46 protein-coding genes (1 of these 46 cut by a window edge) are annotated in these 57,445 nt (G+C 73.8%); 14 read left to right on the plus strand and 32 right to left on the minus strand.

Annotation, left to right across the window (positions count from 1 at the left end):
* Positions 1-58: 58 nt before the first annotated feature.
* Positions 59-1,240: an FUSC family protein gene (locus tag AB0E14_RS20705; RefSeq protein ID WP_362419762.1), complete on the plus strand. Its 1,182-nt coding sequence runs from the start codon at positions 59-61 to the stop codon at positions 1,238-1,240.
* A 21-nt stretch (positions 1,241-1,261) separates the two neighbouring features.
* On the opposite strand, the gene AB0E14_RS20710 is transcribed toward AB0E14_RS20705, so the two are convergent.
* Together AB0E14_RS20710 and AB0E14_RS20715 are read right to left on the minus strand one after the other, a co-directional pair.
* Complete coding sequence (locus AB0E14_RS20710) at positions 1,262-2,869, minus strand: DUF4139 domain-containing protein (protein ID WP_362419765.1); 1,608 nt, start codon at positions 2,867-2,869, stop codon at positions 1,262-1,264.
* Positions 2,870-2,876: 7 nt separating this feature from the next.
* Complete coding sequence (locus AB0E14_RS20715; protein WP_362419768.1) at positions 2,877-4,967, minus strand: DUF4139 domain-containing protein; 2,091 nt, start codon at positions 4,965-4,967, stop codon at positions 2,877-2,879.
* A gap of 133 nt (positions 4,968-5,100) precedes the next feature.
* Here AB0E14_RS20715 and AB0E14_RS20720 point away from each other — a divergent pair, with 133 nt between their 5' ends.
* Positions 5,101-5,655 carry an FABP family protein gene (locus tag AB0E14_RS20720; RefSeq protein ID WP_362419771.1) on the plus strand — a complete coding sequence of 185 codons (555 nt, stop codon included), beginning with the start codon at positions 5,101-5,103 and terminating at the stop codon, positions 5,653-5,655.
* Here the strand turns inward: AB0E14_RS20720 and AB0E14_RS20725 are convergent.
* The 3 genes from AB0E14_RS20725 to AB0E14_RS20735 all read right to left on the minus strand — a co-directional run bounded on the left by AB0E14_RS20725 (position 5,645) and on the right by AB0E14_RS20735 (position 9,438).
* Positions 5,645-6,856 carry a cysteine desulfurase-like protein gene (locus AB0E14_RS20725; protein ID WP_362419774.1) on the minus strand — a complete coding sequence of 404 codons (1,212 nt, stop codon included), beginning with the start codon at positions 6,854-6,856 and terminating at the stop codon, positions 5,645-5,647. The two genes, AB0E14_RS20720 and AB0E14_RS20725, sit on opposite strands and share 11 nt — an antisense overlap.
* Positions 6,857-7,030: 174 nt before the next feature.
* Positions 7,031-8,596 carry a M28 family peptidase gene (locus tag AB0E14_RS20730; protein ID WP_362419778.1) on the minus strand — a complete coding sequence of 522 codons (1,566 nt, stop codon included), beginning with the start codon at positions 8,594-8,596 and terminating at the stop codon, positions 7,031-7,033.
* Between the two features lie 206 nt (positions 8,597-8,802).
* On the minus strand, positions 8,803-9,438 hold the full coding sequence (locus AB0E14_RS20735) for a MerR family transcriptional regulator (RefSeq protein ID WP_362419781.1): 636 nt from the start codon (positions 9,436-9,438) through the stop codon (positions 8,803-8,805).
* A gap of 718 nt (positions 9,439-10,156) precedes the next feature.
* On the opposite strand from AB0E14_RS20735, the gene AB0E14_RS20740 reads away from it, so the two are divergent.
* From AB0E14_RS20740 to AB0E14_RS20750, 3 genes are all read left to right on the plus strand, one after another.
* The gene (locus AB0E14_RS20740) at positions 10,157-11,176 is read left to right on the plus strand and encodes an ATP-binding protein (RefSeq protein ID WP_362419784.1); all 1,020 of its coding nucleotides are present in this window, start codon (positions 10,157-10,159) and stop codon (positions 11,174-11,176) included.
* Positions 11,160-11,915 carry a response regulator transcription factor gene (locus tag AB0E14_RS20745; protein ID WP_362419787.1) on the plus strand — a complete coding sequence of 252 codons (756 nt, stop codon included), beginning with the start codon at positions 11,160-11,162 and terminating at the stop codon, positions 11,913-11,915. The genes AB0E14_RS20740 and AB0E14_RS20745 overlap by 17 nt, the downstream gene beginning before the upstream one ends.
* A gap of 439 nt (positions 11,916-12,354) precedes the next feature.
* Positions 12,355-14,454 (plus strand): BTAD domain-containing putative transcriptional regulator, encoded by a 2,100-nt coding sequence (locus AB0E14_RS20750; protein ID WP_362419790.1) that lies wholly within the window; start codon positions 12,355-12,357, stop codon positions 14,452-14,454.
* Here AB0E14_RS20750 and AB0E14_RS20755 read toward each other — a convergent pair.
* From AB0E14_RS20755 to AB0E14_RS20795, 9 genes are all read right to left on the minus strand, one after another.
* On the minus strand, positions 14,441-15,760 hold the full coding sequence (locus tag AB0E14_RS20755) for an MFS transporter (protein ID WP_362419793.1): 1,320 nt from the start codon (positions 15,758-15,760) through the stop codon (positions 14,441-14,443). The genes AB0E14_RS20750 and AB0E14_RS20755 overlap by 14 nt on opposite strands.
* On the minus strand, positions 15,757-16,572 hold the full coding sequence (locus AB0E14_RS20760) for an alpha/beta fold hydrolase (protein WP_362419796.1): 816 nt from the start codon (positions 16,570-16,572) through the stop codon (positions 15,757-15,759). Before AB0E14_RS20760 ends, AB0E14_RS20755 begins: the two co-directional genes overlap by 4 nt.
* 5 nt (positions 16,573-16,577) lie before the next feature.
* Positions 16,578-18,923, minus strand: a complete 2,346-nt coding sequence (locus AB0E14_RS20765) for a non-ribosomal peptide synthetase (protein ID WP_362419799.1) — start codon at positions 18,921-18,923, stop codon at positions 16,578-16,580.
* Between the two features lie 131 nt (positions 18,924-19,054).
* Positions 19,055-20,500, minus strand: coding sequence for a serine hydroxymethyltransferase (locus tag AB0E14_RS20770; protein WP_362419802.1), 1,446 nt, complete (start codon positions 20,498-20,500; stop codon positions 19,055-19,057).
* Entirely contained in the window at positions 20,493-23,666 is a 3,174-nt protein-coding gene (locus AB0E14_RS20775; protein WP_362419806.1) for an amino acid adenylation domain-containing protein, read from the minus strand. The genes AB0E14_RS20770 and AB0E14_RS20775 overlap by 8 nt, the downstream gene beginning before the upstream one ends.
* 275 nt (positions 23,667-23,941) lie before the next feature.
* On the minus strand, positions 23,942-25,048 hold the full coding sequence (locus tag AB0E14_RS20780; protein WP_362419809.1) for a pyridoxal phosphate-dependent aminotransferase: 1,107 nt from the start codon (positions 25,046-25,048) through the stop codon (positions 23,942-23,944).
* Positions 25,045-25,998, minus strand: coding sequence for a diaminopimelate epimerase (gene dapF, locus AB0E14_RS20785; RefSeq protein ID WP_362419813.1), 954 nt, complete (start codon positions 25,996-25,998; stop codon positions 25,045-25,047). Before dapF ends, AB0E14_RS20780 begins: the two co-directional genes overlap by 4 nt.
* Positions 25,999-26,072: 74 nt before the next feature.
* Positions 26,073-26,759 (minus strand): 2OG-Fe dioxygenase family protein, encoded by a 687-nt coding sequence (locus AB0E14_RS20790; protein ID WP_362419816.1) that lies wholly within the window; start codon positions 26,757-26,759, stop codon positions 26,073-26,075.
* 56 nt (positions 26,760-26,815) lie between these two features.
* On the minus strand, positions 26,816-27,859 hold the full coding sequence (locus AB0E14_RS20795) for an iron-containing redox enzyme family protein (RefSeq protein ID WP_362419819.1): 1,044 nt from the start codon (positions 27,857-27,859) through the stop codon (positions 26,816-26,818).
* 230 nt (positions 27,860-28,089) lie between these two features.
* On the opposite strand from AB0E14_RS20795, the gene AB0E14_RS20800 reads away from it, so the two are divergent.
* Positions 28,090-28,806 (plus strand): hypothetical protein, encoded by a 717-nt coding sequence (locus tag AB0E14_RS20800; protein ID WP_362419822.1) that lies wholly within the window; start codon positions 28,090-28,092, stop codon positions 28,804-28,806.
* 51 nt (positions 28,807-28,857) lie between these two features.
* The gene (locus tag AB0E14_RS20805) at positions 28,858-29,622 is read left to right on the plus strand and encodes a sortase (RefSeq protein ID WP_362419825.1); all 765 of its coding nucleotides are present in this window, start codon (positions 28,858-28,860) and stop codon (positions 29,620-29,622) included.
* Positions 29,623-29,664: 42 nt separating this feature from the next.
* Here AB0E14_RS20805 and AB0E14_RS20810 read toward each other — a convergent pair whose 3' ends face one another.
* The 6 genes from AB0E14_RS20810 to AB0E14_RS20835 form a co-directional block, all read right to left on the minus strand.
* Positions 29,665-32,469, minus strand: coding sequence for a fumarate reductase/succinate dehydrogenase flavoprotein subunit (locus AB0E14_RS20810; protein ID WP_362419828.1), 2,805 nt, complete (start codon positions 32,467-32,469; stop codon positions 29,665-29,667).
* A 44-nt stretch (positions 32,470-32,513) separates the two neighbouring features.
* Complete coding sequence (locus tag AB0E14_RS20815; RefSeq protein WP_362419831.1) at positions 32,514-33,251, minus strand: ABC transporter ATP-binding protein; 738 nt, start codon at positions 33,249-33,251, stop codon at positions 32,514-32,516.
* Entirely contained in the window at positions 33,248-34,168 is a 921-nt protein-coding gene (locus AB0E14_RS20820; RefSeq protein ID WP_362419834.1) for an ABC transporter permease, read from the minus strand. Before AB0E14_RS20820 ends, AB0E14_RS20815 begins: the two co-directional genes overlap by 4 nt.
* Complete coding sequence (locus tag AB0E14_RS20825; RefSeq protein WP_362419972.1) at positions 34,165-35,541, minus strand: ABC transporter substrate-binding protein; 1,377 nt, start codon at positions 35,539-35,541, stop codon at positions 34,165-34,167. Before AB0E14_RS20825 ends, AB0E14_RS20820 begins: the two co-directional genes overlap by 4 nt.
* 20 nt (positions 35,542-35,561) lie before the next feature.
* Complete coding sequence (locus tag AB0E14_RS20830; RefSeq protein ID WP_362419838.1) at positions 35,562-35,789, minus strand: ferredoxin family protein; 228 nt, start codon at positions 35,787-35,789, stop codon at positions 35,562-35,564.
* 74 nt (positions 35,790-35,863) lie between these two features.
* On the minus strand, positions 35,864-36,631 hold the full coding sequence (locus AB0E14_RS20835; protein WP_362419841.1) for a GntR family transcriptional regulator: 768 nt from the start codon (positions 36,629-36,631) through the stop codon (positions 35,864-35,866).
* 498 nt (positions 36,632-37,129) lie between these two features.
* Between AB0E14_RS20835 and AB0E14_RS20840 the strand changes: the two genes are divergently transcribed.
* Positions 37,130-37,423 carry a hypothetical protein gene (locus AB0E14_RS20840; protein ID WP_362419844.1) on the plus strand — a complete coding sequence of 98 codons (294 nt, stop codon included), beginning with the start codon at positions 37,130-37,132 and terminating at the stop codon, positions 37,421-37,423.
* A gap of 58 nt (positions 37,424-37,481) precedes the next feature.
* Here AB0E14_RS20840 and AB0E14_RS20845 read toward each other — a convergent pair whose 3' ends face one another.
* The 3 genes from AB0E14_RS20845 to AB0E14_RS20855 form a co-directional block, all read right to left on the minus strand.
* The gene (locus AB0E14_RS20845; protein WP_362419847.1) at positions 37,482-38,132 is read right to left on the minus strand and encodes an LUD domain-containing protein; all 651 of its coding nucleotides are present in this window, start codon (positions 38,130-38,132) and stop codon (positions 37,482-37,484) included.
* Complete coding sequence (locus AB0E14_RS20850; RefSeq protein ID WP_362419974.1) at positions 38,129-39,637, minus strand: lactate utilization protein B; 1,509 nt, start codon at positions 39,635-39,637, stop codon at positions 38,129-38,131. Before AB0E14_RS20850 ends, AB0E14_RS20845 begins: the two co-directional genes overlap by 4 nt.
* A 71-nt stretch (positions 39,638-39,708) precedes the next feature.
* The gene (locus tag AB0E14_RS20855) at positions 39,709-40,464 is read right to left on the minus strand and encodes a (Fe-S)-binding protein (protein ID WP_362419850.1); all 756 of its coding nucleotides are present in this window, start codon (positions 40,462-40,464) and stop codon (positions 39,709-39,711) included.
* 222 nt (positions 40,465-40,686) lie between these two features.
* Here AB0E14_RS20855 and AB0E14_RS20860 point away from each other — a divergent pair, with 222 nt between their 5' ends.
* Positions 40,687-41,190 carry a MarR family transcriptional regulator gene (locus AB0E14_RS20860; RefSeq protein WP_362419853.1) on the plus strand — a complete coding sequence of 168 codons (504 nt, stop codon included), beginning with the start codon at positions 40,687-40,689 and terminating at the stop codon, positions 41,188-41,190.
* Here the strand turns inward: AB0E14_RS20860 and AB0E14_RS20865 are convergent.
* From AB0E14_RS20865 to AB0E14_RS20890, 6 genes are all read right to left on the minus strand, one after another.
* Entirely contained in the window at positions 41,180-41,992 is an 813-nt protein-coding gene (locus AB0E14_RS20865) for an ATP-binding cassette domain-containing protein (protein ID WP_362419856.1), read from the minus strand. The genes AB0E14_RS20860 and AB0E14_RS20865 overlap by 11 nt on opposite strands.
* A complete protein-coding gene (locus tag AB0E14_RS20870; RefSeq protein ID WP_362419859.1) occupies positions 41,989-43,011 on the minus strand; it encodes an ABC transporter ATP-binding protein in 1,023 nt (340 codons plus the stop codon). The genes AB0E14_RS20865 and AB0E14_RS20870 overlap by 4 nt, the downstream gene beginning before the upstream one ends.
* A 5-nt stretch (positions 43,012-43,016) precedes the next feature.
* A complete protein-coding gene (locus AB0E14_RS20875; protein WP_362419862.1) occupies positions 43,017-43,931 on the minus strand; it encodes an ABC transporter permease in 915 nt (304 codons plus the stop codon).
* Complete coding sequence (locus tag AB0E14_RS20880; RefSeq protein ID WP_362419865.1) at positions 43,931-44,881, minus strand: ABC transporter permease; 951 nt, start codon at positions 44,879-44,881, stop codon at positions 43,931-43,933. Before AB0E14_RS20880 ends, AB0E14_RS20875 begins: the two co-directional genes overlap by 1 nt.
* Entirely contained in the window at positions 44,878-46,503 is a 1,626-nt protein-coding gene (locus tag AB0E14_RS20885) for an ABC transporter substrate-binding protein (RefSeq protein WP_362419976.1), read from the minus strand. The genes AB0E14_RS20880 and AB0E14_RS20885 overlap by 4 nt, the downstream gene beginning before the upstream one ends.
* Positions 46,504-46,731: 228 nt before the next feature.
* On the minus strand, positions 46,732-48,366 hold the full coding sequence (locus AB0E14_RS20890; protein WP_362419868.1) for an amidohydrolase: 1,635 nt from the start codon (positions 48,364-48,366) through the stop codon (positions 46,732-46,734).
* A 99-nt stretch (positions 48,367-48,465) separates the two neighbouring features.
* On the opposite strand from AB0E14_RS20890, the gene AB0E14_RS20895 reads away from it, so the two are divergent.
* A complete protein-coding gene (locus AB0E14_RS20895) occupies positions 48,466-49,164 on the plus strand; it encodes a helix-turn-helix domain-containing protein (RefSeq protein WP_362419871.1) in 699 nt (232 codons plus the stop codon).
* Positions 49,165-49,357: 193 nt separating this feature from the next.
* Here the strand turns inward: AB0E14_RS20895 and AB0E14_RS20900 are convergent, their stop codons facing one another.
* Positions 49,358-50,077 carry a sigma-70 family RNA polymerase sigma factor gene (locus AB0E14_RS20900; protein ID WP_362419874.1) on the minus strand — a complete coding sequence of 240 codons (720 nt, stop codon included), beginning with the start codon at positions 50,075-50,077 and terminating at the stop codon, positions 49,358-49,360.
* 117 nt (positions 50,078-50,194) lie between these two features.
* Positions 50,195-50,953, minus strand: coding sequence for a hypothetical protein (locus tag AB0E14_RS20905; protein ID WP_362419877.1), 759 nt, complete (start codon positions 50,951-50,953; stop codon positions 50,195-50,197).
* A 172-nt stretch (positions 50,954-51,125) separates the two neighbouring features.
* Here AB0E14_RS20905 and AB0E14_RS20910 point away from each other — a divergent pair, with 172 nt between their 5' ends.
* Entirely contained in the window at positions 51,126-52,373 is a 1,248-nt protein-coding gene (locus AB0E14_RS20910) for an MFS transporter (RefSeq protein ID WP_362419880.1), read from the plus strand.
* Positions 52,370-53,461, plus strand: coding sequence for a sugar ABC transporter permease (locus tag AB0E14_RS20915; protein ID WP_362419883.1), 1,092 nt, complete (start codon positions 52,370-52,372; stop codon positions 53,459-53,461). The genes AB0E14_RS20910 and AB0E14_RS20915 overlap by 4 nt, the downstream gene beginning before the upstream one ends.
* Here the strand turns inward: AB0E14_RS20915 and AB0E14_RS20920 are convergent.
* Positions 53,448-54,617 (minus strand): acyl-CoA dehydrogenase family protein, encoded by a 1,170-nt coding sequence (locus AB0E14_RS20920; RefSeq protein ID WP_362419886.1) that lies wholly within the window; start codon positions 54,615-54,617, stop codon positions 53,448-53,450. The genes AB0E14_RS20915 and AB0E14_RS20920 overlap by 14 nt on opposite strands.
* Positions 54,618-54,788: 171 nt before the next feature.
* Between AB0E14_RS20920 and AB0E14_RS20925 the strand changes: the two genes are divergently transcribed.
* A complete protein-coding gene (locus AB0E14_RS20925; RefSeq protein ID WP_362419889.1) occupies positions 54,789-56,618 on the plus strand; it encodes a CoA transferase in 1,830 nt (609 codons plus the stop codon).
* Positions 56,615-57,445, plus strand: the beginning of a protein-coding gene (locus AB0E14_RS20930; RefSeq protein WP_362419892.1) for a class I adenylate-forming enzyme family protein. Its footprint extends 1,290 nt past the window's final position; only the first 831 of its 2,121 coding nucleotides appear in the window; its start codon is at positions 56,615-56,617; its stop codon lies off the right edge, out of view. The genes AB0E14_RS20925 and AB0E14_RS20930 overlap by 4 nt, the downstream gene beginning before the upstream one ends.

Here is a 57,445-nt window from a genome sequence, read left to right on the forward strand (position 1 = left end):
GCCGTGATCACGCTGCGCGCGGGGGAGGAGTGGACAGAGGATGCGCGCTTCCTCCTAGTTGAGGCCGCCCAACACGGGCACGGCGACGCCCGACGTACGGGGGCGCAGCGCCGGGGCCGTACCGCCGCTCGGACGGTTCTGGTACGCGACCATGCGGGCGCCCCAATTGTGGTGGCGGCGGCTGATCGGCAACACGGGCTCCCGGTCCGTCTTCTTCCAGAACGCGGTCCGGATCAGCCTGGCCCTGGCGGCCGCCCGGGTCGTCGCCGGCCTGGATACCCTCCCGCACGGGTTCTGGGCCATGCTCGCCACGCTGAGCCTGACCCGGACCACCCTGGACGCGACACGGACCAGCATCCGGCAGGCGCTGACCGGGACGCTCATCGGGGCGCTGTGCACCGCCGGGATCCTCGCCCTGGTCGGCACGGACACCACGGTCTACGCGGCCGTCCTCGTACCGCTGCTGCTGATCACGTTCACCGTGGGGCCGGTGAAGGGCATCGGCTGGGCCCAGGCGTTCTTCGCGATCGTGGTCTCCCTGGTCTTCGCGCAACTGGCGCCCGCGACATGGGAGCTGGCGGAGGTCCGGCTGCTCGACGTCCTCATCGGCAGCACCGTCGGTGCCGTGTTCGGCCTGCTGGCCTGGCCGCGCGGCGCACACCGGGAGGTACGGCAGTCCAGCGCCGCGCTGCTCCGGTCGGCCGCAGAGACCGTCGTGGCCACGGCCTCGACGATCGCGGCGGGCGGCGTGCGCGACCCGGCCGACCCGCTTCGCCACGCCTCACTGCGCCGCACCCTCGTCCTTGCCGAGTCGGCCTACGCCCAGTTCCAGGCCGAACCCCGGGTGCGGGCGCCCGTGGACCAGGCGCGGCCCACCGACTGGCAGGCCGTCCTGCTGACCGGGCACCACGCGCTCTGGGGCGCCGACCGGCTGCTCGTCCCACCGCCCGATCCCCGCGGCGGGACGCCCGGGCCCGTCTCCGTACCGCCGCTCGATCCGGCGGCGGCCGCCGCGCTGACCCGGCTCGGCGACCGGGTCGCGGGCCGGATGCTGCTGCTCGCCACCCGGCTGGAGTCGCCCGACGAGGCCCCCGACGCGCCGGACGCCGCGCCCGCGCCGTCCCCACCCGTAGGGGCCCCGGGCCGCTACTACGCGGCGGAGACCTGGCTCGACGCCCTCCTCACCGACCTGGGCCGGATCACGGACGCCGCCGGCGCGGGCCCTCGCGGAACCCCGTGACCCGCGACCGGAACGAACCGCTCAGATCCCCTTCACCTTCGCGCTCGCCGAGAGCTCGTAGACCAGGGTGACCGTACGGCGGCCGCCGGGGCCGAGCGGGACGTCCCAGCGGGCGATGCCGTCCGCGTCGACCGTGTCCGGAGCCGGGGAGCAGGCGTCCTTCCGCAGTTGGACCTCCACCGCCGACACCTCGGAGACCGGGATCCGCTCCCGCACGACGACCACCCGCTCGCCCTGCTCGCCGGGTGCGGAGAACCGCGACAGGTGCAGCCGGACCGTGCGCGTCACCACGGTCCGCTGGGTGAGCCCCGTGGTGTCGCGGGACTCCTCGGTCTCCCGGACCACCCTGTGGTCGTCGCGGCTGCCGAACGCCAGCTCGACGGGGGCGCCGGGGGCGGTGAAGTCCAGGGTGCCGCGCCCCGTGAAGCCGCCGCCGCGGACCAGGTCCACCGGCCCGGCGAGCAGCGCGTGCCCGGAGCCGTTGTCGAACCGCACCACCTGGGTGACCAGCGGGGACAGCTCCGGAGAGCAGGCGTACTCATGGCGCGGGGCGGTCGTGAACGAGGAGAGCGGCAGGCGGTGGGCCCGACCGTCACCGGCCACCGTGACCGGCGCGGGAGCCCGCAGCACCCGCGTCTCGCCGCCGTCGTCCACTCCTGGCAGACCGAGCACCGGGGCCGGTCCGAGCGTCGCGATCTCCTCCTCGCGCAGCTCGACGTCGACCGCGCGCCGTTCCGCCGCCGAACGGTCCTTGAGGGTCAGCCGGTCCTCGCCCAGGCGCGGCGGATCGGTCGCGAGCGCCGAGCGGGCCGTCGACAGGGTGAGTCGTACGTCCGACCAGTCCTCCCCGGTGCGCTGCCACACGATCGCGTCGGTCTCCAGCGTCAGCGCGTCGCCGTCGAGCACCGCACGGTACGCGGGCCGCCACAGCGCGCAGGGCGTGAGATGGCTCAGACGTACGCCGACCGGCCCCGCCGCGTCCGTCTCCAGCGTCAGCTCGACATGGCCGACGAGCTCGACGGGTTCGTCGTCGGCGAGGTCCATCGCCCGTGCGACAGAGCCGAGTTCCACGCTGATCTCGGCCAACCGGACCTCGGCGGTACGGAGTTCCTCGCCGCAGGAGTCCCGGTCGCCGTCCACCCGGTCCAGCTCGCGGGCCCAGCGGTCCCGTTCGCTCTCTCCGAAGCCCGCGCCCTCGGCGATCTCCCGCAGCAGATCCGCGGCGAGGCGGCCGAGCAGGTCGAGGCGGGTGCGGAGCCGGTCGCGCCGGCGTGCCAGGCCTACCCGTTCCTCTTCGAGGGCGTGCGCGCGCCGGCGCAGCGGCGAGTCGTCGTCGGTGGGCGGCTGCGGGCCGCGCGGGGTCCAGGCGCGGACCAGCCGTACATCGAGCACGGTCGCTCCATGATCGGCCGTCAGCTCGGCGTGCAGGGTCCGGTCGACGGCGAGCGCGCCGACCGGACCGAGCCGCAGACGGTGGACACCGGCGGACAGGTCGAGCACGGTGGCGCGTTCGACCAGGGCGCGGTCCTCGAGGCAGGTGACCGCGGTGACGGGCAGGGCCGTCGGCTCCGGGGTCGTGGACGCCGGATCCGTGGACCGCGGGGCAGGGGAGATCGGGGCCGTGGACATGGGTGCGTCAGCTCCTGCGGTTTCCGCCGACCAGGGCCTTGCCGGTCGGGATGCGGATCTCGTAGCCGCCTTCGAGGGCGGCGGTGGCCCCGGCGGGCAGGTCGAGCCGCCACACCCGGGTGCCCGGCGCGTGGCGGTCGGGCCCGGAGTCGGCTTCGGGCGTCGTCCAGTCGGCGCGCTCCTCGACCCGGACGTCAGGCTCGGAGGTGACCGGGACACGCTCGCGCACCTCCACGGTGACCGGCCGCGCGAGCGCGTTGGCCAGCTCCACGTGGACGCGGGTGTCGAGCACCGTGGTGGTGTTGCGCAGACCCGCGGTCGACTCGCGCAGCTGGGTGCGGCGGGTCACCCGGATGCCCTCGGCGGGACCGAGACCGACCCGCCGCACACCGCCGGGGGCGAGCGTCGGCAGCGCGGTGGTGAGGAGGAAGTCGTCGTCGACGGTGACCTCGACAGGGCCGGCCAGGAGAGCCTGGTCGGTGGCGTTGGAGAGCACGAGCGTCGCGTACACGGTCTGCTGCACGGACGGCACGGCGAGGTACTCGGTGCGCAGACCGACCGGGATCTCCCCGATGGTGACGGTGTGCCAGGTGCCGTCCGAGGGAATGTCGGCGCGGGCGGCGGCGTCGAACCGGTGGTCGAACGAGCCCGCCGACTCCCGGGGCCGCACCGCGTGCCCGGGAAGCGGCAGCGAGGCCACCGCCTCGGCGCGGCGGCGGTGCTCGACGGCCACCGGATCGAATCCGGAGTCGGGGAACAGCCGGCCCCGGCGCCCGCCCGGCTCCTCGGGTCCGCTCAGCACGAGGGCGGCGTAGTCGAGTTCGTCGCCGCTCGGCTGCGGCGGCCCTACGGGCAACCGCATCGGCGGGGCCGAGCGCTCCGCGCCCGCCAGGTCGTCCATGTCCTCCGCGCGCGACACGGCCCGCGCACCGGTACGTGCCCTCGCGCCCGGACGCCCCCCGGGCTCCTGCGGCCTGTACGGCTGCGCCGGCGCCGGCATCGGGGCGCCGTACGAGGCGCTCGGCGGCGGAACGGCGCCGGGCGTCGGGAGGGCCCCCGTGGGTGCGCCGAAGCCCTGCGGTGCGGGCGGTGGCGGTGGCGGCGGTACGGGAGTGGGCGGCGCGCCGCCCGCCGCGACGGCCACGGCCCCGGCGACACGGGAGGATTCAGGGGCGGGCCCGGCCGCGTCGAAACCGGTGAACAGGTCGGCGAGGCCGGCGGGGGGCTCGCGCCAGCCGGACGGCGCGGGGGCGGCCTGACGGCGCCCGATCCGGACCGAGCGGAGCCGCGGCAGATCGGTACGGCGCCGCAGATCGGCGGTGGCCAGGGCGAGCCGTACGCCCGTCCAGTCCTCACCGGTCCGCTGGGCCACCGACGCGCGCAGCACCAGGCGGCCGCTGCCGTCTCCCTGACGGTGCGTGAGCCGGTACGTCGGCACCCAGACCGCGCCCGGCACCCCGTACTCCACCTCGACCTCCACCTCGCCCTCGGCCGTGCCGTCGAGCGTCAGGAGCGCGCCGACCGTGGTCTGCACGTGCTGCTGCGGGGCGTCGGTGGAGGCGCGGGCCTCCCGGTCGTAGGCGACGTCGAGAGCGTGCTCGGCCTCGCGCACCGCCTGCTCCAGCTCGGCGAGGCGAGCGTGCAGCCCCGCCAGCCGCTCGTCGACGAAGTCGGCCAGCTCCAGCCACGCCTCGACCGGGGTGCGACGGTGCTGCGGGTCGTCCCGCTTGCGGGCGGGGGGCACCGGCCGGAGCGCCGTGACCTCCGCGATCAGGCCGAGCTGCCGGTCCCGGCGGGCCTCGGCCCGCGTGCGCGCCTCCCGCAACCGCTCGACCTCACGCCGCACGTCGTCGGGGATCCCCGCGCCGACGGGCTCCGCCTCGATCTCGACACGCGCCTCCGTGACGCGCACCCCGGGCGCGCCGAGGACCCGGGCCCGCAGCGAACCGGGGTCGAGCGAACGGGGCAGTCCCGTCACGAGCACCCGCCCGTCGGGCGGCACGCTGCCCCGGGCCAGGCGCAGACAGAGAGCCCCCTGCGCGTACATCACGACCGAATCGAGGGCCGAACCCCACCGCAGCGCCGTTCCCGCCTTCATGCTCCCCCGTCCCCCGAACCGTCCATGCCGAGCGAAGCCTATGCCGAGGGAGGCGCCGCGTCCCCCCTTAGTGCCCGCCGGACAGACCCTAAGCTGCCATCCGGTACCCGGACTCGACCCAGGAGCACACCTCATGCACGACCCCGCCCAGCCGCCCCCGTTTCCCGACGCCCGGCACCCGGACGTCTCACCCGCCCCCCACCCGCTGCTCGCACCGGTGGTCGGGCTGCTCGGGACCTGGGTGGGCGGGGGCCGGGGCGGATACCCGAGCCTCGAGGAGGAGTTCAGCTACGCGCAGCAGGTGACCTTCAGCCATGACGGGCGGCCCTTCCTCCAGTTCGAGGCGCGCGCCTGGCTGCTCGACGCCGCCGGTGAACCGCTGCGGCCCTCGGCCCGGGAGACCGGCTGGTGGCGGCTCCAGCCGGACGGCCGGGTGGAGGCGCTGATCACCCAGCCGACCGGCATCGCGGAGATCCTCGTCGGCGGCGCCGACGCGGGCACCGTCGAACTCTCCAGCCACCAGGTGGCGCTCACCCCCACGGCGAAGGAAGTGCGCGCCACCCGCCGCCGCTACACCCTGACGGCCGAGGGTTCCCTCGAATTCACCCACGACCTCGCGGCCGTCGGCCGACCCCTGCAACACCACCTCTCCGCCCGGCTGGTGCGGGCGGGCGACGTCACGTCGTAGGCCGCAGGAAGTCGGCGAGCCCTTCGAGCAGCCGGTCCACCTCGTCGGCGGTGTTGTAGGGGGCGAGGCCGACCCGGAGGGCCGGGCCCTCCAGCTTCAGGGCGGTGAAGGGCTCGTACGCGTAGAACTGGCCCGCCGTGGCCAGGACCGAGCGGGCGGCCAGGTGGATCTGCGCCTCGCGGGGGTCCCGGCCTTCGAGGGTCATCAGCAGGGTCGGGGTGCGGTCCTGGGCCTTCGAGTGCAGGGTCACTGCGTCGCCGAGGCCGCGTATCCCCTCCTCGAGCCGCGTGCGCAGGGCCAGTTCGTGCGCGTGCAGCGAGCCGAGGGAGGAGGTCAGGCGCTCGCGGCGCGAGGTGCCCGCGCCCGGGTCCACCGCCGCGAGGAAGTCCACCGCCGCCCGCGCGCCCGCGAGGATCTCGTACGGCAGGGTGCCGAACTCGAAGCGCTCCGGAACCGTGTCGGGGGACGGCAGGAGCTTGTCCGGGCGGAGGCTCTCCAGGACTTCGGGAGCACCGGTGAGCACGGCGCAGTGCGGGCCGAGGAACTTGTACGGCGAGCAGACGAACAGGTCCGCCCCCAGCGCCGGAACGTCCACCAGGTGGTGGGCGGCGTAGTGCACCCCGTCCACGTACAGCAGCGCGCCGACCTCGTGCGCCCGGTCCGCGATCCGGCGCAGCGGCGGCTTGGTGCCCAGGACGTTCGAGGCCGCCGTGACGGCGACGAGCCGCGTACGGGGCGACAGGACGCGTTCGTACGACTCCAGGTCGAGCTCGGCGGTCTCCGGCTCGATCTCGATCCAGCGGACCGTCGCTCCCGCGTGCTCCGCCGCCTGCACCCAGGGGCGGACGTTGCAGTCGTGGTCGAGACGGCTGACGACGATCTCGTCGCCCGCGCCCCAGCCCCGTGCGAGCACGCGGGCCGTGTCGTAGGTCAGTTGGGTGGCGCTGCGCCCGTGGACGATCGCGTCCGCGGGCATGTTCAGGAGGTCGGCGTAGGCGGCGCGGAACTCCGTCACGGAGCGCTCGGCGTTCAGCTCGGAGGGGCTGATCGTGCCGCGGTTGGAGAGGGGGCCGGTCAGCGTCTCGGCGATGGCCTCGCCGACGGGGCGGGGGGTCTGTGTGCCGCCCGGACCGTCGAAGAAGGCGAGTCCGTGGTCGAGGGAGGGGAAGTGGGCTCGGAGTGCGGTGACGTCGATGGCCATGGCCTCGGCTTTCTGTCGGGAGGTCGAGGGGCTGGTGCGGGCCGTGCTCCGTGCGAAGGCTGAGAGGGAGGGACGACGGACTGGAGGGGCGAGGTGAAGCCGGGCAGGCCGGTCCCCGGTGCCGGTCGTCGCGAGCGAGGACCGGCACCGGGGAGGCGGACGTGTGCCGGGCTCCTACTCGGTCACGCCGTAGGCGTGTCCCTGGCGCGGCGTGGCCGCTGCCGCGGTGGCGCCGGTGTCCGCGTGCGCCGCGCCCGCCGGCTGCCGCAGGGAGCCGAGGTCGTGCGCGTAGGTGCCGACCGCGTTGGCGATGACGTCGATGTGCGTCTCGAACGCCGTCAGGCTGATGTTCCTGACCGTGTCGCCCGCCCCGTGGTAGTTCGGGTCGAACGCCACCCCGGCGGTGCCGCCGAACTTCTCCGCCTCGGCGGCCGTCTTGAGCGCCTCGGCGCCCGCGAACGTGCCGCCGGAGGGTATGCCCGCGTCGATGAACGGGCCGTAGTCGAAGCGGGCGACGAACGGGGTGCCCGCGTGCGGCAGACCCCGCTTGCCGAGGAACGCGGCGATGTCCTGTTCCAGCCGGTCCGAACCGGCCGGTGCGGTCTGCCCGTTGGCGCGGTCGGAGTTGTCGCCGTCGTAGACGAAGAGGCCGTGGTTGGTGGAGGCGATCAGCTCGAAGTTGAGGTAGAGCTTGATCTCCTGCTTGTCGAGCGGGGTGAGGTCCGCGACGTAGTGGTGCGAGCCGACCAGTCCGCTCTCGGCGGCCGACCACCAGGCGAACCGCACCTTGTTGCGGGGGCTCTTCTCCTTCTTGGCCAGCTTGAGGGCGACGTCGAGGAGCGCGGCCGAACCGGAGCCGTTGTCGTTGATGCCGGGGCCCGTGACGACCGAGTCGAGCGAGGCGCCGAGCATCACCGTCTCGGCCGCGTTGCCGTGCTTGGTCTCGGCGATCACGTTGTTGGTGGAACGCTTCTCCTGGAGCTGGCGGATCTCGAAGGAGAGGTTCACCGGGCCCTGGGCGAGGTCGGCGGCGAGCTTCTCGCCGGCGGCCTTGCTGATCCCGGCGGTGGGGATCCTGGCGGCGGACGGGTCGCCCAGGGTGCCCGAGAGCGGGCCGTACCCGGCGTCGATGTTGTTGTAGATGAGGGCGCCGATCGCGCCCGCGGCGGCGGCCTGCTGCTGCTTGACGGCGAAGGCGCAGCCGCCGCGCTTGACCAGCGCGATCTTCCCGGCGTAGGCGCCGCTCGCGTAGTCGCCGGGCTCGCAGCCGGTGGTGCCGTCGGCGTCGACGGGGACGGCGGCCACGTCGGCCCGTACCCCGCCGACCGGCGTCGACTTCGTGTACGTGAGGGCCTTGGTCTCGATGTCGTACGGGACCGGTGTGACGGTGGAGAGCTTCTCGGCGAGCGTCTGCGTGTAGATGAACTCGAAACGCTGGTACGAGACGTTGTACCCGGCCTTCTTGAGCTCCTTGTAGACGTAGGCGGCCGAGGCGTCGTGGCCGAGGGAACCGGCCACGCGGTGGCCGCCGGCCGAGTCGGCGATGGCCTGGAACTTCTCCAGGTGCCGTAAGGCGTCCGGCGCGGACGCCTCCCGGACGAGCGCCTGGGCGAGCTTGGCGGCGTCCTTGCCCGGCCGGTCCTGCTGCGAGGAGGCGGGGGAGGCGGCGACCAGCAGGAGCGGGGTCGCGAGAGCGGCTGCGGCCAGGGTGGCCACGGCTCTGCGAGGTGATGCGTTCACAGAGGTCCTTCCCGATGCGAACGAGGTTGAGGGGAAGCTAGCGATCTCTGGGGGGTTCTGTGAACAGATGTGCCACAACTCACGGCAATTCACGCACAGTTGTAGACATTATGTGGAGGGTGGGTGGCGGAGGCTCGGCGTCCGCACTGGTGTGCGTAAGGAGCCGTGCGCCGGCGTGCCGGCCGCCGGCCTCGCGGTCGGCCGGCTCAGTCCGCGTGGGGTGTCGCGTGGTCCGTCCGGCTTCCGGCCGTGGAGAGGAAATGCTCGTGGGCGAGTCGGCGCATCGCGGACAGGGCGACGTCGCCCAGCGCGGTGACCGTCACGAGCCGCGTCGCGGCGCTTTCCGGGTCCTCCTGTTCGCTGAGGATTTGCATCTCCAGCCGGGCAATCCGCTCCAGGTTCTCGGCATACGCCGGAAACAGCCGCGGAATGTCCTGGTGATCGAGCGACTTGCAGGCGATGGCCACCTGGCAGAGCGTCTGCCAGGCCGGGTTGTCCGGGCCCACCTGCCAGCCCCAGCCCCGGATCAGGCCGGACACCCTGGCCTGAGCCCAGTCCCACTCCTGGTCGGGCGAGGCGGCGCCGGGTGTCGGTAAGGCGTGCTGGGTGAGGCGGAGGAGCTCGTTCGCCGGTGGTCGTTCCTCCTCCACGTGCCGGACGAGCCGCCGCACCTCCGCATGGGAAAGCCCGCCGACATTCAGGAGCGCCTTTACCAGTGCAACCCTGCGCACATGGGATTCGTCATATTCCGGCAGAGTCGGCAGGAGATCCAGGTCCTGATACGAACGCAGGGTGTGAACGGGGACTTTGGTACGGCGACTCAGGGCGGCGAGCTGCGACACAATCCACCGGCTTTCGGGAAGGAGTTGGCGCGGACGTGGGTGGGGGCCGGAAATCGAATTCGAGGCCGCGGTGACCCTATGGTGCGAGAATGCGGCGACACAAGGCATGGTCGGTCGGAGTCGAGGGGATTTGGCTCAAAGGGGGAGTGGTGGGTGTCTCTCCGGTGGTCGGTCTCTCTATACAGGCCTCGCGGCGTGGCGCCCGCCTGGCCTGCGGGAGTTCCCCTGCTCGGCCGGAAAAGGCCGTTCAGCGGTAAACCGAAATCCGGCCAGGACATGGGGCGAGTCCGCGATCTTCCGCCCCTCCGCAGCCTTCCCGCCGTGGTGTTCGGCGGGCGTTCGCCCTGCCCTCGGCTCTCGTTGGGCGCCCCTTGGTGCCGGCGGGAAGTGGATATGCCGGGCGTTCGTGGCCGTCCGAACTCTTTCGTCGGATTTGTGTCCGGTCAATGGGGTCAGGAGGGCTGGATTCCGTAGGCGGGACACTTGACGTCCTTTAGGCGGTACGGCATGATCATGACGATCTCCGGCATTTCTCTCCGTTTTGCACCGTCTGCGGACGGCGGAGCGGTGGAGGGGGACGGGTAAAGGGGAGGGGGAGGCGTTGTCCGACACGACGGCGCGGGGAATGTCAGGTCGTACCCCGTGTGTCGAGGACGACGGGCTGTTCGCGGAATTAATCGCCTGTGAGCCCGAGTTGCTCGACGCCTATCGAAGCAGGTTGATCGATCAACACAATCCGCTGGGGACCCATGCGGAATCCTGGGAATCATGCCGTGACCAGGCGCGCAGAATACTGTCGGAATGCCGCGGCGCGTCGGGGGGCGCGGCCGGGGCGTCCGGCGAGGAACGGCGCCAGGACCCGGCGGCCGGGGCACGGATCGCACGGGGAGTCGTCCCCCTCCACGCCGTACGGGCGGGGACCCTGCTGGTCCAGCTCGTGGCCGAGTTCCTGGAGCGGCCCCGGACAGCCGGGCCGCGCGGCGATCGGGACGCCCGGACGCGGTTCCTGGCCCGGGTCCACGCCGCCGTCGCCCGCTGCCTGGAGGAGGCCGCCGACGGATACGACCTCCACCTGCTCGACGTCGTACGGGACTCCACCCGGGCGAGCCGCGACGCGATGGCGCGGGAGATCCACGACCGCGTCGGCAGCGCGGCCGGCCTGGCGCTGCGCCAACTCGAACTCTACGAACTCACCCAGCACGTCTCGTCGGTGCAGGACCCCCGGCTCGACGCCCTCAAGCAGGCGATACTGGAGACGATGTACAGCACCCGGGACATCGTGACCGAGCTGCGCACGGGAGCACACTCCGCCGGCTCCCTGGGCGTGGCGCTCTCCGCCTTCGTCACCGCCATGGCGATCGACCGGCCCGTCGTCGAGATCCGGGTCGAGGACGTCGACGACCCGCTGCCGGACACCGTCGGCGAACAGCTCTTCCTGGTCCTGCGCGAAGCCCTGCGCAACGCCCTGGCCCACGCGCAGGCCTCCCGCGTCACCGTCGAGGTGCGCGGCGACACGGGCGGGGACGCGGGCGACGACGTACGACGATTACGGGCCTCCGTCAGCGACGACGGTGTCGGTCTGGCTCCGGAGCGGGAGTTCGGCAACGGCCTCGCCTCCGTGGCGGAACGGATCCGGCTGCTCGGCGGCGCCATGGAGATCCGGAGCGCTCCAGGACACGGCACGACCCTCGCGTTCTCGGTGCCGATGGGGGAGGAGTGGCATGCGGACGCCCGATGACCAGGGGACACCGCGACCGGGCGAGCCGATCCGCATCGTCGCGGTCGACGACCACTCGCTCCTGCGCGACGCCCTCTGCCAGCTGCTGAACGTGGAGGACGACCTGCGCGTCGTCGCCGAGGCCGACACCTCGGCCGGTCTCGGCGACCTGGTGGCGAGCACCCGGGCGCACGTCGTCCTGCTCGACGTCGAGATGCCCGGACACCACGCACCCACCGTGGTCGGCGAGTTGACGGCGCGCTTCCCGCGGCTGCGGGTGCTGATGCTGTCGATGCACGACCACCTCCCGCTGGTGCAGGAGCTGCTGGCCCGCGGCGCGCACGGCTACCTCCACAAGAGCGCCCCGCGTGCCTCGCTGCTCTCCGCCATCCGGGGCGTCACGGCCCACGATCCGAAGGTCATGATCGTGCTGCCCTGCAGCGCCACGCCCAGCGCCGCCTTCAGCCCCGCCGGGCACCCCCTCTCGCCGCGCGAACGCGAGGTCCTCACGCATGTCGCCGGCGCGTTGAGCAACCGACAGATCGCGAACGAACTGGGCATCACGGAGGCCACCGTGAAACGGCACCTGAGGAACATCTTCGAGAAACTCGGCGCGGCCTCGCGCATCGGGGCCGTGAACAAGGCGGTGGAGGCCCGGCTGATCGACCCGGCGGCCATGGCCAAGCAGGCCGCGCCACGCCGGCCGCCGGTCCGACGCCCCGCGCCCTTCGCGGAGTTGGCGTTCCGCCGCGTCGTCTGACCCGGCTGTCCGGGCGGCACGCCCTACACCTTTCGGAGCATGCCCGATGCTCCCTGAAGAGCCTGGTGTCACTCAGGTGACCGGATTAGATTCGCGGCCATGCCGCCAGTGACGCCTTGCGAGACTCACAGGAACCGCGAAAGCGACCGCGACCGACGGTCCGCGAGCGGGACGACCGGGTACCTCCCGGGGCGTACGGCTGCTTCGTCCTGTTGTCACCGCATCGGCCGGCAGGCCCCGTGCCGGAGCCACTCGGGCACCGCCTGAGACTTCGGCGGGGATTCCGCCCGACGCCGGGCCCGCCGTGGGCGGACACACCGGCTCTTCATGAACGCGCGACGCGTGGCGCAACTCGCCGCCTTCGCGAAGCCCGGGGCCCGAACGGCCATCACCGGGGACCGGCATGAACAGCACGCGACCCTGAGGGGTGAACGGGATCATGACCTGCACGGGGGCATCTCTTCGCATCCAGCTCCTGGGACCGATACGCGCCTGGCGGCACGGTGAGGAGGTCGCGCTCGGCTCGCCGAAACAACGCGCGGTCCTCAGCCTGCTCGCCAGCCGCGCGGGCGAGGTGGTGAGCGGGGATGCCATCACCAGCGCCCTGTGGGGCAGCGAGACCCCGCAGTCGGCCGCCAACGGCGTCCACACCTACGTCGCCCGGCTGCGCCGCGCCCTGGAGCCGGGACGCGGCAGCAGGGTCGCCAGCACGGTGCTGTCCTCCGAACCCGGGGGCTACTGCCTGCGGCTCGACCCGGCCGACGTGGACGCCAGCCTGTTCGTCGAGCGCCACGGCCACGCCCGCAGGTCCCGCGAGGGCGGCAGCGCGGAGACGACGTTACGGCTCTACGAGGACGCCCTCGCGCTCTGGCGCGGCGAGGCGTACGCGGGAGTCCCGGGGCCGTTCGCCGCCACCGAGGGCGTCCGCCTGCGCGACCTGCGGCTGACCGCCGTCGAGGAGTGGGCCGCCGTGATGCTGGCGACCGGCGGATGCGCGGAAGCGGTCGACACCCTGTCCCGCGCGGCCGTCGAGGAGCCCCTGCGCGAGAAGGTCCGCCTGCTGCTGATGCTGGCGCTCTACCACGCGGGCCGCCAGGCCCACGCGCTCGCCGTGTACACCGAGACCCGGCAGCTGCTCCGCCGCGAGCTGGGCATCGAACCCGGCGCCGAACTGCAGGACCTCCACCGCTGGATCCTCGCCGGGCAGCGGGAGTTACGGCTCCCCGGCGGGAGCATCACCCCGGCGGGCCGGCCGGGACTCGGCGCCGTCGCCGTTCCCGTACCGGCCCAGCTCCCGCCGGTGGCACGCGGATTCACCGGGCGCGAGACCGAACTCGCGTACCTGGAGAGCCTGCTCGACGACGAGACGGCCCAGCGGAGCACCCCGGTCCTCGTCGTCGACGGCCCCGCGGGCGTCGGCAAGTCGGCCCTCGTGCTCGAACTGGCCCACCGGATCGCCCACCGCTTCCCGGACGGCCAGCTCTACGTGGACCTCTGCGGCAACGGGCTGCGCGGGAGACCCCTGAGCGCGTCGGACGCCCTCCTGCACCTGCTCACCAGCCTCGGCGCCGACAGCAACCGGATCCCGCGCGACCCGGCCGGACGCGCCACGCTCTTCCGCAGCCTGCTGTACGGCCGCAAGATGCTGGTGGTCCTCGACGACGCCCTCAGCGTGGACCAGCTGCGGCCCCTGTTACCCCGCGGCGCGTCCTGCGTCGTGGCCACGAGCCGGCAGCGCTTCGCCGGCCTCGCAGCCCGGGACGGGGCGCGCACGCTCACCGTACGCCCGCTGGCCGTCGACGAGGCGGCCCAGCTGCTCACCACCCTGTCGGGCGGACGCCTCACCGGCCGGCCGGAGCCCGCCAGGCGGCTCGCGGCCCTCTGCGGCGGCCTTCCGCTCGCCCTGCGCATCACCGCCGAAGGGCTGCTCGCCAACCCCGACGTCCCGCTCCGGACGCTGGTCGAGCAGTACACGGCGGAGAGCGGGCGCCTCGACCGGCTCACCGTCGGCGACGACGCCCTCGCCAGCGTCCGCGACGCCTTCGAGACCTCGTACCAGTCGCTGCCGCCGGACGCGGCCCGGATGTTCCGCTTCCTCGGCCTGCGCAAGGACGCGCCGATCACGGTCGCCGTCGCCGCGCGGCTCGCCGACACCGACCACGCCACCGCCCGGCACCTCCTCGACCTGCTGGTCGCCCACCACGTCCTGGAGGAGCACGGGCCCCTGTTCCGGCTCCACGACCTCCTCGGGATCTACGCGGCGGAGTGCGCCGAGCGCGAGCCCATGCTCAGCAGGCGGGCGGCGCTGGCCCGGATGGCCCAGGCGCCACCGCACCGCAACCCCGGCGGGACGCCCGCGCCCCAGCACCCGCAGCGGGCGGCAGCCGACCCGTACCCCGACGCCGCCCCCGAGCCCGCGGCACCCAAGGACCCGGGCGAGGCGTACGCGGGCGTCCTGCGCAGGGCCGCCGTGCTGCGGCGGGCCGCGTACCGCCAGTGGGAGGACCCCGCGCGGACCACCGACCTCACCGCGCTGTGAACGCGGCGTCCTCAGGGCCGGTCGGCATCTCCCGCAGCCGGCCCACCGGGGACAGGAAGATCGGCACCAGCATCGCGGCCGACAGCAGGCCCGCGATCCACAGCGCGCCGTGCAGCCCCGCCAGCACCGCGAACAGGCCGCCGACCGGACCGCCCAGCGCCCCGCCGCCGTACAGCAGCATCCGCATCGCGGCCGTCATCCGGCCCATCAGATGCTGCGGGGTGATGGTCTGACGCAGGCTCACGATGAGCACGTTCGAGACGCTGGCGCCCACGTACTCGATGAAGAAGGAGGCGACGAAGAGCCCCACGAGCAGCCAGCGCGGACCGCCGGCCACCGGGATGAGCAGCGGCCCGAGGAAGATGACCGAGACCGAGAGCCGGTACGCGGTGCCCACCGAGAGCCGGCGCACCACCGCGCCCGACACCAGCGCGCCGAGCAGCCCGCCCACCGCCGCCGCGCCCATCACGAAACCGACCGCGGCGGCCGACAGGTCCTGCTCCCGCACGGCGTACAGCAGGAACAGCGACTGCACCATCGTGAGCAGGAAGTTGCAGGCACAGCCGACCAGACCCATCGCCCGCAGCCAGCGGTTGCCGAACACCCAGCGCAGCCCCTCGGCCAGCTCGGCGCGCAGCCGCCGCTTCTCCTTCGGGACCTCCGGGGCCGGCTCGGGCGTCCTGATGAGCAGCAGCGACAGCACCGACAGGGCGTACGAGAACGCGTTCGCGGTCATCGCGAACGGCGCCGAGAACGCGCTCACCAGCGTGCCCGCCAGACCCGGACCGGCGATGTCCGCCGAGGAGTACGTGGCGTTCAGCTTGGTGTTGGCCTCCAGCAGGCTGCGCCGGTCCTTCACGAGCACCGGGACGTACGACATCCAGCTGACGTCGAAGAGGACCGTCGCGATCCCGATCCCGAGCGCCAGCGCGTACAGCGCCGGAAGCGTCAGCAGGTCCAGTTCGTACAGGATCGGGACCAGGCCGATGAGCACCATCCGCACCAGGTTGGCGCCGAGCATCACCGGCCGCTTCCGCCGCCGGTCCACCCAGACGCCGAAGAGCAGGGCGAGCGCGAGGAAGGGCACCAGCTGGGCGAAGCGGAGCATGCCCAGTTCGCCCGCGCCCACGTCGAAGACGAGGACGGCGGTCAGCGGCAGGGCGAGATGGGTGATCTGGGTGCCGTAGAGGGAGAGCGCCTCGCCCACCCAGAACACCATGAAGTCCCTGTCCCGCCAGAGCGACCGAGGGGGGCCCTCCGCCTCGGCCGGGGAGGCCGAGGCGGTGGACGTGCCGTGCTCCGTCATGCGCCCGTCGCCTCTCGTAGGCCCGCCCCGACGATGCCGGTGATGGCGTCGAGCCCCGGGCCCTGCCACACCGAGTGGTGGTCGCCCGGCGCGGTGTGCACGGTGAGCCGCTCGACGTACGGCTCCCAGTCCAGCAGGCCGTCCACCGAGTCCTCGGCCTTGATCAGGATCGCGGTGCCCGGGAGCACGCCGTCGAGGCGGTGCCGGCGCAGGGCCAGGACGCCGGTGCGGAAGAGGGCGTACCGCTCCAGCAGGAACTCGGCGTCGAACTCCTCGGGCACGGCGCCGTGCTGCTCCGCCGCCGCGAAGATCACGGCCGGCTCCGCCCCCGGCGGGACGTCCACCAGCGCCTTGTCGATGCCCGGCGCCCGCTCCCGGGTCACGCCGAGGAAGTCGTACAGGAAGTGCCGGGCCAACTGGTCGTCCGGCAGCACCGCCTGGGTCCCGGGCAGCGCCGCGTCGACGATGACGAGCAGCGGGACCTCCTCGCCCCGGGCGGCGAGCAGCCGTGCCATCTCGTAGGCGACGACCCCTCCCAGCGACCAGCCGAGCAGCTGGTACGGGCCGTGCGGGCGCTCGGCCAGCAGCGCGGCCGTGTGCAGTTCGGCCAGCTCCGCGATGGACGAGGCGGGCTCGGAGACCCCGTCGAAGCCCGGGGCCTCGAAGCCGAACACCGGTCGCCCGGCCGGGAGTCGGTGCGCCATCGCCGAGTAGCAGTACGGCGAACCGGAGACCGGATGGACGCAGTGGAGCGGGGTCAGGCCACCCTCGTCCCGGAGCGGGACGAGGCTGCCGCCGGAGGTTGCTGTCACGGTGCCTACGCTCCGTTCGAAGGGGGAGAGAGCCGCTCGTCGATGACGGCGGCGATGCCGCTGACGGTGGTGCCGCCGTACAGCAGACGGACATTCACCCGGATCCCGAAGTGCTTGTTCAACCGGGTGACGGCCCGCATGGCCTGAAGTGAGTTGCCGCCGACCGCGAAGAAGCCGCTGTCCGCGCCGATCCGGGCGGCGCCGAGCACGTTCGCGAAGATCCCGGCCACCGTCCTCTCGGTCTCCGTGGCCGGCGGGGTGTACGGGACCTGCGTCTCGCCGACGGGCTCGGGCGGTTCGGGCAGGGCCTTGCGGTCCACCTTCCCGTTGGGCGTCAGGGGCAGCTCGGGCAGGACGAGGACGGTGCCCGGCACCATGAAACCGGGCAGCGACCGGGACGCGTGCGCGCCGACCTCCGCCAGGTCCACGCTCCGGCCCGCCTCGGGGACCAGGTAGGCCACGAGCCGCCGGTCGCCCGCGCCGTCCGGCGGCGCCGTGACCACCGCCTCCCGGACGTTCTCGTGGGCGCGGAACACGGCCTCGATCTCGCCCAGTTCGATCCGCAGACCGTGCAGCTTGACCTGGAAGTCCGCCCGGCCCAGCAGCTCGATCAGCCCGTCGGGACCGTAACGGGCCACATCGCCGGTCCGGTAGAGCCGCTCGTCCGCCACCTCGCCGTGCGACCAGGTGAAGAACCGCTCCGCCGTCTGCTCCGGCCGGCCGAGATACTCCCGGGCGAGCCCGATGCCCGCCAGATGGAGCTCCCCGGGCACACCGGGCGGCACGGGCTGCAGGGCCTCGTCGAGGATGTACGTGCGCTGGTTCGCCATCGGACGCCCGTACGGGATGCTCGTCCAGCGCGCGTCCGACTTCACGACCTCGTAGATCGTGGAGTGGATCGAGGACTCGGTGGCCCCGCCGAGCGCGACGAAACGCAGCGCGGGGGCCACCGACCGGGTGCGGTCAGGGAGCGACACGGGGATCCAGTCGCCGCCGAGCAGCGCGAGCCGCAGCTCCGGCAGCGGCTCCGCCCCGGTGGATTCGAGGTGCTCGACGACCATGTCAAGGAGCGCTGGCGCCGAGTTCCAGACGGTGACCCGGTGCGCGGCGAGCAACTCGGCCCAGTGCTCCGGGTCCTTGGCACGCTCCGGCTCGGTCAGGACCACCGTGCCCCCGGCGGTCGTCAGACCGAGGAACTCGTACACCGACATGTCGAAGCTCGGCGACGAGAGGGCGAGGACCCGGTCGCCCGGCCCCACGCCGAAACGGGAGTTGAGGTCCGCGATGTTGTTCATCACCCCGCGGTGGCGCAGCGCGATCGGCTTGGGAGCGCCGGTGGAGCCCGAGGTGTGGATGATGTACGCGAGATCGTCGGGCGTCGCGCCGCCCTCGGGACGGTGCGCCGGGTACGCGGCGAGGAGCGCCTCGTCCCGGTCGAGGAGCAGCACGGGGGCGGCGTCCTCGTCGTCCGCCGCCGGGAGGCTCCCGGCCGGGCCGCTACGGCTGACCACCACCGCGCAGGACGTGCCGGCCACCATGGTGGCGAGGCGCTGCCTCGGGTAGTCCGGGTCGAGCGGCACATAGGCCCCGCCCGCCTTCAGCACGCCCAGGACGGCGACCAGGAGCTCGGCGGACCGGTCGAGACAGATGCCGACCCGCCCGTCAGGACCGACCCCGAGCTCCCGCAGCCGGTGGGCGAGCCGGTTCGCCGCCTCGTCGACCTCGCGGTACGTCCACGTCCGCCCGGGCCCGATCAGGGCAGGGGCGTCGGGCGCCCCGGCGGCGCGCTGCTCGAACGCGGTGTGCAGGCACACCGCGTGCGGCAGCTCCGTCGCGGTGTCGTTCCAGTCGACGAGCATCCGGCGCAGTTCCTCGTCCGGCAGCAGCCGAAGCCGCGCCACCGGCCGCTCCGGGTCACCCAGCCCGTCCTCCAGCAGCGCGACGTAGGAGGCGAGGAACCGGAGCACCGTCTCCCGGTCGAACAGCTCGGGCGCGTACCGCAGCTCCGCGCCCGGCAGGCCGTCGTCGGCCGCGCCCGGCGGATGCAGCACCAGCTCGAACTCGTCCTGGCCCGGGCCGCTTTCGGCCGGATCTCGCCGGTCGGCCGCGAAGCCGTCGTCCGGGACGCCCGCCGCGAGCGCGGCCAGGGTCTCCGACCCGGTGACGGTCCGCCGCAGGCGGACCGGACCACCGGAGGCCGTCCGCACGGCGAGGCCGAAGTCGGACTGGCCGCTCCACCGGTGGACCAGCGCCGCGAAGCCGGCGAGCAGCACCTCCTCCGGGGCGGTACGGGCCGAGGGCCCGAGCCGCACCCGGGCGGAGGCGGTGCGCTCCGGCGTGGCCCCGGACATGCGCGGCCGGTCGGCCGGCAAAAGAGCGGGCGGCGCGGACGCACGTCCGGGCGCCGGAGCCGGCGCCGCCGCGGGCGACGGCGAGGGGGCCGTGTCGGGATCGGGGGATGCCACGGGGGCGGGGTTCCGGCTCAAGACCTCTCACCTGGCTCGCGGTCGGCGGCGCCGGCCGGCGGGAGGCCGGCGCCGAAGGGCAGGGGATGGGTGCGGCACAGGGCGGCCACCTCGGCCTTGACCCGGTCCCGGACCGAGGGGTCCGTCTCGAACTCGGTGTCGCTCAGCACGGTCGTCGCACCGAGCACCTCGTCGAGCAGCCGGGCGCAGGTCCGCATCTCGTCCGGCCCCATGCCCCGCTGGGCCAGCACGTTCGTGCCGAGCCGCAGCCCGCTCGCGACCAGCGGGGCCTTGGTGTCCTTGGGGATGCGGTTGCGGTTGGTGAGGATCCCGCACTCCTCCAGGGCACGTTCCGCGACCACCCCGGTGATGCCCCGGTCGAAGATGTCGAGCAGCACCATGTGGTTCTCGGTACCGCCGGTCAGGACCCGGTAGCCGTACTCGTCCAGGGCGTCGGCGAGCGCCGCCGCGTCGTCCCGGACCAGCCGCATCGTCTCCCGGAACGCCGGCTCCGTGACGAGCTTCAGCGCGTGCGCCTTGGCCGCGATCGACGCCGGACTCGGCGTCCCCTGCGACTGCGGGAAGACCGCCCGCTGCATCAGCCGGGCCAGCGGGGTGCGCCTGTTGTCGGGACCGGGCGTGCGGTGCTCCGCGCCGATGAGGATCAGCCCCCCGCGCGGCCCGCCCAGCTGCTTGTACGTACTCGTCGTGGTGACGTGCGCCAGGTCGATCGGGCTGGGGTGCTCCCCGGCCGCGACCAGACCCGCGATGTGCGAGATGTCCGCGACCAGATACGCCCCGACGGAGTCCGCGATCGCCCGGAACCGGGCGAAGTCCAGGGTCCGCGGATAGGCGCTGGCCCCCGCGATGAGCACCTGGGGACGGTGGGCGAGCGCCAGCTCGGCCACCTGCTCGTAGTCGATGAACCCCTTGTAGTCCAGGCCGTAGTGGACGGCCCGGTAGTGGTGGCCAGTCACCGAGGCGGCCGAACCGTGCGTGAGATGGCCGCCCGAATCCAGGTCGAGGGCGAGCAGGGCGCCGCCCGGCGGCAGCAGCGCCGCCAGGACGGCCTGGTTCGCCGACGAGCACGAGTGCGGCTGCACATTGGCGTACTGGGCGCCGAAGGCCTGCCGGGCCCGCGACACGGCCAGCCGCTCCACACCGTCGAACCGCGCGGCGCCGGGGTGGTAGCGGGCCCCCGGGTAGCCCTCCGCCGTCACGTTCGACAGGGCGGCCCCGCCGGTGGCCAGCACCGCCGGGTTCGCGGCGCTGGCCGAGGCCACCATGGCCAGGGTCATGGCCTGCTCCTCCACCTCGCGGTCGAGGAGCAGGGCCAGCTCGGGGTCGGAGCCGGTGAGCAGCTCCGCCCCCTGACGCAGCAGCAGATCCTGCGCGGAACCGGGGCGGGCGGCCCCCACCGGCGGGCGCGGGGGCGGGAGGGCCGCCCCAGGGGCCTCACGCACGCGCACCCGCCTTGGCCTCCACCAGCGCGTCGATGGCCCCGGCGACCGTGGCGACCGACGCACCGCCGTACAGCAGACGGACGTTGACCTTCACACCGAAGTGCTTGTTGAGCCGGCTCACCACCCGCATCGCCTGCAGCGAGTTGCCGCCCAGCTCGAAGAAGTTGCCCTCGGCGCTGACCTGCTGCGCCGAGAGGACGGCACCGAACACCTCGGCCACCTTCTCCTCCGTCGCGGTGACCGGGGCGACGAAGCTCGCCGTACCGTCGCCCGAACCGGACACCGGGGCGGGCAGCTTGGCCCGGTCGATCTTGCGCGCCGGGGTCAGCGGGAACTCGGTCAGCTCCACCCAGGCCGTCGGCACCATGTACTCCGGCATCGTGCTGCCCAGGTGCTCACGGAGCTCGTTCACCGTCGGCGCGGTGTCGCCCAGGACCGTGTAGTACCCGACGAGCTGCTTCTCACCGAAGTCCTCGCGCAGCAGGACCAGCGCCATCCGGACCTTCGGGTGCGTCAGCAGACCGGACTCGATCTCCCCGAGCTCGATCCGCAGACCGCGCAGCTTCACCTGGTTGTCGAGCCGCCCGATGAAGTCGATCTGCAGATCACGGGTCCAGCGCACCAGGTCACCGGTGCGGTACACCCGGCCCTCGCCCAGGAACGGGTCGGGCACGAACTTCTCGTCCGTCAGCTCCGGCAGGTTGAGGTAGCCGCGCGCCAGACCCTCGTCCCCGCCGATCAGCAGCTCGCCCGGGACACCGACCGGCACCAGGTTGAACTCCTTGTCGACCACGTAGTGGAGGCGGCTGAACTCGGGCCTGCCGATCGGCGGGGAGGACAGCCACTCCTTGTGCTCGCAGAGGTACTCGGTCGTCGCGATCGACGCCTCGGTCGGGCCGTAGAGGTTCACGAACTTCCGGCCCGGCAGGTTCCACTTGTTGACCAGCTCGGCCGGCAGCGCCTCCGCGCCGCCCATGATGTACTTCAGATCCGGGTAGGGGCCCGCCTCCACCACGGAGAGGATCGCCGGCGAAAGGCCCGCGTACGTCACCCGCTGGTCGCGCATCAGACCGCCGAGCGCCTCGGGCGACGAGGCGTCCTCCGGCGCCACCAGGACCAGGGCCGAGCCGCTGATCAGACCGGCGAAGATCTCGCCCTGCGACATGTCGAAGGTCAGCGCCGGCAGCTGCAGCAGCCGGTCCTCGTGGGTCCACTCCCCGAAGGTGCGGCGGTACGCCTCGACGAACATGCGCAGACCGCGCTGCTCGATCATCACGCCCTTCGGGCGGCCGGTCGAGCCCGACGTGTAGAGGACGTAGACGAGCGAGGTCGGCTCGGCCCACTCCTCCAGCGGCTCCTCGTCCGGCAGCGCCTCGATGGCCGCCCAGTCCGCGTCGATCCGGACGCTCTCCCAGCCGCACGAGTCCGGCAGGTCGCCGAGCGAGCCCTCCCGCGTGATCACCAGCGGGCTCTTGGTGTCCCGCAGCATGTGGTCGAGGCGGGCGTTCGGGTGCGAGGGGTCGATGATCGTGTACGCCGCGCCCGAGACCATGACACCCAGGATCGCCACCAGCGCGTCCAGGTCACGGTCCATCGCGATGGCGACGACCTCCTCCTGCCGCACACCCCGGGACCTGATGTACCGGGCGAGCTTGCCGGCCCGCCGCATCAGCTCCCCGTACGTCATCTCCACGCCCCGGCAGACCAGCGCGACCAGCTCCGGGTTCTCCTTCGCGATCCGGGCGATCGTCGCGTGCACCGGCTCCGTCGGGTAGTCGAAGTCCCCGCCGCGCCCCACGTCGAGCAGCTCGCGGCGCTCCTCCGCGGAGAGCAGCGGCAGCGCCGCGACCGGGGTCTCGGGGGCGTCGGCGGCCGCGTCGAGCACGGTCCGGAAGTGGCCGATCATGGCCTCGACGCGCCAGCGGTCGTACAGATCGGTGGCGAACTCGACGATCAGCCGCAGCCGTTCGGCGCCCTCGACGAAGCTGAAGGAGAGGTCGAAGCGGGAGCGGGAGGTCGCCAGGGTGATCGACTCGGACGTGAGGCCCGAGAGCTCCAGGGCGTCACCGGTGGCCGCCTCGCCCAGGAGCTGGCAGGCGATCTGGAAGAGCGGGTTGCGCCCGGCGTCCCGGGTCGTCTGCACCCGGTCCACGACGTGGTCGAACGGCACGTCCTGGTTGTCGTACATGTCGAGGTTGGCGTCGGCGATGCGCTCCAGGAGCTCGGCGAAGGTGACCCCGCCCGACAGGTCGCAGCGCAGCACCGTCATGTTGATGAACAGGCCGACGACGTCCTCGAGTTCGGGGTCCGTGCGGCCCAGCATCGGCACCCCGAGGGCGATGTCGTCCTGCCCGCTGTAGCGGCTCAGGACCACGTTCAGCGCCGCCGCCACCACCATGTACAGGGACGCGCCCTGCTCATGGGCCAACGTCCGTGCCTTCGCGAGGAGTTCGGCCGGGAAGTCGACCACGAAGGTCTCGCCGTTCTGCGTGGGCTCGGCCGGGCGGAGCCGGTCGGCGGGCAGTTCGAGCGCTTCGAGGCCGGAGAGCCGCTCCTCCCAGAACTTCAGCTCCTCCTCCCAGACCCCGTCGGCCCGCTGCTTGCGCTGCCGCTTGATGTGGTCGTGGTAGCCGATCTGCAGCTCGGGCAGCGAAGGCTCCCGGCCGGCGGCGAGGTCCGCGTACGCCTGCGAGATCTCACGGCTGACCACGCCGCCGGACCAGCCGTCGGTGATGATGTGGTGGAAGCTCAGGCCGAGGACGTGGTGGTCGGGCGCGAGGCGGAACAGCTGGAACCGGGAGATCGGCCCCGCGGCCAGGTCGAACGGCGTGTCCGCCTCGACCTGCAGCTCGCGCAGGAGAGTCGCCTCGGCCTCCTCGGGAGCCAGGCCGGACAGGTCCCGCAGGGGCAGCGGCCGGTGCTCGGCCGGCGAGACCACCTGGTACGGCACGCCGTCCGCCGCGTGGAAGGTCACCCGGAGCTGCTCGTGCCGCTCCACCAGCACGTTGAGCGCCCCTTCGAGGGCGGCGGTGTCGAGCGGACCGCGCAGCCGGTACGCGATCGGGACGTTGTACGTGGTCTCCCCGGGGCTCATCTGGTCCAGGAACCACAACTGCTCCTGTCCGAAGGACAGTTGGATACGAGACTCGGCGGTGTGGTCGCTCATCGTCACAGAACTCCGTTTCGGGCATGGCAGGGCATGAAGTGGCAGGGCATGGCGGGGCAGGGCAGGGCAGGGTGAAGCGAGGGGCCGGGGAAGCGGGGACGGCGGCACGGCAGGGCGCGGCGGGGCGGCGCGGGCCGCGGGCGGCGCTTCGTCCTGGGGTGGCACGGAAGAGGTATCCGGGAGCTCGGGGTGGTGCGCGGCGGGCCGGCTCCCGGACGGCCGGTCCCGACGGGCCGGGGCCGCGGCCGCCGGGTGGGGGCCGGAGCCCCGGCGGGTCAGCCTCCGGGGGTCGGGCCGGCCGGGGGAGCGGACGGTCTGAGGACCCGCTCCACGCGGCTCAGCCCTTCCGCCACGGACTCGGGCGAACGCGCGAAGCAGATCCGGAAACCGTCACTGGCGCCGAGCGTCTCGCCGGGCATCAGCAGCACGCCCAGCTCCAGCGCGCGGCGGCACATCGTCAGCGGCTCCTCCCCGGTGGTGAGCCAGAGCCAGGCGAACGGGGTGTCCTCCGGCTCCACGAGGGTCACCGCGTCGGCGTTCCTCCGTGCGAACTCCCGCACCAGGTCGAGGCCTCGGCCGGTGAGCTCGTGGTAGGAGCGCAGATGGTCCGTACGGTGTGCCAGGACGTCCAGGGCCAGCGTCTCGCACAGGACCGAGTTGGAGATGGTGGACAGGAACTTGCGGCGGGCGCAGCGCTCCACGACGGCCGGTGGACCGTAGAGCCAGCCGACCCGAAGGCCGGGGAAGCCGTAGACCTTCGACAGGCTCGACACGGAGATCACCCGGTCGGAGCCGACGGCGGCGGAGGAGGAGAGGTCGAGCGCGTACTCCTCGTCCAGGAGCAGATGGGCCCCCGTCCGCTCCGCCAGGTCGACCAGAGCGCGCAGGTCCTTCTCCGCGATCCGCCGACCGGTCGGGTTGCACGGGCTGTTGGCGACGATCAGTCGCACATCGGGACCGGCCAGCGCCTCGGCGGCCTCGACGTCGAAGCTGAGGTCCGGCCGGAAGCCCACGAGGTCCACCGTGGCACCCAGTTCGGGCGGCACGTCCCAGGACTGCTGCCAGCCGGGCCGGAAGGCGATCACCCGCGAGCCGGGCTCCAGAAGCGCCGCGTACACCACGTACAGCGCCTGCTGGGCGCCCTGGGTGATCAGGACCGAGTCGGCCGCGCCGCCGTACAGGCCGGCCACCGCCTCGCGCAGCGCCCGAAGGCCCCGGTCGTGGCCGTAGTCCAGCTCCAGGTCGGGCGGCACCGAGAGGGCGTCCAGGCGCCCGGGGACCATGTTGCTGTCGCCCAGGTCGATGTCGAAGCGCCCGGCGGCGTCCTCGAACACCCAGCGCTGGATGGGGTAGTCGCGCGAGCGCGACGAGGAGACGGTCACCGTACGACCTCCGTCGCTGCCGTGACGTCCGAGGCGTCCGAGGTGGCCGACGAGCGCGCCGCCGTGCCGTCGAGCCGGGCGCGCAGGGCGGGGGCGAAGGTCCCGGCCGCAACCTGCTCGGCGTCGCCGGTCATCGTGACCGAGCCGTCCTCCGCGACGGCGATCTCCACCGCGCCCCCGGGCATCCTGACCTCCACCCGGGCCTCGCACAGGCCGAGTTCGCGGGCCACGGAGACCGCGGCGCAGGCGCTGGCCCCCGACGCCGTCACATACCCGGCGCCGCGCTCGTAGACCTCCAGCTCCAGCACCGAACGGCTCACCATGCGCATGAACTGCACATTGGTGCGGTGCGGGAAGCGGGTGTGCCCGGCGATCCCGGGACCCAGCCGGTGTGCCAGTTCGGCCGTCGGCGCGTCCACCGGCACCACCGTGTGCGGGTTGCCGTTGTACACACAGCTGACGGTCAGCTTCTCGCCGTCCACGGTGAGCGGGACGTCCAGCGCCCGGCCCTCGAACGGGCTCGTGCCGTCCTCCTGGAGCAGCGGCAGATCGGAGGCGTCGAAACTGGGCCGGCCCATGCCGACCGCCACGCGTCCACCGGCCAGGTCCAGGACCCGCGCAGAGGATTCGCCCGCGCCCGTACGGAGCGTGAACTCCCGCCCGTCGGCCCAGGTCTCCGGCTCCTGGCCGGCGAGGTGGAGCGCGAACATCCGCAGCCCGTTGCCGCTCCTGCCGCAGTCGGAACCGTCGGAGTTGTACAGGTCGAGGACCACGGGGACGCCCGGTCTCGGCGGCTCCAGCGGACCGTGGAGGACACCGTCCGCCCCGATCCCCAGGTGCCGGTCGCAGATCCGCCGGATCGCCTCACGGGTCACCGGGATGTCGGTCTGGCGGGGGTCGATCACGACGTAGTCGTTGCCTGCTGCCTGGTACTTGTAGAAGTCGATCACGGATGATCTCCCTTGGCTGCCGGTCGCGGCGCCGCCCCGGAGCGTGTGTGCCCGCCCCGGGGCGGCGCCCCAGGTCACTGCTCGGCGAGCGCGGCGGCGTCGTGCTCCTCGCCGTACCACTTCTCCGCCCAGCGGGAGAACGCGATGATCACGATGTCCCGGTGGCCCGGACCGCCGTCGGCGGAGAGCACGTCGGTGACGTCGTGGGCCAGCTCGCGGTCGTCCAGCAGGACCGCCTGGCCGGGCTCGAGCGTCCCGGTCCAGAAGGGTGCGTCCGCGCCCGGGTTCCACAGCCGGGTCTGGCCGCCGCCGACGTTCACCTTGTTGAGGACCGCGATCATCACGAACTCGTGGCCGTCGTGGTGCACGCCCTCCGGGGTGAGCGGGCCCGGCTTGCCGCCGTCCGCCTTCGTCCGGTTCTGGTGGACGTTGATCTGCCAGTCCTCGGACCGGTCGAGGCCGAGTTCGCGGACGCCGTGCTCGATGAGCGGCGTGAAGTCGACCTTGATCGGCTCGTAGACGCGGCGGATGCCGCCGCCGACCGAGTTGAACTTCTTGTACGTGGTGTAGTCCCGGTGCGCGAGCCGCTCGAACGACCACGCGTCCTCGCCCTGCGGGCTGAGCCGGTACTGCGAGAAGCGCTTGAAGCGGGTGCCGTGGCCCATGTACTCGTCGACCGGGCAGTCGTCGTAGCTGGGCAGGACGTCGGCCGAGACTTCCGGCAGGTCGATGATGGTGAACCGTTCGCTGCCGAGGGGCATGGTCTCTCCTCCAGAATGTGGGGTGGCGACGAAGAACGGACGTCCGACGGGGGACGTCAGGCGGCGACGGAAGGCATGCGCTCGTCCAGGTACGCGGCAGAGGAGTTGAGCCGCCAGAGGATCCCGCGGGCGATGGCCCGCCGCATGTCGGCGGACTCGGCGGCGGGCAGCACCACGTTGTGGAACCAGCCCTGCGCGTGCTGGGAGTCGATGGTGATGTGCAGCTTGTGGTAGACGATGCCGACCTCGGGCAGCCCGAGCCGCTCCCAGGCGTGCACGACCTGCACGAACCGGTCCGGCGCCATCCACTCGGTCATCCCGAGGAAGCCGACGGCCTCCGCGTACAGGGTGCGGTGCCGGCAGAGCATCACCGCGAGGTTGCCGTTGAGCAGCGAGGTGGCGGTGAGCGAGCGGGCGAGCTCGTCCTCCGAGATCTCGAAGACCTCGTAGATCTTGTTGAAGAGGTGGGTGTGGACCTCCTCGGGCTTGCCGTTGCCCATCTCGTCCCAGAAGTTGGCGGCGATCTCCATCTTGGCGGCGCCGGCCGTGCCCACCTGCATCATCGCCAGCAGGTCGTCGAAGCGGCCGTCCACGACCGACTCCTGCATCACGTAGTTCCGCAGGTCGCTCTCCGTGGCGGAGTTGCGGATGAACTCGTGGTAGTACGGGTGCTTGTACACCCGGTGGTTCTTCGCCGTGTTCTTGAGCCAGGTCAGGTACTCACGCGGGTCCGTGGGCGCCTCCTCGAGGAGGCCCGGCTCGATCAGACGGTCCTGCGCGGCGGCCGTGGCGGTCTCGAGCGACCGGGCTATCTCGTAGACGACGACGGAGCCCTCGGCGTTCTGCTGCCCGGGGATCTTCGTGTACAACTGGTAGATCCTGTCGAGCAGATACTGCTGCGCGTACAGGGCGCCGCTGTCCCCGGCGGCAGCGGCGGCGTTGATGTCGGCCACCTCGCCCAGGACCTGGATCCGCTCGCCGCCCGACAGGGCGTCCACCTTCTCGGGCGCGGAGCCGAGCCATGAGCACACCCTGTCCACGGTGGACAGGAACGGGTCACCGGAGACATTCAGACCCTTGGAGCCGCCGACTTCAGGCATGTGTTTCCCCTTGGATTCACTGGACGAATCAGATTCTCGACACGTGTTCCGCGCACCACCGCCGCGGCGAGGTCGTGCCTCACGGCGGCCGCCGGGCGGCGGGCGAAGCCATTCTGCAAGGGGCCCGCTGGACGTCCTGTGTACGCGCTCTGTACGTCCCTGACGTCCCTCGGACCTAGGCTGACCTGGCGCTGATCTGGCGCGGAGGCGGTGTGACGGAGGTGGTGGGAGTGACGGACGGGAGCGCGGGGGCACCTGTGACGTACGGCCGGATGACGGTCGAGCGGGCGGACCTCGGCCCGGCGCGCCGGCTGACCGAACGCGGACCAGGCTTCGGCGCGTTCGGGACCGTCGGCGGGGTCGCCGCACCCGGCTTCGCGGCGTACGCGCGGGTGCTGCACCCGGCGGCCCTGGGCGAGCGCCCGGTGCGCTGGGAGACCGTCGCCGCCGCGTACGGGCGGCGGGTGGGAGCGCTCACCGACTGGCACGAGGTGATCGGCGCCGAACGGTTCTACCAGAACGCGGCGGAGTACGGCCTGCCCGGGGTGTGGGACGAGCACCCCGCCGAAGGGCCCACCCCGAGCGAGGTCGCGCAGGCCCTCGTCCCCGTACTGACCCGGCACACCGGCACCCCGGAGCGGTGCTGGTTCGGGCTGTGGGAGGGCTATGGCCGCCGGGAGTGGACCGGGACACCCACCTTCCCCACCCCGGAACGGGACGAGATCCTCCTGTCCGGGACGCTCGCCGACGTGCTCTCCGTCGACGCCGACGAACCGTTCGCCGAACTCCCCGACCTCTGGTGGCCGCACGACCGGGCCTGGTGCGTGGGCGGTGACGTCGACCTGGTGAGCACGTACGTGTGCGGCTCGGAGGAGCTGATCGCCGAGCTGCTGGCCACCCCGGGCATCGAGGCGCACCGGGTGACTGCCGGGGACCGCGTCGGCTGACCGACCGCCGCCCCGGGTGACGGGGCGGCCGGATTGGGCCATCCTGGTGACATGGGTGCCCAGGGTGGTGGGACCCTTCGTCGGGGTCTGAACGGAGGCCGGGGCGCGCGTCGCGTCCCGGCCGTCCTTGTCGCCTCCGTCGCGGTCGCCGTCACCCTCTGGGGTTGTACGGGCACGGCCACGGAGGGCGACGGCGCGCCGACGCCCTCCGTCACGGCCTCCGACAGCCCGTCCCCACCCACGCCCGCGCGCACCGTCGCGCCCGCGCCCGCTCCCACGTCGTCCGAGCCGCCATCGCCGCGCGGGCCCGTCCTCGCCGAGCTGTCCATCCCGTCGATCGGCGTGGCCGGTCTGGACGTCGTGCCGTACGAAGGCACGACCGACGACCGGGCGGGCACCCGGATCCAGGACCGCGGTGTGGCCGCGAGCCCGCACGGCGCGCGCGGCGGCGTCGGACCGGGGGAGATCGGCAACTATCTGGTGACCGCCCACCGGCTCTCGGCCGGCGGGGCCCTGCGTGACCTTCCCGCCGTCGAGGTGGGCGACCTCGTGCATGTCACGGCGGCCGGCACGGTGTACACGTACCGGATCGTCGAGACGCGGAGCACGTCCTTCCGCTCGGACCGCTCGCTCGCCGAGCAGCGGGCCGCCGTGCCGGGCGAGCCGGGCGAGAAGCCCACTCGGGCCATGATCACGCTCTCCACCTGCGCGACCCCCGAGGACAACGCGGCAGGCAACTACTGGCGCGACGCCAACGGCAACCCGGAGCACCGCATCGACAAGATCGGTGTCCTGACCGCCGAACGGCCCGCCTAGAACTGCCGCCCGGATCTGCCGCCCGGAACTTCCGTAGAGAACTCAGGACAGCGCCCGCGCCGCGTGCGCGCGGACGTCGGCGTCGGGGTCGGCGGTGGCCGTGGTGAGAGCGGTCCGGGCCTCTGGCGTGGCGCGGTGGGGGTGCAGGGAGAGGACGGCGGCCTTGCGTACGTCCGCGTTCGGGTCGGCCAGAGCCTCGGCGAGCGCGGGGACGGCCGGCCCGGCCGGGGCAGCGCGCAGCGCGGTCGCGGCCCCGGCCCGCACCTGCCAGGCCGAGTCGGCCAGCGCGGCCACGGCGCCCTCGACGTACGCGGGCGGGCACCCGGTGACCGCGAGGGCGGCCAGGGCGGCGCCCCGGACGAGCGGGTCGGGGTCGGCGAGGAGCGGCCGCAGCGGCTCGGGCGCCGGGCTCCGTACGGAGGCCAGGCCGCGTGCCACCGCGACCCGGACCTCCCGGGCCGGGTCGGCGGCGGCCACGACGAGCTCCGCGACGGCGTCCACCGAGACGAGGGCGCGGACGGCGTGCACGCGGACGTCGAGACCGGCGTCGCCGCCGGAGAGCGCGCCGGCGTACCCGGAGGCGTACAGGGCGGCGTCGCCGAGCCGAAGGGCCCGCAGCACCTCGAGCGCGGCGGCCCCGACGACCGGATCGGCCCCGGCCAGGGCCTCCCGGAGCGCCGCTGCCAACTCCGCTTCGGCGGGCAGCACTTCGACCAGCTCGCGCAGGGCGGCCGACGCGGCGTGCCGGACCTGCGGCACGGGATCCCGCAGCCGCTCGGCGAGCGCGGGACCGGCCCCGGCCGGCACGGTCTCCCCGAGCGCGGCCACGGCGGCCGTCCGGACGGCCGGGTCGGCGTCGGTGAGGTACGGCCGCAGCGCGCCCAGGTCGGGGGCCTCCTCGGCGAGCGCGAGCAGCCGCAGAAGCGCGGGGTTCGTCCCGCCCGAGGCGGCGGGGGACGGCTGCGCGGAGTCGCCGGCCGCCGGGGAGGAGCCGGGCGCCTCCCTCGTCGTCGACGCCGGAGGCACGTCCCGGCTCCCCGCCGTGGCCGTCGGGACCAGCGCCACCTCGCCCAGCCACCGCTCAGGGCCCTGTTCGGGGGTGAACTCCGGGACCGGGACGACGTACGGCTCGATCGGGCGGGCCGTGAACTCCATTGCCCCGCCAGGGGATTTGCGCAGGTCGATGTGGTGCAGCCAGCTCGTGTCGTCGCGCTCCGGGTGGTCCAGCCGCTCGTGGTAGAGCCCCCACCGGGACTCGGTCCGCGCCAGCGACGCGCGGGCGGCCATCTCCGCGCAGTCCCTGATGAAGGACACCTCCGCGCACCGCATCAACTCGTGCGCGGTGCGCGCCCCGAGCCCCTCGATCTCCGCCGACATCCGGGTGAAGGCCTCCACCGCGAGCGACAGCTTCGCTCCGGTCTTCGGCGGCGCCACGTAGTCGTTCACGAACCGGCGCAGCTTGTACTCCACCTGCGGCTGCGGCGGTCCGTCGGGGTTGCGCAGCGGGCGGTAGACCAGCTCGTGGGCGGCGGCGAGCTGCTCGGCCGGCAACTCCCCCTCGTACGCCCGGTACCGGGCCGCGTCCTCGCCGGCCAGGTCCCCGAAGACGAACGCGCCGATCATGTAGTTGTGCGGGACGCACGCCAGGTCCCCGGCCGCGTACAGCCGCGGAACGGTCGTGCGGGCATGCGCGTCGACCCGTACCCCCGAGGCGGAGTGGCCGCCGCACAGACCGATCTCGGAGATGTGCATCTCGATGTCGTGGGTGCGGTAGTCGTGGCCGCGGCCCTGGTGGAAGGTGCCGCGCGTCGGGCGTTCCGTCGTGTGCAGGATCGACTCGACCGCGCCGATCGTCTCCTCGGGCAGATGGCTGAGCTTCAGATACACCGGCCCCCGGTCCGAGGCGAGTTCGGTCGCGAACTCGGCCATCATCTGCCCGGACCAGTAGTCCGACTCGACGAACCGCTCGCCGTGCCGGTTCACCTGGTACCCGCCGAACGGGTTCGCCACGTACGCGCAGGCGGGCCCGTTGTAGTCCTTGATCAGCGGGTTGACCTGGAAGCACTCGATGCCGGTGAGGGCCGCGCCCGCGTGGTACGCCATGGCGTAGCCGTCGCCCGCGTTGGTGGGGTTCTCGTACGTCCCGTAGAGGTAGCCGGAGGCGGGCAGGCCGAGCCGGCCGCAGGCGCCCGTCGCCAGGATCACCGCGCCGGCCCGTACGGTGACGAACGCGCCGGTACGGGTGTGGAAACCGGCCGCGCCGATGGCCCGCCCGTCGTCCGGGTGCGTGAGCACGCGCACGGGCATCACCCGGTTCTCGATCCGGATCCGCTCCCGCATCTCACGGCGGCGCAGCTGCCGGTAGAGGACCTTCTTGACGTCCTTGCCCTCCGGCATCGGCAGCACGTACGAACCGGAGCGGTGCACCTGCCGGACCGCGTACTCGCCGTGCTCGTCCTTCTCGAACTTCACCCCGTACGACTCCAGGCGCTGCACCATCGCGAAGCCGCGGGTCGCTGTCTGCCGGACGGTGGACTGGTCGACGATGCCGTCGTTGGCGCGGGTGATCTCGGCGACGTAGTCGTCGGGTTCGGCCCGGCCGGGGACGACGGCGTTGTTGACCCCGTCCATGCCCATGGCGAGGGCGCCGGAGTGCCGGACGTGCGCCTTCTCCAGGAGGAGGACGTGCGCGCCGCGTTCGGCGGCCGTCAGCGCGGCCATCGTGCCGGCCGTGCCGCCGCCGATGACGAGGACGTCGCAGACCAGCTCCGTCGCGTCGGCGAGGTCGGGGACGGGGAGAGCGGGCGGGGTGAGCAGGGACGCGGCGGCGGCCGGGGGAGTGTCCACTGGGGTGTCCACGGGGTGCCTTTCGGGGTGCTTCGGTCGGTGGATCAGAGGGACGCGAGGACGCGGCGGCGCAGCTCGGCCGTTTCGGGTGCCTGCCGGGCGTCCCTGCGGCGCGGGTGCGGTACGTCGAGCACCTCGCCGGACGGGAGCAGCGCGACCCGGTCGCCCAGGTGGACGGCCTCGTCCACGTCGTGCGTGACGAAGACGACGGTGGCTCCCGTGCCGCGCAGGATCTCCACCAGGAGGTCCTGCATCCCGGCGCGGGTGTGCGCGTCGAGCGCGCCGAAGGGCTCGTCCATCAGGACCGCCCGTGGCCCGCCGGCCAGCGCGCGGGCCAGCTGGACGCGCTGCCGCTGTCCGCCGGACAGCTGGTGGGGCAGCTTGCCCGCGTGGTCGGCGAGGCCGACCCGGTGCAGCCACTCGGCGGCGGACCTGCGTCGTTCGGCCCGGGGGACCCGGCGGATCGCCAGCGGAAGTTCCACGTTGGCGCGGACGGTCCGCCACGGCAGCAGGGCGTCGTCCTGGAAGACCAGAGCCCGGTCGGCGTCCGGTCCTTCGACCGGCCGCCCGTCGTGCGTCACCCGCCCGTCCAGCGGCGGGAGCAGTCCGGCGAGGGTGCGCAGCAGGGTCGACTTGCCGCACCCGGACGGACCGACGACGGCCAGCAACTCGCCTGGTTCCACCCGGAGTTCGGTGGCGGCGAGGACGACGGCACCGTCCGGGTGCCCGAGCCGTACGTCGTGTAGGGCGAGGGCGGCGCCGGAGGCGGTCGGACGACTCATGACACCGACTCCTTGTCGGGGGCGGGGGCGGGGGCGTGTGCGGGCGCGGAGCCGGGGGCCCGGACGGTGACGGTCGGGGCGGCCGGGGCCGTACCGGAGTCGTTCCGTCGCGAGGCCGGTCGGCCGCGCCGGCGGGCGACCGGGCGGGCCGCCGGGCGGGGCAGCCAGGCGGTCGTCCGGCGGCCGACGAACTCCACAGCGGTGGCGGTCAGCCGGCCCAGGGCGCCGATGGTGACCATGCCGACGAAGACCCCCGGATAGTCGACGACCGTGTAGTCCTGCCAGGTGCGGTAGCCGACCCCGTACTCGCCGGAGATCATCTCCGCCGAGATCACACAGATCCACGAGACGCCGACCCCCACCGACAGACCGCCGAACACCCCGGGCAGGGCGCCGGGCAGCACCACCGAGAAGAGCACCCGCGTCCGGCCTCCGCCCATGGTGAGCACGGCTTCCTCCCACACCGGGGAGAGGGCCCGCACGGCGTGCCGGGTCGACACCAGGACCGGGAAGAAGGCCGCCGTGAAGGTGATGAAGACGATGCCCTGCTCGTTGCTGGGCAGCAGCAGGATCGCGACCGGGACCAGGGCGATCGCCGGTATCGGACGCGCGACTTCGAGAACCGGGCCGAGGAGGTCGGCGGCCCAGCGGGAGCGGGCGATCAGGGTCCCGACCGCCACGCCGAGGACCGAGGCCAGCGCGAAGCCGACCACGATCCGGCGCAGGCTGTGGCCCAGGTCCTGCCAGTAACCTTCCGTGCCCACCCGGTCGGCGAACGCGGCTGCCACCTCGCCGACCGTGGGGAACTGCTCGAACCGCAGCCAGAGGTCGACGTCGAGGACGGTCAGCAGCTGCCACACGCCGAGCGCCGCCACGAGCGAGCCGGCCCGCAGCAGCCGACGGCCCACGCCGCTCATGAAGCGGCCAGCCCGAGGGCGGTCGGATAGTCCACGACCCGCGCACCGGCGTGCCCGGCGACGTACGCCCGCGCTCCCGCCGGCGTCACGAAGGCCCGCAGCTCGGCGCCTTCGACGACCCAGACGGCCTTGTCGGCGAACCAGGACGTGCCGGTCACCGCGTCCGGCACGTACGCGGCGCGGACGTCACGGCCCGCGTCCCCGACCGCCTTCAGGAGCGCCTTCGGGCTGTCGAACGTACGGGTGTCGCTCCGCCCCTTCAGCCACAACTCGGGCTTGGCGGCCCCCGCCTTCGGGTAGGCCGTCCGCCGCTCGGCACGCTCCTGCGGAGCCCGGTCGACGAAGGCGTCCACGTCCACGTCGCCGACGAGCCCGGCGTCCCTGAGGAGCGGCACGTCCTGCTTGAGCGCGTCGATCAGCTCCGGGCGCAGTTCCGGGTCGAAGGTGGCGATGCCCTGGGCACCGTTGTAGAGGTGGACCACCTCGGCCGGCAGTCCGGTCTCCTTCGCCACCGACTCGGCGGCGGCGACCGGACGGGTCCGCAGATGGTCGGTGGCCCGCCGCTGTGCGGCGAGGAAGTCGTCCAGCACTCCCGCCCGCTCCTGCGCGAACTTCTCCCGCACGGTGACCCCGTGGAAGGTCGGCAGGTTCAGCTCCGCCCCGTCGTACAGCGCGGTGGCGCGGCCCTCGAAGGCCAACAGCCCCGGCCAGGCCACGAACTGGGAGAGCGCGTCCACACTCCCGGCGGTCAGCGCGGACGCGCCGACACTGGGCTGCTGGTTCAGCTTCCTGATGTCCTTCCCCGGGTCGACGCCCGCGCGCCGGAGCGCCCGTACGAGCGTCCCGTCGGCGGCCGAGCCGACGCTCGTGGACACCTTCCTGCCGCGCAGGTCGGCCAGTGAACGGACGGGAGAACCGGGCGCGGTCATCACGGTGTTGAGCCCGCCGCGCAGGTTGTAGCCGGTGACCGAGACGAGCCGCGTGGGCTGCCGCAGCTGCTTGCCGCGCGCTGCGTTGATGAGCAGCGGGAAGTCGCCCATCGAGCCGATGTCGATCTTCCCCGCGGTCATCTGGGCCGTGATCGGCGCGCCGGTCGCGTAGTCCTGCCAGACGACCTTGTAGCTGACGCCGTCCTTCCTGCCGCGCGCGGCGAGCTCCTCCTCGAAGTAGCCGAGGGAGCGCAGCAGGGTGCCGGCGGTGACGGTGTTGATGGTCTTGGACTGGTAGCCGACGGTGACCGTGACGGTTCGCCCGCCGCCGCCCGGGCCGTCGGCGTCCGCCGCGCCGCCGCAGCCCGTGAGCAGCGGCAGCAGCAGACCGAGGGCGAGGGGGAGGAGGACGGCGCGGAGCGGGGTGCGGCGCGTGCCGGGCATGCGCATGGGAATCGGGCCTTTCACCGGAGCAGGTAGGGCATGTTGACGGTGACCGCGCCCGTGGGGCAGCGGGCGGCGCAGGGGCCGCAGTACCAGCACTCGTCGACGTGCATGTACGCCTTGCCGTCGTCCTTGCGGATGGCGAGCGAGTCGAGCGGACACATGTCGACGCAGAGCGTGCAGCCGTCGATGCACAGGGACTCGTCGATGGTCACGGGCACGTCGGCGCGTTGGGGCACCAGAGGCATGGCTGTCTCCAGGAAGGAAGAAAGGAAGAAAGGAAGAAGGGAGCGAAGGAAGGGGAAGGGCCCGCCGGAAGCGTTCAGAGGGAGCGGTGGAGCAGACCGCTCATGGTGATGCGGTCGCCCCGGAACCGGATGAACTCCAGGTCCACGGGCCGCCCGTCGGGCAGACAGGTCAGCCGTTCGAGCATCAGCAGCGCCGCCCCGCGCGGTGCCTGGAGCACGGCGGCGGAGTGCGCGTCGGCGTTGACGGCTTCGAGGGTGATCTCGGCGTGCCCCAGGGGCCGGCCGGTGAGCGTCTCCAGGAGCCGGAAGACATCCGTGTTCTCCAGGTCGCAGCCGAGGAGTTCACCGCCGATGTCCAGGGGGAGGTACGACAGGTCCAGGGAGAGCGGCAGCCCGTTCAGCCGCCGCAGCCGCTCGATGCAGAGCACGTCCGAGTGCTCGGGCAGCCGCAGCCGGTGGGCCACCGGCCCCGACGCGGCGACCGGCCCCACCGTCCGCACCTCGTTGGTGACCCTGCCGTGCTCGTGCAGGGTCTCGGCGAGACCCTGGAGCCGGTTCAGGCCGTGCGGGTACTTCTCGCCGACGACGACCGTGCCGACCCCCGGCTGCCGCTCGACGAGCCGCTCGCCGCGCAGCAGTTCCAGGGCCTGGCGGACGGTGTTCCGGCTCGCCCGGTGGTCGGCGGCGATGACGTCCTCCAGGGGGAGGACACCGCTGGGGAAGCCCCCGGTGAGGATCTGGTGGCGCAGCAGGTCGGCGAGTTGCCGGGCCCGGTCCGCGCGGAGTCGCCGACGCCGCGCGGCGGCGACCGGGAGGGAGGCGGGGGTGGGTTCGGCTGGCATGACCCGGAACGTACCGGCGGCCGGCCGGGCGTGGTGTTGCGGCGGTATTGCGCCACCTGACGACCCGAGGGCACGGCTGTGACCTGCGATGTCCCGGCCGCCCTCGCAAGATCCGCCACCCGGCCGCCCACCAGCCGGACACGCGCTGCCCACGATGCGACACGGCGCCCCTTCTCCCGGCGTGGTCACGGCGCGCGCCGACGCCGCGTGCCGACGCCGCGCGCCGTGCGGGAATCGGCGTCCGCTGCCCCGGCGCTGTACGAGAGGGTCCCCCTCCTTTCGGCGTGTCATCGGCCTTTCGGGCGCCGCACCTGGAAGCTGCTCGGAGTGTCGGCCTCCGGCACCTGACGGGCCCGCGCGCCGACGGCGGGCGGGGCCGGCCGCAGGAAGGGGGCCTGACCTGGGTTTTCCCGGGCCAAATGCCGGGAACCAGCCCTTTTGCCCCTGGCTCCGCCGTCGGACTGCCGGGGCACACCCGAGGTTCCGTCTGGAGGTCGCATGCTTCTCACCCACCACATCGACGTCGGCACGCTCCGCGTCACCCTGCATCAGGGCCTCGACGTCACGAACCGGGCCGCGGCCGCGCTGTTCATCCAGGCCCTGGTCGACGCCCACCGGCCCGCGGCCGTCGTCCTCGACCTGCCCGGCGGACCGGCCTCCGCCGCGACCATGAGCGCGGTCGCCCGCGCGAAGAGGATGTGCGACAGCCTCTCCATCCCGTTCACGCTCTTCCACCGGCCGACCGAGCGGGCACTGTCCCGCGAGCCGCTCGCGGCGGCGGCGGGGGAGTGAGGAGGTCCCGCCGGGCGGGCGCCCGGCGGGACGGTGAGCAGACCACGACTCCGCGGCGTCAGGACTCGACGAGCACCACGTCGAGCCGTCGGGGGCCGTGGACCCCCTCGACCCGGTCGAGTTCGATGTCGCTGGTGGCCGAAGGGCCCGAGATCCAGGTCAGGGGGCGTGTCGGGTCGAGCCGTTCGAGCGCCTGGGGGACCGAACCGACGACCTGTTCGGGGACGCGGACCAGACACACGTGGTGGTCGGGGACGAGGGTGAGCCTGCGGCCGCCCTGGTCGGCACCGGCGTCGAGGACCACGGTGCCGGTCTCGGCGACGGCCACCGCGCAGCCGGTCACGACACTGTCCACGGTGTCGAGTTCGTACGGGGTGAGGCCGGGACGGTCCGCGACGACAGTGGCGTCCGTACGGGCGAGCAGCGCGCGGGGCAGCCCGGCCGGCGCGAGGACCTGGCGCGTGCCGCGCTCGGCGAGGAGGCGCCCGACCAGCTCCGCCACCTCCTCCGGACGGCAGCGGTGGACGACGGCGCGGTAGTCCGCCAGGTTCTCGGCGAGGAGCCCGACGGTCCGGTCGGTGTCCCGCTCTCCGTGCTCCCGGAGATAGGCGCGGGGTACGGCCGTCTCGTAGGAACGGTCCGCGTCGGCCGGGGGCACGTCGGCCAGGGCCTGACGGATCCGGCGCAGGACGAGGTCTCGGCTGCTCACGCGGATCCCTCCTTGCGCTCGTGCTCGGGGCCTCGGTGCTCGCCGGGGTCCACGTGCTCGGGGCCTTCGTGCTCGCCGGGGTCCACGCGCTCACGGCCCCCCTGCTCACGGCCACCGTGCTCGCGCATCCACCACGTACGGAAGGACTCCGCAGGAACCTCCGGCAGATCCCGGCTGTCCGTCCACGCGCGCCCGGGGCCGGGCAGCCGGGAGGGGTGGAGGCGGCGGGTGAGAGCGGCCACCCGCTGCCCCGCCGCGTACGCGCGAGGATGCTCGAAGGCCCAGGCGGCAGCGCCCATCGCCGCGCCCTCCAGACGGTGGCCGCCCTGCTCGACGACCTTCTCGCGGAGGTGGACGAGGACCTCGGGGATGTCGATGGCGACCGGGCACACGTCGTAACAGGCCCCGCAGAGCGAGGACGCGTACGGGAGCGAGGCGTCGATCTCGCTCGCGGTGCCCCGGAGCTGGGGTGTGAGGATCGCGCCGATCGGGCCGGGGTAGACGGAGCCGTAGGCGTGACCGCCGGCCCGTTCGTACACCGGGCAGACGTTGAGGCAGGCCGAGCAGCGGATGCAGCGCAGCGCCTGCCGGCCGACCTCGTCGGCGAGGGTGTCCGTGCGGCCGTTGTCGAGCAGGACGAGATGGAACGTCCTCGGCCCGTCGCCGTCCGTCGTGCCCGTCCACATGGAGGTGTACGGGTTCATCCGCTCCGCGGTCGAGGAGCGGGGCAGGGTCTGGAGGAAGACCTCCAGATCCCGCCAGGTCGGGACGGTCTTCTCGATGCCGACGACGGAGATGAGGGTCTCGGGCAGGGTGAGGCACATGCGGCCGTTGCCCTCGGACTCGACCACCACCAGCGTGCCGGTCTCGGCGACCATGAAGTTGGCCCCGGAGATGCCGACCTTGGCGCGCAGGAACTTCTCCCGCAGGTGGAGCCGGGCGGCCTCCGCGAGGTCGGCGGGCCGGTCGGTGAGGTCCTCGGGTGCCGGGCGCCCCCAATTCCCCATCTCCGCGCGGAAGATGTCCCGGATCTCGCCCCGGTTGCGGTGGATGGCGGGGACGAGGATGTGCGAGGGCCGGTCGTCGCCCAACTGCACGATCAGCTCGGCGAGATCGGTCTCGTAGGCGGCGATCCCCGCCGCCTCCAGTGCTTCGTTGAGCCCGATCTCCTGCGTGGCCATCGACTTGACCTTGACGACCTCGCGCTCCCCGGTGGCCAGCACGAGGTCGGTGACGATCCGGTTGGCCTCGTCGGCGTCGGCGGCCCATTGCACGGTTCCGCCGGCGGCGGTGACCGCCGCCTCCAACCGCACGAGGTAGTGGTCGAGATGGCGGAGGGTGTGTTCCTTGATCCGCTTCCCGGCCTCGCGCAGTTCCGCCCAGTCGTCCAACTCGGCGACCGCCTTGGCCCGTTTGTCGCGGATGGTGTGCGTGGCGTGCCGGAGGTTGGCGCGCAGGGTGGGGTTCCGTACGGCCTCGTGCGCGGCCTTCGGGAACGCGGGCATGCCGAGATATGCCCTCCCGTCGCCCGACCGCCGCCCCTCGACGAGCGCTTGCGCGCGCACCTTCTTGTCCGTCACGCCAGAGGCTCCTCTTCCGTGCTCGCCAGGATCTCGGCGATGTGGACGGGCCGGACGCCGACCGCGAGCCGGCTCATCGTGCCGCCGAGGTGCGTCAGACACGAGTTGTCGGCGGCGCAGAGCACGTCCGCGCCGGTCGAGACGGCGCTTCGGACCTTGTCGGCGCCCATCGCGGCGGACACGTCCGGGTTCTTCACCGCGAACGTGCCACCGAAGCCGCAGCACTCCTGCGCGCCCGGCAACTCCACGAGCTCCAGGCCCTTGACCGCCGCGAGGAGCCGCTGGGGCCGGTCGGCGAGGCCGAGGCCGCGCGCGCCGTGACAGGTGGGGTGGTAGGTGACCCTGTGCGGGTAAAAGGCGCCGACGTCCGTCACCCCGAGGACGTCGACGAGGAACTCCGTCAGCTCGTACGTCTTCGGCACCACCGGCGTGACCGCCGCGGCGAGCCCGTCGCCGCGCCCCTCCGCCCGGGCCCGCGCGCCCATGCGCGGGTAGTGCTCGCGCACCATCGCACCGCACGAACCGGACGGCGTGACGATCGCGTCGTACGCGCCGAAGACCTCCGCGAAACGGCGCGCGAGCGGCTCCGCGCGGCGGCGGTAGCCGGTGTTGTACTGCGGCTGCCCGCAGCAGGTCTGGTCCGTCGGGAAGTCGACGTCGACGCCGAGCCGGCTCAGCAGCCGTACGACGGCGCGGCCGGTGTCCGGATAGAGCGTGTCGTTGACACAGGTCAGGAACAGAGCGACACGCATCGGGCTCCTTCACGTCGGATCACGTCCGGGGATCCTTGATCCTCACCCCGGAACGTATCCCGCGGCAACGCGTTCACGCAGCGCCCTGCCCGGGAGTTGTCGCACCCGACTCGTACGCTCGCTGCATGACGTCCTACGAAGGCACCCACCCCACTGTCTCCGCCGAGGTGGGCGATCACGGAGCCACCGGGTGCGGGAGCGCCGCCGTGTAGCGTCGTGATCATGGAATCACCGACTCGGACTACGACCGACCAGGCGCCCGCGAACCCCGCCGCCACCGACGACATGCTGGCCACCCAGCCCGTCGGGTACTGGGTCGGGCTCGCCCACGCGGCCGTCACGCGGCATCTGCGGGACGCCATGGCGAAGGTCGACGTCACGCAGCCGCACTACTGGGTGCTGAACCGGGTCGACGGCGGTCCCACGGCGCCGAGTCGGGGCGAGGTCGTCGGGCAGCTGACGCACCTGGCCGACGGGCCGCACGAGATCGGCAGGGCCGTCGACCAGTTGCTGCACCGCGCCTGGCTCCGGCTCGACGACGGGGAGCTTCTGCACCTCACGGCGGCCGGTGAGGCCGCCAGGGCGCGGCTTCGCGCCCTGGTGACCGAGGTCCGTGCCGTGGTCCACAGGGGCATCGGCGACGACGAGTACGTCGCCGCCCTCAAGGTGCTCCGGAGGATGGTGGCCAACGTTGACGAGGGCGACCGGGCTCACCTCACGCCGTGAGGCCGGGGACCGCTGTCCGCCTCGGCGGGGTCCAGCCTCGGTGGGGGACCGAGTCGAGGAGGAGGCGGGTGTAGGGGTCGGCCGGGGTGTCCAGGAGGCGGGCGGTCGGGCCGTGCTCCACGACCCGGCCCGCCTTGAGGACCAGCAGCTCGTCCGTGACGTGGCGCACCACCGCGAGGTCGTGCGTCACGAAGAGGAAGCCGATACCCGTTTCGCGGCGGATCCGCGACAGGAGTTCCAGCACCTGCGCCTGGATGGAGACGTCCAGCGCCGCCACCGCCTCGTCGAGGACGAGGACCCGCGGTTCGGCCGCCAGCGCGCGGGCGATCGCCACCCGTTGGCGCTGGCCGCCCGACAGACGGCCGGGGAGCGCCGTCGCCTCCCGCTCGCCGAGGCCCACCTGGTCGAGGAGTTCGGCGACGCGCGCCTGCCTGGACCGTGTGTCCATGGGGTGGTGAAGGCGGAGCACCTCCTCCACGCACCTCGCCACCGGCACCCGGGGGTCCAGGGAGAGGTACGGGTCCTGGAAGACCATCTGGATCTCCCGGGCCCGCGCCAGGCGTTCGGCCCGCCCACGCGCGGGCGCCGAACGGTCCCGGCCGCCGACGCGGACCGTGCCGCCGTCGGGTCGCTCCAGACCGACCAGCATGCGCACGGTCGTCGTCTTGCCGCTGCCGGACTCACCGACGATGCCGAGCGAGGCACCCGGCGCGAGCGTGAACGACACGTCGTCCACGGCCGCATGATCCCCGTACCGCTTGCACAGACCCTCGACGACCAGGTCCTCCGGCGTACCGCTCACAGTTCGATCCCTTCCTCGGCACGGTGGCAGGCGGCCCGGCCGTCGCCCGGTACGGGTGTCTCCCGCAGTACGGACGTCTCCCGCAGGACGGGTATCTCCCGGAGCACGGGTGTCTCCTGCGCGCACCTCGGCAGCGCGTGGGCGCAGCGCGCAGCGAAGGCGCAGCCCGGCGGCGCCTCGGCCAGGGAGACGGGCCGCCCCGGGATGGGCCGCGGCGCCGGGGCCCCGGCCTTGATGCGCGGGGTGCAGGCCAGCAGCCCCGCCGTGTACGGGTGACGCGGCCGGTCGAACAGCGCGTCCGTGCCCGCCGTCTCGACGATCCGGCCCGCGTACATCACGTACACCCGGTCGCAGATCGCCGACGCCAGCTCCAGGTCGTGCGTGACGAAGAGCAGACCCGTGCCCCGCTCCGCCTGGAGGCGGGTGAGGATGGCGATGATCTCGGCCTGCGTGGTGACGTCCAGCGCCGTCGTCGGCTCGTCCGCGACCAGCAGCTCCGGCTCGCCGGCCAGCGCCGCCGCGATCACCACCCGCTGGAGCATGCCGCCCGAGAACTGGTGCGGATAGCGGCGCAGCGCCCCGCGCGGGTCGCGGATGCCGACGGCGTCGAGGAGTTCCTCGGCCCGGGCGCGCGCCACCGCGGCCGGGGTTCCCGCGCCGCGCAGCCCCTCCGTGAGGAAGTCGCCCACGCGGCGCAGCGGGTTCACCGACGCCCGGGGGTCCTGGTAGATCATCGCGACCCGGCGGGCGCGCAACCGGCTCAGCTCGGCGCGGTCCATCGTCAGGACGTCGCGCCCCCCGACCCGTACCTCACCGGTCGTCCGCGCGCCGGCCGGCAACAGACCCAGCACACTGCGGCACGCGACCGACTTGCCCGAGCCGGACTCGCCGACCAGACCCACGGTCTCACCGGCCGCGACCCGGAGCGTGACCCCGTCGAGCAGCGGCCGCGCCGCCTGCCCGTCCGGCAGCCGGACCCCGAGCCCGTCGATCTCCAGCAGCGGAGACAGCTTGTCCATCGTGCTCACCGCTCCCGCTTCGCGATCCGGTCGGCGAGGCCCTCGCCGACGATGCCGAACGCCACCACGGCCAGCACCACGCAGACCGACGGCGCCATCGAGGGCAGCATCGCGCCCTGCTGGAGGGCCCCCTGACCCTCGTTGATCATGGCGCCCCAGTCGGCCGTGGGCGGCTGCACGCCGAAGCCCAGGTACGACAGCGCGGCCAGGTCCATCAGGGCGTACCCGAAGTTCATCGCGGACTGCGCCAGGACCGTCGGGGCGATGTTGGGCAGCAGATGGCGCAGACAGATCGTCCAGCCCGACCAGCCCTGCACCCGGTACGACTCGATGTACGGACGCGCCTTCTCCTGACGGGCGATCCCGCGCACGAGCCGGCCGACGTACGGCGTGTACGCCACCGCCATGGCGATCACCGGCGCGGTCATGCCCGAGCCGAGGACCGCCACGAGGAGGATCGCGAGCAGCAGCCCCGGCAGGGCGAAGACCAGGTCCATGGAGCGGGAGAGCACGGCGTCCGCCCAGCCGCCGCGCCAGGCGGCGACGAGACCGAGCAGCGTGCCGAGGAGCGTGGAGACGCCGACCACGAGCAGCGGGCCGAGCAGCCCGGTCCGGGCGCCGTGCAGCAGCCGCGACAGGATGTCCCGGCCCGACTGGTCGGTGCCGAGGAGATGGTCGCCGCTCGTGCCGACCAGGCTCGCCGACAGGTCCAGCGCCTCCGGGTCGTACGGCGCGAGGACGGGGGCGAGGGCGGCGACCAGGACGAGCGCGACCAGCACGACGACGGCTGCCGTGAAGAGCGGGCCCTGCCCGAGGACGCGCAGCCCGCGCAGGCCCGGGCGGCGGCGCAGCGCGCCCGGCGCCGACGCCGACGGCGAAGGGGACGGCGACGGCGAGGGTGGCGAGAGGGTGGTGGTCATCAGGAGGCCTCCCCCTGGAGCGAGACGCGGGGGTCGATGAGCGGAACGAGCAGGTCGACGAGGAGATTGACGAGGACGAAGCCCGTCACACCGAGCAGGGTGATCGCCTGCACGACGGCGAAGTCCTTCGCCGTCACGGACTGCACGAGCAGCGAACCCACCCCGGACACGTTGAACGCGGTCTCCACGATGGACGTGCTGATCAGCAGGGAGGCGAGCATCGTGCCGCCGACCGTGACGATCGGACCGAGCGCGTTGCGCAGCACGTGCCGGCGGACGACCGCGCGGCCGGCGACACCCCGGGCGCGCGCCACCTCGACGTGGTCGCGCCCCAGCTCGTCGAGCATGGCCGACCGGGTCACCCGGGCGAGCAGCCCGGCGAAGGTGATCGCGAGGGCTAGGGCCGGCAGCGTCAGGTGGTACACACGGTCGCCGAACCCCTCGGGCGTGCCACCGGGGCCCGGGAACCAGCCCAGTTGGACGGAGAAGAGCGAGACGAGCCCGATGGCGCTGACGAACGAGGGGGTCGCCGTCGCCACACCGGTGCCGAGCAGCACCGCCCGGTCCACCGCTCCGGGCCGCAGCGCCGCCAGCACACCACCGGACACCCCGAGCAGGGCGACGAGCAGCGCCGCGTACCCGATGAGCACGCCCGTGCCGGACAGCCGTGAGCCGATCAGCGCGCCCACGTCCTGGTGGAACTGCGCCGAGCGGCCGAAGTCGCCCTGCAGCACCCCGCCCAGCCACTTCGCGTACTGGACCGGCACCGGGTCGTCCAGGTGGTACTGGGCGCGCAGGGACGCGACCGTCTCCGGGGTCGCGGGGCGGCCGTGCAGCAGGAAGGAGACCGGGTCGCCGGGAGCGAGGTGCACGGCGCCGAAGACCACGACCGAGGTCACGAACAGCACCGCGACCAGGCCGAGCAGCCGGCCCGTCAGATAGCGCGTCATGATCCGGACGCCCCGATCGTCGCCGCCCACGGGTAGTAGAGCTGGGCGATCCCGGTGGGCGCGCCCGTGACCCGGTTGCCGAGGAAGACCGAGTACGGAGCCTCGTACAGCGGGATGACCGGGAGTTCGCGCACCGCGATCCGCTGCAGCTCGGCGGTCAGGTCGGCCCGGCGGGCCGGGTCGGGCTCCGCGTTCGCCCGCTCGTAGGCGGCGTCGTACGCGGCGTTCGACCAGGCGCCGTAGTTCCCGACGTGGCCCGTGCTCAGGTACTGGTAGAACTCCAGCGGGTCCGGCGTGTTGTCGTAGCCGTTGGTGATGACCAGGTCCAGGCCCGCGCGGGCCGCGGGGTCGACGAAGAGGCTGCTGTACGCCTCCGGGGCGACCGCCTTCAGCCGGACGTCGAGCCCGATCTCCTTGCCCGCCGCCTGGACGGCGTTGGCCACGACGCTGATCTCCGGCGCCAGCGTGCTGGTCGCGAGCGTGACCGTGCGGCCGGCCGCCCCCGCCTCCTCGATCAGCTTCTTCGCGGCGGCCACGTCGTACACCGGCTCGGGGAGCGCGGCGAAGTACGCGTCCGTCTTCTCCGGTACGAGCGCCCACGCGCCGCGTGCGGTGGGGGCCTTCGCCGGGACGCCGACGCCGCCGGCGGCCGCCTTGACGATGTTCTTCCGGTCGAGGGCCATGGAGAGCGCCTGGCGGACCTTCAGATCGCCCAGTGGGCCCTTGAAGTCGAGGACGGAGAGGTCGGCGGCGGCCGTGTTGGGGCCGAAGTACAGCTTCCCCTTGGTCGTGCCGCGCAGCTGCGGGATCGAGGTGGCCGGCACCAGGTAGCCGCCGTCGGCGGTGCCCGACAGGAACGCGCTCGTGCGAGCCGCCGGGTCCTCGATGAAGGTGAAGGTGACGGTGTCGTTCTTGGGGACCAGGGAGGTGTCCCAGTACCCCGGGTACTTCTTGAGCGTCACGCTCTCGCCCTGCGCCCAGCCGTCCAGCGCGTACGGTCCGGTGCAGTTCACCTTGCCCTTCGGGCCGCCGTACTCCTTGCCCGCCTTCTTCAGGAAGGCGGCGCTCTCGACCGTGCCGGGGGAGGCGGCGAGCAGCTCGTTGAGGAGGACGTCGGGCTTGTTCAGCGCGATCGTCACCTCCAGAGGGCCCGATGCGGTGATCGAGGCGACGTTCTTGAACGCGGAGCCCCACGGGGAGCCGGTGGCCGGGTCCATGTGGCGGGTGAGGGAGGCGACCACGTCGCCGGCGGTCATCGTCGTGCCGTCGTGGAACGTCACCCCGGGGCGCAGTGTGTACACCCAGGTCTTCGGGTCCGGGTTGGCGTACTTCACGGCGAGCCCGGGCTCGATCTTCATCTCGGGGGTGACCCGCAGCAGCTGCTCGCAGACGTTGGCGAGCACGGTGTTGGGCGGGTAGTCGTAGGCGAGGGCGTAGTCGAGCGTGTACGGCTCGGCGTAGAGCGACCAGGTGAGGGAGGTGAGTCGTCCCTTCGCGGGCGGGGAGGTGGGGGCGACCGTGTAGGCGGCGGCGCCCGACCCGGCCGTGGTCGCGCCGGAACAGCCGGCGGTGGCGGCCGCGAGGGCGGCGGTACAGGTGAGCAGTGCGGTGGCTCTGGACATGCGCAAGGAGACCCACCCCTTTACGGGTGTAGTGACGGGCGCTGGGGTTGGAGCGGGCGGTGGTGGGGGCACCGGCTGCGTGGGGCGGGTGGTGAGGCCACCCGTCCCACGCGGGTGGGGTGTGGGGTGCGCGTGGGGCCGGGCGGTGAGGCCCGTCCCACGCGGGTGGGTGTGCGGTGTGGGCGTGGCGCGGGCGGTGAGGCCTGCCCCACGTGGGTGGGTGTGGGGTCAGGCGGAGTACACCCGCGTGCCGCCGACGTAGGTGCTGTGCACCCTCGCCTCGGCGATCTCCTCCGCCGGCGCGGTGAAGATGTCGCGGTCGAGCACCACGAGGTCGGCGAGCATGCCCGGGAGGAGCGTGCCGGTCTCGTCGTGGCCGTTCACATGGGCCGAACCGGCGGTGTACGCGGCGACGGCGGTGGCCAGGTCGAGGCGCTGCTCCGGCAGGAAGACCCGTTCGTCGGCCGTGCCGGGCTCCTTCCGGTTCACGGCCACGTGCAGGCCCGCGAGCGGGTCGGGGCTGGACACGGGCCAGTCGCTGCCGGCCGCGAGGGTGGCCCCGGCGCGCAGCAGGGAGCCGAACGGGTACTGCCAGGAGGCCCGTTCGGGCCCGAGGAAGGGGATCGTCAGCTCGTCCATCTGCGGCTCGTGCGCGGCCCACAGCGGCTGGATGTTGGCGATGGCGCCGAGCCGTGCGAAGCGCTCCATGTCGTCCGGGTGGACGACCTGCAGATGGGCGAGATGGTGCCGGTTCCCGCGTCGGCCGTTGGCCTCGACCGCGGCCTCGACCGCGTCCAGGGCCTCGCGCACGGCCCGGTCGCCGAGCGCGTGGAAGTGCACCTGGAAGTCGAGGGCGTCGAGCCGGGTCACGTACGAGCGGAGCGCGACCGGATCGATGAAGCTCAGGCCCGAGTTGGCGGTCGCGCAGCCGCAGCCGTCGAGGTACGGCGCGGTCATGGCGGCCGTGAAGTTCTCCGCGACACCGTCCTGCATGATCTTCACGGAACCGGCGCGGAGCCGCCCGTGCGCCAACGCGCGGCGCCGTTCGACGAGTTCGTCGATCTGTTCCGCGCCCCGTTCGCGGTCCCACCACAGCGCCCCGTTGACCCGTGCGGTGAGCGTCCCCGCGCGGGCGGCGGCGAGATAGGCGTCGGAGGGGTCCGGGTTCCCGCCGTACACCCCGAGCATCGCGTCCTGCCAGCCGGTGATGCCGAGCGAGTGCAGCAGCTCCTGCGCGCGCAGCAGACCGGCGAGCCGGGCGGCGGGGGTGCTCGGCGGGACGAGCCGAGAGACCAGGTTGGTGGCGCCCTCCTGCAGGGTGCCGCTCGGCGTGCCGTCCGGCTCGCGCTCGATCCGGCCGTCGGCGGGGTCCGCCGACTCCCGCGTGAGACCGGCCAGTTCGAGCGCGCGGCTGTTGGCCCAGGCGCCGTGGTGGTCGCGGTTGATCAGGTAGACCGGGCGGTCGGGGACGACCGAATCGAGGAGCTGCCGGGTGGGCGTCCCGCCCTCGAAGCTCTCCATCGACCAGCCGCCACCGGTGATCCACGCGCGGTCCGGGTGGGCGTCGGCGTACTCCTTGATCCGCGTGAGGTAGTCCTCGACGCCGACCGTCCCGGTCAGGTCGCACTCGGCCAGTTCCGTCCCGCCGAACACGGCGTGGATGTGCGCGTCCTGGAAGCCGGGCAACAGCACCTTGCCCCGCAGGTCGACGACCTCGGTGCCGGGACCGATCAGTTCGCGCACCTCGTCGTGGCCGACGGCGGTGATGCGCTCCCCGGTGACGGCGAGAGTGCTCGCCCGGGTGCGGGCGGGGTCGCCGGTGTGGACGGGACCACGGGTGAAGACCAGATCGGCCTTGGGCATGGGGGCTCCAGAACGAGAGTGCGGACGGGGTCTGGTGAACGGATATGGAACTGGTCGGCGCGTTTACATGTCAATGGTGTTGTCATAAGGTCCGGGGCCATGGCCGAACGAGTGGTTCCCGAGGGGCAGCGGCGGCGCCGCAGGCCCACCAAGCAAGGCGCCGTCCTCTCCGAACGGCTGATCATCGACACGGCGCTGCGGCTCGTCACACAGCACGGCGCGGACGCGCTCTCCGTACGGCGGCTCGGCACCGCCCTCGGCGCCGACCCCAGCTCCCTCTACCGGTACTTCCGCAACACCGACGACCTGCTGCTCCGGCTCGCCGACGAGTTCATCGGGCTCGCCCAGGAAGGCTTCACACCCAGCGGGGACTGGCGCGCCGACCTGCGCGACATGGGGCTGCGGATCCACGGGGTGTACGTGGAGAACCCGCAGGTCGCCCTGCTCGCCGCGCACCGGACGACCGGGCGCGCCCACGAGACGGCGGCGGTGGAGAAGATCCTCGGCATCCTGCGCGGGGCCGGTTTCCCCGATCCGACGGCCGTCCGGCTCTACCACGCCTTCGTCGACCAGGCGCTGGCCTTCGCGGCCCTGGACGCGGCGGCCCAGGCCCTGCCGACCCCGGCCCGCGAGGCCGACGAGGAGGTGTGGCTCTCCTCGTACGGGAGACTCCCGGCGGACACCCACCCGAACGTCGCGGCGACCTTCCCGCTCCTCGCCGCCGACATGCGCGACAGCGGCTACCCCTTCGCCCTGGACCTGATGCTCGAAGCGGCGGAGGCGCGGCTGCGGGGGTAGCGGAACCGCTGTGGTGCGGGTGACGGCCGAGGCCGCGAGCGGCTGGGGCAGCTGCTCGCGGCCTCGGCGGGTGGGCGTGCCGGCGGCGGGGTCGGCGTGCCCGCGGCGGGGTCGGCGCGGCCTCGGCGGGTCTGCGTGGGCCTCGGCGGGTCTGCGTGGGCCTCGCGCGGGGCGGCGGTGGTGCTTTGCCGGCTCAGGCCACCAGGGGCGCCCTGCCGGCCGCACGGGCAGCGGTACGGGGACGGGAAGGAGCCGGCGCCGGGGCGAAAACGGGCGGGGTGCCCGGTTCGGCGGTGCCCGCACGCGTCGCGGGCGGCGTCGCGGTGGGCTCGTCGGTCAGCAGGGCGATCAGCGCGCCGCGGGCGCGGGCCACGCGTGAGCGCACCGTGCCGACCGGACACCCGATCGCGGCGGCCGCGTCGGCGTACGGAAGCCCGAGCAGCTGGGTGAGGACGAACGCCTCGCGGCGCTCGGCCGGTATCGCCGCGAGGAGCTCGGCGAGCGCGATGCCGTCGTCGAAGCCGGGCAGACCGCGCGGCTGCGCCAGTTCGGCCGCCGTCTGCCAGTCGTCCCGGCCCGAGAGCCTCGGGCGGGCGGCGGCGTGCCGGACACTGTCGATCACCGTCCTGCGGGCGATCGCGAGGAGCCAGGTCCGTGCGGACGAACGGCCCTCGAAGCGGCCGAGCGCGCCCAGGGCCCGCAGGAACGTGTCCTGGGTCAGGTCGTCCGCCGCCTGGGTGTCGGCGCTGAGGAACGCGACGTACCGCCAGACATCGCGGTGTGTGGCGCGCACGAAGCGGTCCACGGAGTGCGGGTCGCCGTCGCGGGCGGCGAGCGCCAGCAGGGTTACGGCCTCGTCGGCGCTACAGGTGGCGTGCCGCGACGCGCGCGGCTGGTTCGGGGCAGGGGTCATCGCCTCGGGTCCTTCGTGAGGAATGGGGGTCCGGCGGCGCGCGTGGTCGGCGCGGCCGGTGCGTCGTACGGCCGGGCGCGAGCGCGCCGGACCGGTGGTTCCGGTTGCCGCCTGCCGTCAGACGGCGGCGGCGACCGGTGGGGGACCCCGGGAGGTGAGGACGTGGGCGAGGAGGAGCCGTCGGAGCCGTCGGGCCCGCTCCTGGCGGCGGGCGCGGATCCGGGGACGGTGGGGCGGTGCCGGAAGCCGGAGGATCAGAAGGCGCGGCGTCGGCAGGAGGGCCGCGAGGGCGCGCAGGACGCGGAAGGCGGCGCGCTCGCCGTGCGCGAGCCAGAGACCGCACAGCAGCGCGGCCAGGAGGTGGGCGGCGAGCATGCCGCTCGCGGACAGGTCCGCCATGTCGTGGCCGGACATGGGTGTGAAGCCCATGGGGGCGTCGCCCATGAGGGTCCGGCCCATGGGAGCGTCGCCCATGAGGGTTCCCCCCATGGGGTCGTGACCCATGGTGTGCCGGCCCATGTCGGTGTGCCCCATGGCAGCGTGGACCATGTGGTCGTGGCCCAGGGCCGCGTGGGGGACGGGAGCCGTGGTCGCCGCCGGCGCCGGAGCCGTGGCGGGGCTGCCCGCGACGGCACCCGGCGACCGGGCGGCGCTCTGGGCCAGGGAGAACCAGCTGTGCAGCGCCGCCTGGGCGGCGACCGTCGCCGCGGTGACCCCGACGGGACCCCGTTCCCGGTCGGCGAGCCACCAGGACGCCCCGCCGGTCGCGGCGAACGCCGCGGTCAGCGCCCACCAGGGCACGGAGGCGTCCGACATGAGGGCGTGACCGGTGGCTGTGAGCACGACACAGGCGGCCGCGAACATCGCGGCCCGCATCCCTCGACACCACCGGTCCGGAATCATGGCGGGGGCCATCCTCGCACTCCCCTCCGTCCATGGGCACCGTCAGGTACGGAACCGTCCAGCTGCCTTGCTCAGTACGGGAGTTGTGGCACAGGTCACAGCGGAGGCGGGGAACCTCGTCGCCTCCCCGAACGACCCTTGCCTCATGACCACGGAGGGGGACGCGCGGGCGGAACGCCGGCTCACGGCACTGCTGACCTGCGCGATGGCGTTCTCGATGCTGCAGTTGTTCCTGCTCGGCGCGCTCGGGCCGCGGCTTGTCGACGAACTGGGCATCTCCGCCACGATGTTGGGGCTGACCACGACCATCGGCTTCGGCACGGCAGCCGTCCTCTCCCCGTCGGGCGGACGGGTCGTGGACCGGATCGGTCCCCGGCGCTCCCTCGTCCTGCTCCTCCTCGTCTCCTCGGCCGCGCTCGCGCTGATCGGCGCGGCGCCGGGCGCGGGCCTGCTGCTCGGCGCGGTCGCGCTGGGCGGTCTGCCGCAGGCGCTGGCGAACCCCGCGACCAACAAGGCCGTCCTCGCCGCCGTGCCGCCCGAGCGCCGGGGTGCGGTGACCGGCACGAAGCAGTCCGGTGTCCAACTCGGAGCGTTCGCGGCGGGATTGCCGCTTGCCGCGCTCGCGGGCGGGGTCGGCTGGCGGGGCGCCGTCTGGACCGCGGCCGGTACGGCGCTGCTCACCGGCCTGTGGGCGTGGCGCGCGCTCCCCACGGACCCGCCGCCCCAGGCCCCGGCCCAAGCCCAGGCCCAGGCCCAGGCCCAGGCCCCGGCCGCGTCCCCGTCCCAGGCCCCGGGCGGGCGTCCGTCGTTCGTGCCGCGCGGTCCGATCGCCCGGCTCGCGCTCTACTCGCTCTTCCTGGGCTGCGGCATCGCCTCGGTGAACACCTACCTCGCGCTCTTCGGCACGCGCGCGCTGGGCCTCGGGCCGACCGCCGCCGGGGCGCTGGTGGCGGTGCTCGGCGTGGCCGGGATCGCCGGCCGGATCGGCTGGTCGCGGGCGGCCCGCCCCGGCCGCGCCGAGTGGCTCCCGGGCCTGCTGGCCGCCGGCGCGGTCGGCGCGGCGCTCCTGCTCGCGGCCGCGCAGGCCGTGGGACCGGCCGCCTGGTTGGGCGCGGCGGCCGTCGGCGTCTTCGCGGTCGCGGGCAACGCGGTCTCGATGGTGCTCGTCCTCCAACGCGCCGCCCCCGGCCGGGCGGGCCGGGACTCCGCCCTCGTCGCGGCCGGCTTCTTCGCCGGCTTCGCCGTCGGGCCCCCGCTCTTCGGCCTGCTCGCGGAGACGGGCCGCTACGGCACCGGTTGGCTCCTGGTGGCCGCCGAGTTCGCCGCGGCGAGCGCGGTGGCGCTGGCGTGGGCCCGGAAGGACCGCACCCGCGGAACGGTCAAGGCCTCGTGACGCCGACGGGGCAGGCGCCGGACGCGGATCGGCCCGGCATGCGCGGCGGCGCGCCCGAGGGCTGGGCCGCCGAGGCGCTCGGGGACGTCCTCGACCGGGTGGCGGTGACCCGTGCCGAAGTCGGGCCGCGGTTCCCGCTGTTCGCCGAGCCCGAGACCGGGCGCTGGACCACGACCGGGCGCGGCTCGTGGACCGGCGGGTTCTGGGCCGGGCTGCTCTGGCTGCGGGCCAGGCACACCGGCGACCAGCGGGACCGCGCGGCGGCGATGGAGAGCACCGCCCGGCTCGCGCCCTGGGCGGAGGCCGACAGCGCGACACGGGGGCTCATCCTCTGGTACGGGACCGCGCTCGCCGACCACGACCGGGACGCCGAAGCCCTCCGGGCGCGGGCGGCACGCGCCTGCCTGAGGGACTTCGATCCCGAACTCGGCCTGGTCCCCTGGGGCGCGGCGCTCGGCGGTCCCCGCCTGCTGGCCCGGGCCGACGGCGTCCCCGGCCTGGTCCCGCTGCTCGCCACCGAGAGCGCCACCGTCGCCGACGCGCACCTCCGCACCCACCTGGACCTCTGCGTCCACGGCTCCGGAGGACCGCGCCCCGCCTGGCGGTGGGAGAGCGCCCGCGGCTGGCAGCCGTGCGAGGACCCGCCCGCCGACTGGGCCCGGGGCCGCGCCTGGCTCCTCCTCGCCGTGGCCGACACCCTGCTGACGATGCCGGGCCAGGCCCATCAGGCCCACGAGGCGCTGGAGTCGCTCCTGCCCCGCCCGGACGAGCCGCTCGTGCCGCCCGCGCACACCGGCCGGGGCGACGGCATCCTCGACACCTCCGCCGCCGCGATCACCGCCGTGGCCCTGGCGAAACTCGCGCTCCTGCCGGACGGCGACCGCTCGGCGCGGGCGTGGTACGCGGAGCGCTCGCGCGACACACTGCGCGGACTGGTCTGCGCGCACCTCACCGACGGCAGGCTCCTCGACGGCTGTTACGACGCGGGGAGCGCGACCGCCGTGCGCCACCAACTCGTCTGGGGCGATTTCTTCCTGGCCCTCGGCCTCGCCGCGCTCACCGGACTCGTCGACCTCACGGACGTATAGCCGCGGGGCCGCCCGCGCCCCTGCCCCGTAGGACGCGGCGGGCGACCGAGGTGATGTGGAGCTCGTCGGGGCCGTCGAGGATCCGCGCCGCGCGGCCCGTGCGGAAGAGCGCCGGCAGCGCGGTGTCCGGGCCGAGCCCCGCCGCGCCGTGCACCTGGATCGCCGCGTCCGCGACCTTCTGCAGCATCCGCGCGGCCGCGACCTTGGCCAGGCCCACCTCGGTGCGTGCGTCCCGGTCCGCCACCAGCAGCGCCACCGCCTCGTGCACCAGGGGGCGGGTCGTGCGCAGCGCCAGCAGGGCCTCGAAGACATGCTGCTGGACCAGCTGGTGGCCGGCGAGCGGCCCCCGCGAACCCACCCGGGACACCGCCCGGTCGCACATCAGGTCGAACGCGCGCTGCGCCTGGCCCAGCCAGCGCAGACACCGCAACGTCCGCCCCCACAGCAGCCGTTCACCGGCGACGGCAAGCCCCTGCCCCCGCCCTCCGACGAGATGGTCGCCCGGCACGACGACCCCGTCCAGTTCGATCTCCCACTGGCCGCCCGCCCCGAGCACGGGCAGTTCGCGCACGACCCGGAAACCGGCCGAAGCCGTGGGCACGAGCAGCAGCGACAGGCCCTCCCGATCGCAGTCCGCGCCGTCCGTACGGGCCAGCACCGTGACCAGGTCGGCGTCCCCCGCACCCGAGGTGAACCACTTCCGGCCGGTCACGCGCCAACTCCCGTCCGGGCGCCGCTCGGCGCGCGTCGCGGTCAGGAACGGGTCCGTGCCGGGCACGTCCGGCTCGGTCATGGCATAACAGGTCCGTGCCTCCCCGGCCACGAGCGGCTTCAGATACACGTCCCGTACCGCCGCGCTGCCGTGCCGCGCCAGCATTCGCACGTCGAGCAGCGGCGCCGAACCCAGGGCCGAGGGCCCGTGGTCGCTCGCCCCCTCCGCCTCGGCAAACGCGGCGTAGCGGTCCAACCCCAGCCCCCCGCCGCCCAGTTCGGCGGGGAGTGGCAGCGCCCACAGGCCCCGGTCCACCGCCTCGGCCCGCAGCTCCCGCAGGGCCGCGGCTGCCGCCGCCCCACCGGTGTCGAGCACGCCCTCGCGCGGCACGACCAGGGTCCGTACGAACGCGGCCACCCGCGCCTCCAGGGCCGTATCGGCCACGTCACTCCTCCGGTTCGGGTAGCGGGGTCCAGGTCCGGTTCGCCGGGAACCCGTGGGAACGGCTGTCCGACTGACTCATGCGTGGAACTGGTCGGGAGCGGACCCCTTCGGGTTCCCGCTCACCCAACACCCACCGGGCGCCGCCCACCGCCGCGCCGGGAGAGGAGAGGCATGACGACATCCGTCACGACCCCGACGGCCACGCCGCTCGACACGCTTCGGTTCGACGCGGTCGGGCCCCCGGAGGTCGCCGATGTCGTCGCCCGCCACCTGCGGCTGCTCGGCGCCACGCCCGCCTCCCTCGTCGCCCCCGGCCGCGAACAGGGTGCGGCGGGCGCCGAGTTGGGAGGCGGTGGCTTCGCCGCCGTCGAGGCCGCCGTGGCCTGGAGTGACGCGCCCGCCGCCCACGGGATCGGCGACGAGGCGACCGTCCAGGCCGCGACCGGCATCATGGCGGTGCACGGCCGTCGCGACGGTTCGCCGCGCGGACTCGCCGCCGACTTCGCCGCCACCGCCACCGGAGTCCTCACCGTGCAGGGCATGCTGGCCGCCCTGCTCGCCCAGGCCAGGGGCGGCGTCGGGCCCACCAAGGTCCGCACCTCGGCGGACCGCACAGGACTCCTCGCTGTCTCCCAGTACGTCGCCGCCGCCGGGGCAGACGAGGGGGAGGCCGCCGAACTTGCCCCCGGTGGACCACCGTTCACCTCCGCCGACGGCGTCCTGTTCGAGCTGGAGACCCTCGACCCCGGGGCGTGGGCGGCGTTCTGGCGGGCCCTCGACGCGCCCGCCGACGTCGTACGGTCGGGCTGGCGGCCCTTCCAGTTCCGCTACGCCACCGCCTGCGCCCCCTTTCCGGCCGCGCTCCACGCCACCACACGCGCCCACGGCTGGGAGGCCGTGCGCCGGGCCGCGAGCGTCTCGGGAGCCGAGGTCTGCGCCCTGCGCACCCTCGCCGAGCGCGCGGCGGAGGACGACGGCGCCGCCCCCTGGTCGCTCGGCCTCCTGCACCCCGGCGGCGCCGGGCGCCCGCCCGCGGGCACCGCCCCTGCCGCCACCGCGCCCGCGGGGGCCCTGCCCACCCGCGAACGGCCGCTCGCCGGCCTGACCGTCCTGGAGGCGGGCCGCCGCATCCAGGCCCCGCTCGCCGCGCACCTCCTCGGCCTTCTCGGCGCCGACGTCGTGCGGATCGAACCGCCCGGCGGTGACCCCCTGCGCGGGATGCCGCCCGCCTGCTCGGGGATCTCCGCCCGCTGGCTCGCCCTCAACCGAGGCAAGAGCGCCGTCGAGATCGACATCAAGGCGGCCGACGACCGACGCCGGCTGCGGGAGATGGCCGCCGAGGCCGATGTCTTCCTGCACAACTGGGCCCCCGGCAAGGCGGCCGAACTCGGCCTCGACGCAGCGGACTTCGCCGCCGTCAACCCGGCGCTCGTGCACGCGTACACCAGCGGCTGGGCCGGCCGGCTGACGGACGCCCCGATGGGTACGGACTTCATGGTCCAGGCCCGAACGGGCGTCGGCGAGGCCGTCCGCCCGCACGGCGAACCCGGTGCGCCCTCCCTGATGACCCTCCTGGACGTCCTCGGGGGTCTGATCGGCGCGGAGGCGGTGCTCGCCGGACTCCTGCTGCGCGAGCGCACCGGTCACGGGGTACGCGTGGACTCCTCCCTCCTCGGCGCCGCCGACACGCTGACCGCGCCCGCCCAGCGGCGGGCGGCCGGAGGCGCGGACCCCCGCCGCCCGGCCGGGTTCCGCCACCCGCTGCGCACGGCCGACGGCTGGGTCGCCCCTGCCGACACGTGCGCCGGGCGGGCGGGCGCGTACGACCTGCGCGAACTGCCCACCGACGAAGCCGTACGGCACCTGCGCGCCCACGGTCTGACCGCGACGGCGGTCACGACCGACCTCGCCGACCTGCACCACGACCCGCGGTTCGCCGGCTCGATCAGCCGCGACGCGCACGGCGCACCCGCAGTCCCCGACCCCTGGAGCCTCGCATGACCGCCGACAGCCTCACCGCCCCCGCCGCCCGGACCCCCGCCGCCCAGCTCCCTGACTCCCGGACCTCTCAGGCCGGGGCCCCTGACTCCCGGACCCCCGCCGCCCAGGCCCCTGATGCCCAAGCCCCTGACTCCCGGACCCCCGCCGCCCAGGCCCCCGCCGCCCAGGCCCCTGAAACCCAGGCCCCTGAAACCCAGGCCCCTGACACCCGGGCCCCTGACACCCGGGCCCCTGACACCCGGGCCCCCGCCGCCCAGGCCCCTGACTCCCGGACCCCTCAGGCCGGGGCCCCCGTCGCCCGGAACTCGGGCGGCGCCGGCGGCCTCCGGGACCTCCTGCCGGCCCGCCTTCGCCGCTCCTGGGCCGTCGACGGCACCTGCCCCGACCTCGACCTGTACAGCCTCTTCCGCGCACGCCAGATCGCCGAACTGCACCGCACGGCCGTCGTCGACTCCAAAGGGAAGCTCTGTTACACGGCCCTCGACCGCAAGGTCCGATGTCTGGCCACCGGTCTGCGAGAACTCGGCATACGGGAGGGCGACGTGGTCGGCGTCCAGCTCCCCGACAACCGCAACGCCGTCATCACCGACCTGGCCCTCGCCGCACTCGGAGCCGTAGCCCTGCCCTTCCCGGCCGGCCGGTGCGCCGAGGAGGCCGCCTCCCTGCTACGACGCGCCGAGGCCGTCGCCGTCGTCGCCGCGACCGAGCACCGCGACGCCCACCCCGCAGCCGACCTCCTGGCCCTGGCCCCCCAACTGCCCGCCCTGCGACACGTCGTCGCCGCCGGACCCGGTACGGCGCCCGAAGGGGCCGTGGCCTTCGCCCGG

The organism is Streptomyces sp. NPDC047981 (assembly GCF_040653315.1).
GTDB lineage: Bacteria > Actinomycetota > Actinomycetes > Streptomycetales > Streptomycetaceae > Streptomyces.

What these genes read in the sequence shown, in the direction of transcription:
- AB0E14_RS20710 (WP_362419765.1), bottom strand. Translation starts at nt 2,869, where the DNA reads ATGTCCACGGCCCCGATCTCCCCTGCCCCGCGGTCCACGGATCCGGCG.
- AB0E14_RS20715 (WP_362419768.1), bottom strand. Translation starts at nt 4,967, where the DNA reads ATGAAGGCGGGAACGGCGCTGCGGTGGGGTTCGGCCCTCGATTCGGTC.
- AB0E14_RS20720 (WP_362419771.1), top strand. Translation starts at nt 5,101, where the DNA reads ATGCACGACCCCGCCCAGCCGCCCCCGTTTCCCGACGCCCGGCACCCG.
- AB0E14_RS20725 (WP_362419774.1), bottom strand. Translation starts at nt 6,856, where the DNA reads ATGGCCATCGACGTCACCGCACTCCGAGCCCACTTCCCCTCCCTCGAC.
- AB0E14_RS20745 (WP_362419787.1), top strand. Translation starts at nt 11,160, where the DNA reads ATGCGGACGCCCGATGACCAGGGGACACCGCGACCGGGCGAGCCGATC.
- AB0E14_RS20750 (WP_362419790.1), top strand. Translation starts at nt 12,355, where the DNA reads ATGACCTGCACGGGGGCATCTCTTCGCATCCAGCTCCTGGGACCGATA.
- AB0E14_RS20755 (WP_362419793.1), bottom strand. Translation starts at nt 15,760, where the DNA reads ATGACGGAGCACGGCACGTCCACCGCCTCGGCCTCCCCGGCCGAGGCG.
- AB0E14_RS20765 (WP_362419799.1), bottom strand. Translation starts at nt 18,923, where the DNA reads ATGTCCGGGGCCACGCCGGAGCGCACCGCCTCCGCCCGGGTGCGGCTC.
- AB0E14_RS20775 (WP_362419806.1), bottom strand. Translation starts at nt 23,666, where the DNA reads ATGAGCGACCACACCGCCGAGTCTCGTATCCAACTGTCCTTCGGACAG.
- AB0E14_RS20790 (WP_362419816.1), bottom strand. Translation starts at nt 26,759, where the DNA reads ATGCCCCTCGGCAGCGAACGGTTCACCATCATCGACCTGCCGGAAGTC.
- AB0E14_RS20795 (WP_362419819.1), bottom strand. Translation starts at nt 27,859, where the DNA reads ATGCCTGAAGTCGGCGGCTCCAAGGGTCTGAATGTCTCCGGTGACCCG.
- AB0E14_RS20805 (WP_362419825.1), top strand. Translation starts at nt 28,858, where the DNA reads ATGGGTGCCCAGGGTGGTGGGACCCTTCGTCGGGGTCTGAACGGAGGC.
- AB0E14_RS20815 (WP_362419831.1), bottom strand. Translation starts at nt 33,251, where the DNA reads ATGAGTCGTCCGACCGCCTCCGGCGCCGCCCTCGCCCTACACGACGTA.
- AB0E14_RS20820 (WP_362419834.1), bottom strand. Translation starts at nt 34,168, where the DNA reads ATGAGCGGCGTGGGCCGTCGGCTGCTGCGGGCCGGCTCGCTCGTGGCG.
- AB0E14_RS20825 (WP_362419972.1), bottom strand. Translation starts at nt 35,541, where the DNA reads ATGCCCGGCACGCGCCGCACCCCGCTCCGCGCCGTCCTCCTCCCCCTC.
- AB0E14_RS20830 (WP_362419838.1), bottom strand. Translation starts at nt 35,789, where the DNA reads ATGCCTCTGGTGCCCCAACGCGCCGACGTGCCCGTGACCATCGACGAG.
- AB0E14_RS20835 (WP_362419841.1), bottom strand. Translation starts at nt 36,631, where the DNA reads ATGCCAGCCGAACCCACCCCCGCCTCCCTCCCGGTCGCCGCCGCGCGG.
- AB0E14_RS20840 (WP_362419844.1), top strand. Translation starts at nt 37,130, where the DNA reads ATGCTTCTCACCCACCACATCGACGTCGGCACGCTCCGCGTCACCCTG.
- AB0E14_RS20850 (WP_362419974.1), bottom strand. Translation starts at nt 39,637, where the DNA reads ATGCCCGCGTTCCCGAAGGCCGCGCACGAGGCCGTACGGAACCCCACC.
- AB0E14_RS20855 (WP_362419850.1), bottom strand. Translation starts at nt 40,464, where the DNA reads ATGCGTGTCGCTCTGTTCCTGACCTGTGTCAACGACACGCTCTATCCG.
- AB0E14_RS20860 (WP_362419853.1), top strand. Translation starts at nt 40,687, where the DNA reads ATGGAATCACCGACTCGGACTACGACCGACCAGGCGCCCGCGAACCCC.
- AB0E14_RS20870 (WP_362419859.1), bottom strand. Translation starts at nt 43,011, where the DNA reads ATGGACAAGCTGTCTCCGCTGCTGGAGATCGACGGGCTCGGGGTCCGG.
- AB0E14_RS20875 (WP_362419862.1), bottom strand. Translation starts at nt 43,931, where the DNA reads ATGACCACCACCCTCTCGCCACCCTCGCCGTCGCCGTCCCCTTCGCCG.
- AB0E14_RS20880 (WP_362419865.1), bottom strand. Translation starts at nt 44,881, where the DNA reads ATGACGCGCTATCTGACGGGCCGGCTGCTCGGCCTGGTCGCGGTGCTG.
- AB0E14_RS20885 (WP_362419976.1), bottom strand. Translation starts at nt 46,503, where the DNA reads ATGTCCAGAGCCACCGCACTGCTCACCTGTACCGCCGCCCTCGCGGCC.
- AB0E14_RS20890 (WP_362419868.1), bottom strand. Translation starts at nt 48,366, where the DNA reads ATGCCCAAGGCCGATCTGGTCTTCACCCGTGGTCCCGTCCACACCGGC.
- AB0E14_RS20895 (WP_362419871.1), top strand. Translation starts at nt 48,466, where the DNA reads ATGGCCGAACGAGTGGTTCCCGAGGGGCAGCGGCGGCGCCGCAGGCCC.
- AB0E14_RS20900 (WP_362419874.1), bottom strand. Translation starts at nt 50,077, where the DNA reads ATGACCCCTGCCCCGAACCAGCCGCGCGCGTCGCGGCACGCCACCTGT.
- AB0E14_RS20905 (WP_362419877.1), bottom strand. Translation starts at nt 50,953, where the DNA reads ATGCGGGCCGCGATGTTCGCGGCCGCCTGTGTCGTGCTCACAGCCACC.
- AB0E14_RS20910 (WP_362419880.1), top strand. Translation starts at nt 51,126, where the DNA reads ATGACCACGGAGGGGGACGCGCGGGCGGAACGCCGGCTCACGGCACTG.
- AB0E14_RS20925 (WP_362419889.1), top strand. Translation starts at nt 54,789, where the DNA reads ATGACGACATCCGTCACGACCCCGACGGCCACGCCGCTCGACACGCTT.